Annotated in this window: 51 protein-coding genes and 1 pseudogene (1 of these 52 only partly in view); 24 read left to right on the top strand and 28 right to left on the bottom strand. The window is 74.3% G+C overall.

The annotated features are described in order from the left end of the window. The 3 genes from ABEB07_RS33005 to xylB all read right to left on the bottom strand — a co-directional run. Window positions 1-93, bottom strand: partial view of an N-acetylmuramoyl-L-alanine amidase gene (locus ABEB07_RS33005; RefSeq protein ID WP_164581996.1) — the beginning only. It extends 510 nt beyond the left edge of the window; only the first 93 of its 603 coding nucleotides appear in the window; the start codon lies at window positions 91-93; its stop codon lies beyond the left edge, outside the window. Window positions 94-424: 331 nt separating this feature from the next. Continuing rightward, complete coding sequence (locus tag ABEB07_RS33000) at window positions 425-1633, bottom strand: ROK family transcriptional regulator (protein ID WP_345671713.1); 1209 nt, start codon at window positions 1631-1633, stop codon at window positions 425-427. A gap of 79 nt (window positions 1634-1712) precedes the next feature. Further along, a complete protein-coding gene (gene xylB / locus ABEB07_RS32995) occupies window positions 1713-3158 on the bottom strand; it encodes a xylulokinase (protein WP_345671712.1) in 1446 nt (481 codons plus the stop codon). 180 nt (window positions 3159-3338) lie between these two features. On the opposite strand from xylB, the gene xylA reads away from it, so the two are divergent. The 3 genes from xylA to ABEB07_RS32980 all read left to right on the top strand — a co-directional run bounded on the left by xylA (window position 3339) and on the right by ABEB07_RS32980 (window position 6176). Beyond that, window positions 3339-4505, top strand: a complete 1167-nt coding sequence (gene xylA / locus ABEB07_RS32990; protein WP_345671711.1) for a xylose isomerase — start codon at window positions 3339-3341, stop codon at window positions 4503-4505. A 266-nt stretch (window positions 4506-4771) separates the two neighbouring features. Then, entirely contained in the window at window positions 4772-5827 is a 1056-nt protein-coding gene (locus tag ABEB07_RS32985) for a fatty acid desaturase family protein (RefSeq protein ID WP_345671710.1), read from the top strand. Between the two features lie 166 nt (window positions 5828-5993). Continuing rightward, on the top strand, window positions 5994-6176 hold the full coding sequence (locus ABEB07_RS32980; protein WP_164582005.1) for a hypothetical protein: 183 nt from the start codon (window positions 5994-5996) through the stop codon (window positions 6174-6176). A gap of 17 nt (window positions 6177-6193) precedes the next feature. On the opposite strand, the gene ABEB07_RS32975 is transcribed toward ABEB07_RS32980, so the two are convergent. Both ABEB07_RS32975 and ABEB07_RS32970 read right to left on the bottom strand, forming a co-directional pair. Beyond that, window positions 6194-7108 (bottom strand): hypothetical protein, encoded by a 915-nt coding sequence (locus ABEB07_RS32975; protein ID WP_345671709.1) that lies wholly within the window; start codon window positions 7106-7108, stop codon window positions 6194-6196. 135 nt (window positions 7109-7243) lie between these two features. After that, a complete protein-coding gene (locus ABEB07_RS32970) occupies window positions 7244-7543 on the bottom strand; it encodes a hypothetical protein (protein WP_345671707.1) in 300 nt (99 codons plus the stop codon). A gap of 95 nt (window positions 7544-7638) precedes the next feature. On the opposite strand from ABEB07_RS32970, the gene ABEB07_RS32965 reads away from it, so the two are divergent. Then, entirely contained in the window at window positions 7639-8547 is a 909-nt protein-coding gene (locus tag ABEB07_RS32965; RefSeq protein WP_345671706.1) for an oxygenase MpaB family protein, read from the top strand. Here the strand turns inward: ABEB07_RS32965 and ABEB07_RS32960 are convergent. Beyond that, entirely contained in the window at window positions 8524-9057 is a 534-nt protein-coding gene (locus tag ABEB07_RS32960) for a PadR family transcriptional regulator (RefSeq protein ID WP_345671737.1), read from the bottom strand. The genes ABEB07_RS32965 and ABEB07_RS32960 overlap by 24 nt on opposite strands. 126 nt (window positions 9058-9183) lie before the next feature. Between ABEB07_RS32960 and ABEB07_RS32955 the strand changes: the two genes are divergently transcribed. Then, complete coding sequence (locus ABEB07_RS32955; protein WP_345671705.1) at window positions 9184-9939, top strand: alpha/beta fold hydrolase; 756 nt, start codon at window positions 9184-9186, stop codon at window positions 9937-9939. A 35-nt stretch (window positions 9940-9974) separates the two neighbouring features. On the opposite strand, the gene ABEB07_RS32950 is transcribed toward ABEB07_RS32955, so the two are convergent. Together ABEB07_RS32950 and ABEB07_RS32945 are read right to left on the bottom strand one after the other, a co-directional pair. After that, window positions 9975-10574: a class I SAM-dependent methyltransferase gene (locus tag ABEB07_RS32950; RefSeq protein WP_176148065.1), complete on the bottom strand. Its 600-nt coding sequence runs from the start codon at window positions 10572-10574 to the stop codon at window positions 9975-9977. Window positions 10575-10625: 51 nt separating this feature from the next. After that, window positions 10626-11054: a PPOX class F420-dependent oxidoreductase gene (locus ABEB07_RS32945; RefSeq protein WP_176148064.1), complete on the bottom strand. Its 429-nt coding sequence runs from the start codon at window positions 11052-11054 to the stop codon at window positions 10626-10628. Between the two features lie 97 nt (window positions 11055-11151). Here ABEB07_RS32945 and ABEB07_RS32940 point away from each other — a divergent pair, with 97 nt between their 5' ends. After that, window positions 11152-11565: a roadblock/LC7 domain-containing protein gene (locus ABEB07_RS32940; protein ID WP_164585646.1), complete on the top strand. Its 414-nt coding sequence runs from the start codon at window positions 11152-11154 to the stop codon at window positions 11563-11565. Between the two features lie 123 nt (window positions 11566-11688). Continuing rightward, window positions 11689-12723 (top strand): DUF6397 family protein, encoded by a 1035-nt coding sequence (locus ABEB07_RS32935; protein ID WP_345671704.1) that lies wholly within the window; start codon window positions 11689-11691, stop codon window positions 12721-12723. A gap of 43 nt (window positions 12724-12766) precedes the next feature. Here the strand turns inward: ABEB07_RS32935 and ABEB07_RS32930 are convergent, their stop codons facing one another. Further along, window positions 12767-13633 carry an acyl-CoA thioesterase gene (locus ABEB07_RS32930; RefSeq protein WP_345671703.1) on the bottom strand — a complete coding sequence of 289 codons (867 nt, stop codon included), beginning with the start codon at window positions 13631-13633 and terminating at the stop codon, window positions 12767-12769. 19 nt (window positions 13634-13652) lie between these two features. Then, window positions 13653-16166, bottom strand: a complete 2514-nt coding sequence (locus tag ABEB07_RS32925; protein WP_345671702.1) for a DEAD/DEAH box helicase — start codon at window positions 16164-16166, stop codon at window positions 13653-13655. A 145-nt stretch (window positions 16167-16311) separates the two neighbouring features. Between ABEB07_RS32925 and ABEB07_RS32920 the strand changes: the two genes are divergently transcribed. Then, window positions 16312-17106 (top strand): metal-dependent hydrolase, encoded by a 795-nt coding sequence (locus tag ABEB07_RS32920; protein WP_345671701.1) that lies wholly within the window; start codon window positions 16312-16314, stop codon window positions 17104-17106. A gap of 110 nt (window positions 17107-17216) precedes the next feature. On the opposite strand, the gene ABEB07_RS32915 is transcribed toward ABEB07_RS32920, so the two are convergent. The 4 genes from ABEB07_RS32915 to ABEB07_RS32900 all read right to left on the bottom strand — a co-directional run bounded on the left by ABEB07_RS32915 (window position 17217) and on the right by ABEB07_RS32900 (window position 22066). Then, window positions 17217-17495: a type B 50S ribosomal protein L31 gene (locus ABEB07_RS32915; protein ID WP_164584797.1), complete on the bottom strand. Its 279-nt coding sequence runs from the start codon at window positions 17493-17495 to the stop codon at window positions 17217-17219. A gap of 60 nt (window positions 17496-17555) precedes the next feature. Further along, window positions 17556-18029: a DUF5709 domain-containing protein gene (locus tag ABEB07_RS32910; RefSeq protein WP_164584798.1), complete on the bottom strand. Its 474-nt coding sequence runs from the start codon at window positions 18027-18029 to the stop codon at window positions 17556-17558. 357 nt (window positions 18030-18386) lie between these two features. Further along, a complete protein-coding gene (locus ABEB07_RS32905) occupies window positions 18387-20168 on the bottom strand; it encodes an ABC transporter ATP-binding protein (protein ID WP_345671700.1) in 1782 nt (593 codons plus the stop codon). After that, the gene (locus ABEB07_RS32900) at window positions 20165-22066 is read right to left on the bottom strand and encodes an ABC transporter ATP-binding protein (RefSeq protein WP_345671699.1); all 1902 of its coding nucleotides are present in this window, start codon (window positions 22064-22066) and stop codon (window positions 20165-20167) included. Before ABEB07_RS32900 ends, ABEB07_RS32905 begins: the two co-directional genes overlap by 4 nt. 300 nt (window positions 22067-22366) lie before the next feature. Here ABEB07_RS32900 and ABEB07_RS32895 point away from each other — a divergent pair, with 300 nt between their 5' ends. Next, on the top strand, window positions 22367-23116 hold the full coding sequence (locus tag ABEB07_RS32895) for a L,D-transpeptidase family protein (RefSeq protein ID WP_164586706.1): 750 nt from the start codon (window positions 22367-22369) through the stop codon (window positions 23114-23116). A 207-nt stretch (window positions 23117-23323) separates the two neighbouring features. On the opposite strand, the gene ABEB07_RS32890 is transcribed toward ABEB07_RS32895, so the two are convergent. Next, window positions 23324-23779: a MarR family winged helix-turn-helix transcriptional regulator gene (locus ABEB07_RS32890; RefSeq protein ID WP_345671698.1), complete on the bottom strand. Its 456-nt coding sequence runs from the start codon at window positions 23777-23779 to the stop codon at window positions 23324-23326. 115 nt (window positions 23780-23894) lie between these two features. Here ABEB07_RS32890 and ABEB07_RS32885 point away from each other — a divergent pair, with 115 nt between their 5' ends. Further along, the gene (locus ABEB07_RS32885; protein WP_164589464.1) at window positions 23895-25697 is read left to right on the top strand and encodes an ABC transporter ATP-binding protein; all 1803 of its coding nucleotides are present in this window, start codon (window positions 23895-23897) and stop codon (window positions 25695-25697) included. Window positions 25698-25740: 43 nt separating this feature from the next. After that, complete coding sequence (gene mltG, locus ABEB07_RS32880) at window positions 25741-26610, top strand: endolytic transglycosylase MltG (protein ID WP_345671697.1); 870 nt, start codon at window positions 25741-25743, stop codon at window positions 26608-26610. A gap of 55 nt (window positions 26611-26665) precedes the next feature. Here mltG and ABEB07_RS32875 read toward each other — a convergent pair. Further along, window positions 26666-27752, bottom strand: a pseudogene (locus ABEB07_RS32875) (NAD(P)-binding domain-containing protein). A gap of 108 nt (window positions 27753-27860) precedes the next feature. On the opposite strand from ABEB07_RS32875, the gene ABEB07_RS32870 reads away from it, so the two are divergent. After that, a complete protein-coding gene (locus ABEB07_RS32870; RefSeq protein WP_164583625.1) occupies window positions 27861-28298 on the top strand; it encodes a YjbQ family protein in 438 nt (145 codons plus the stop codon). A gap of 186 nt (window positions 28299-28484) precedes the next feature. Beyond that, on the top strand, window positions 28485-29786 hold the full coding sequence (locus ABEB07_RS32865) for a glycoside hydrolase family 3 N-terminal domain-containing protein (protein WP_345671696.1): 1302 nt from the start codon (window positions 28485-28487) through the stop codon (window positions 29784-29786). 153 nt (window positions 29787-29939) lie between these two features. Here the strand turns inward: ABEB07_RS32865 and ABEB07_RS32860 are convergent, their stop codons facing one another. From ABEB07_RS32860 to ABEB07_RS32845, 4 genes are all read right to left on the bottom strand, one after another. Next, window positions 29940-30812: a universal stress protein gene (locus ABEB07_RS32860; RefSeq protein ID WP_345671695.1), complete on the bottom strand. Its 873-nt coding sequence runs from the start codon at window positions 30810-30812 to the stop codon at window positions 29940-29942. Window positions 30813-30857: 45 nt separating this feature from the next. Next, complete coding sequence (locus ABEB07_RS32855) at window positions 30858-31532, bottom strand: dienelactone hydrolase family protein (protein WP_239146294.1); 675 nt, start codon at window positions 31530-31532, stop codon at window positions 30858-30860. 294 nt (window positions 31533-31826) lie between these two features. Further along, window positions 31827-32669: a patatin-like phospholipase family protein gene (locus ABEB07_RS32850; RefSeq protein ID WP_345671693.1), complete on the bottom strand. Its 843-nt coding sequence runs from the start codon at window positions 32667-32669 to the stop codon at window positions 31827-31829. A gap of 123 nt (window positions 32670-32792) precedes the next feature. After that, a complete protein-coding gene (locus ABEB07_RS32845; RefSeq protein WP_345671692.1) occupies window positions 32793-33452 on the bottom strand; it encodes a TetR/AcrR family transcriptional regulator in 660 nt (219 codons plus the stop codon). A 269-nt stretch (window positions 33453-33721) separates the two neighbouring features. Here ABEB07_RS32845 and ABEB07_RS32840 point away from each other — a divergent pair, with 269 nt between their 5' ends. Genes ABEB07_RS32840 through ABEB07_RS32825 form a run of 4 tightly spaced genes read left to right on the top strand, consistent with a single transcriptional unit; the run spans window position 33722 to window position 38580 of the window. Continuing rightward, window positions 33722-34306 (top strand): 2Fe-2S iron-sulfur cluster-binding protein, encoded by a 585-nt coding sequence (locus ABEB07_RS32840; protein WP_345671691.1) that lies wholly within the window; start codon window positions 33722-33724, stop codon window positions 34304-34306. After that, window positions 34303-35295 (top strand): FAD binding domain-containing protein, encoded by a 993-nt coding sequence (locus tag ABEB07_RS32835; protein ID WP_345671690.1) that lies wholly within the window; start codon window positions 34303-34305, stop codon window positions 35293-35295. Before ABEB07_RS32840 ends, ABEB07_RS32835 begins: the two co-directional genes overlap by 4 nt. Beyond that, window positions 35292-37433 (top strand): xanthine dehydrogenase family protein molybdopterin-binding subunit, encoded by a 2142-nt coding sequence (locus ABEB07_RS32830; RefSeq protein ID WP_345671689.1) that lies wholly within the window; start codon window positions 35292-35294, stop codon window positions 37431-37433. The genes ABEB07_RS32835 and ABEB07_RS32830 overlap by 4 nt, the downstream gene beginning before the upstream one ends. After that, window positions 37426-38580, top strand: a complete 1155-nt coding sequence (locus ABEB07_RS32825; protein ID WP_345671687.1) for an XdhC/CoxI family protein — start codon at window positions 37426-37428, stop codon at window positions 38578-38580. The genes ABEB07_RS32830 and ABEB07_RS32825 overlap by 8 nt, the downstream gene beginning before the upstream one ends. A 255-nt stretch (window positions 38581-38835) precedes the next feature. On the opposite strand, the gene ABEB07_RS32820 is transcribed toward ABEB07_RS32825, so the two are convergent. Continuing rightward, on the bottom strand, window positions 38836-39240 hold the full coding sequence (locus tag ABEB07_RS32820) for a DUF5997 family protein (RefSeq protein WP_164583615.1): 405 nt from the start codon (window positions 39238-39240) through the stop codon (window positions 38836-38838). A 58-nt stretch (window positions 39241-39298) separates the two neighbouring features. On the opposite strand from ABEB07_RS32820, the gene ABEB07_RS32815 reads away from it, so the two are divergent. Continuing rightward, a complete protein-coding gene (locus ABEB07_RS32815) occupies window positions 39299-40120 on the top strand; it encodes a LysR family substrate-binding domain-containing protein (RefSeq protein WP_345671686.1) in 822 nt (273 codons plus the stop codon). A 30-nt stretch (window positions 40121-40150) separates the two neighbouring features. Here the strand turns inward: ABEB07_RS32815 and ABEB07_RS32810 are convergent, their stop codons facing one another. Next, window positions 40151-41035 carry an alpha/beta fold hydrolase gene (locus ABEB07_RS32810; RefSeq protein WP_345671685.1) on the bottom strand — a complete coding sequence of 295 codons (885 nt, stop codon included), beginning with the start codon at window positions 41033-41035 and terminating at the stop codon, window positions 40151-40153. Window positions 41036-41197: 162 nt separating this feature from the next. On the opposite strand from ABEB07_RS32810, the gene ABEB07_RS32805 reads away from it, so the two are divergent. Beyond that, window positions 41198-43171, top strand: a complete 1974-nt coding sequence (locus tag ABEB07_RS32805) for an AfsR/SARP family transcriptional regulator (RefSeq protein ID WP_345671684.1) — start codon at window positions 41198-41200, stop codon at window positions 43169-43171. A 53-nt stretch (window positions 43172-43224) separates the two neighbouring features. On the opposite strand, the gene ABEB07_RS32800 is transcribed toward ABEB07_RS32805, so the two are convergent. Then, window positions 43225-43701, bottom strand: a complete 477-nt coding sequence (locus ABEB07_RS32800; protein WP_345671683.1) for an Lrp/AsnC family transcriptional regulator — start codon at window positions 43699-43701, stop codon at window positions 43225-43227. A gap of 302 nt (window positions 43702-44003) precedes the next feature. Here ABEB07_RS32800 and ABEB07_RS32795 point away from each other — a divergent pair, with 302 nt between their 5' ends. Together ABEB07_RS32795 and ABEB07_RS32790 are read left to right on the top strand one after the other, a co-directional pair. Continuing rightward, window positions 44004-45497 carry an FUSC family protein gene (locus ABEB07_RS32795; protein ID WP_345671682.1) on the top strand — a complete coding sequence of 498 codons (1494 nt, stop codon included), beginning with the start codon at window positions 44004-44006 and terminating at the stop codon, window positions 45495-45497. Window positions 45498-45634: 137 nt separating this feature from the next. Next, a complete protein-coding gene (locus ABEB07_RS32790) occupies window positions 45635-46675 on the top strand; it encodes a lactonase family protein (RefSeq protein ID WP_345671680.1) in 1041 nt (346 codons plus the stop codon). Window positions 46676-46846: 171 nt separating this feature from the next. On the opposite strand, the gene ABEB07_RS32785 is transcribed toward ABEB07_RS32790, so the two are convergent. The 4 genes from ABEB07_RS32785 to ABEB07_RS32770 form a co-directional block, all read right to left on the bottom strand. Further along, the gene (locus tag ABEB07_RS32785; RefSeq protein ID WP_176148041.1) at window positions 46847-47770 is read right to left on the bottom strand and encodes a sirohydrochlorin chelatase; all 924 of its coding nucleotides are present in this window, start codon (window positions 47768-47770) and stop codon (window positions 46847-46849) included. Between the two features lie 208 nt (window positions 47771-47978). Then, a complete protein-coding gene (locus ABEB07_RS32780) occupies window positions 47979-48971 on the bottom strand; it encodes an N-acetylglucosamine kinase (RefSeq protein WP_345671679.1) in 993 nt (330 codons plus the stop codon). Further along, window positions 48968-49645, bottom strand: a complete 678-nt coding sequence (locus tag ABEB07_RS32775) for a uracil-DNA glycosylase (protein WP_345671677.1) — start codon at window positions 49643-49645, stop codon at window positions 48968-48970. Before ABEB07_RS32775 ends, ABEB07_RS32780 begins: the two co-directional genes overlap by 4 nt. Window positions 49646-49770: 125 nt before the next feature. Further along, window positions 49771-50856, bottom strand: a complete 1086-nt coding sequence (locus ABEB07_RS32770; protein ID WP_345671676.1) for a WD40/YVTN/BNR-like repeat-containing protein — start codon at window positions 50854-50856, stop codon at window positions 49771-49773. A 260-nt stretch (window positions 50857-51116) separates the two neighbouring features. Here ABEB07_RS32770 and ABEB07_RS32765 point away from each other — a divergent pair, with 260 nt between their 5' ends. Next, a complete protein-coding gene (locus ABEB07_RS32765; RefSeq protein ID WP_345671675.1) occupies window positions 51117-51749 on the top strand; it encodes an Rv1733c family protein in 633 nt (210 codons plus the stop codon). A gap of 168 nt (window positions 51750-51917) precedes the next feature. Here ABEB07_RS32765 and ABEB07_RS32760 read toward each other — a convergent pair whose 3' ends face one another. Beyond that, window positions 51918-53657 carry an acyl-CoA dehydrogenase family protein gene (locus tag ABEB07_RS32760; protein WP_345671674.1) on the bottom strand — a complete coding sequence of 580 codons (1740 nt, stop codon included), beginning with the start codon at window positions 53655-53657 and terminating at the stop codon, window positions 51918-51920. Window positions 53658-53727: 70 nt separating this feature from the next. Between ABEB07_RS32760 and ABEB07_RS32755 the strand changes: the two genes are divergently transcribed. Continuing rightward, window positions 53728-54477: a PaaX family transcriptional regulator C-terminal domain-containing protein gene (locus ABEB07_RS32755; RefSeq protein WP_345671672.1), complete on the top strand. Its 750-nt coding sequence runs from the start codon at window positions 53728-53730 to the stop codon at window positions 54475-54477. A 314-nt stretch (window positions 54478-54791) separates the two neighbouring features. Continuing rightward, entirely contained in the window at window positions 54792-55598 is an 807-nt protein-coding gene (locus ABEB07_RS39335) for a hypothetical protein (protein WP_425589124.1), read from the top strand. Window positions 55599-55701 lie beyond the last annotated feature (103 nt).

The raw sequence follows: 55701 nt of genomic DNA, 5'->3' as shown, positions 1-55701 counted from the left end.
GGAGGCGGGGAGTAAGACGGAGGGGACGGCGGCGAGGGCGGCGGCGCCCAGGATGATCCGCCGTCTGCTGGGCGGGGGTCCGGCCCGGTCCATGGCGGTGACCTTTCTCGTGAGGGGGTGCTCGGCTGCGTGCGTCTCTCGCGGGGTGCTCGGCCGCGGGGGACGCGGGGCGGTGCGGCGAGTGTCACGCACGGCCGGCCGCTCCTCGCGGAGCCCGGCCGCACGTGTGGGGCGGGTGTCGCGCCGATGGCCGCGCATGCCGCGTCCGTCCGCGCCGCGTGCCGCCGTCCCGGGCCCGGGGACGGCGCCTCGCGGGAATCACGGTACGGCGCTCGCGGGTCGCGCAGAAGAGCGCGGCGGACTTCCGTGGACAGACGGCGAGTTGTGGACAACTCCGCCACCCGGACGGGTGAATGACGGCCCGTCAGCCGTGTTCGGCGATCGCCGCCGGGTCGTCCAGGACGGCCCGCACCACCGAGTGCGCGGCGCCCAGCAGTGGCCCCTCGGGACCCAGCCGGGAGACCGTGACCGGGCAGGCCGGACCGGCGGTGCGCCGGTCCAGCTCGGCGTCCAGCGCCGGCAGGAGCCACGGGGCCAGTTCCGCCAGCGCGCCGCCCAGCACGACGGCCTCGGGGTCGAGCAGGTTGACCGCGCCGGTCAGGGCGATCCCGAGGGCCCGGCCGGCGTCGCGCAGCGCCCGCCGCACGCCCTCGTCTCCGTCGGCGGCGCGGGTGGCCAGCAGTCCCACCCGGCCCTCGCCCGCCGTCAGACCGGCCGCCCGCAGCACGGCCTCCTCGCCCGCGTACTGCTCCAGACAGCCGCGTCCGCCGCACGGACAGGCGGGCCCCTCCGGTTCGATGGGGACATGCCCGAGTTCGCCCGCGAAGCCGCGCGTTCCGCGCAGCAGCCGGCCGTCCACCACGACGGCGGCGCCGATGCCGATCTCCGCCGACACGTGCAGGAAGTCCGGCGGAGTGCCCTGGCCTAGCCAGAGTTCCGCGAGGGCGCCGAAGTTCGCCTCGTTGTCCACGGTCAGGGAGAGCCCGTCCGGCAGCAGGGCGCTCAGGTCGGTGTCGTGCCAGTCGAGGTTGGGCGCCCGCACGACCGTACGGCCGTCCCGGGCGATCAGGCCGGGCACCGCGACGGCGAGCCCCGCCGGCCACAGGCCCTGCTCCTCCGCCTCGGCGACCACCTGGGATATCAGCGCCGTGAGGTCCTCGGCCACCGGCCGGGGTGAGCGGCCGCGGTTCGTGCCGTGCCGTACGGCGCGCGCCCGCACCTCACCCCGCAGATCGACCACGCAGGCCGCCAGGTGATCGACGCCGACCTCGGCGCCGACCCCGGCCGGGCCGTGCCCGCTGACGGTGAGCGCCGAGCCGGGCCGGCCCACCCGGCCGGGCCGCTCGGGGCCCAGCTCCTCCAGCAGTCCCGAGCGGATCAGCTCGTCCACGAGGGTGGAGACCGCCGCCCGGGTCAGCCCGATGCGGGAGGCGACCGCCGCTCTCGACAGCGGGCCCTCGGCGCTGACCGTGTGCATGACCCGCGCCAGGTTGCGGCGGCGCATGCCCTGCTGGGTGTCGGGCAGCGTCCGCCCGGGGCCTGCCGGGCGGGGTTCGTGCAGCGGTGCGCTCATGCCTCCGTCGTCCTCGGTCGGTGTCCGGCCGGCGGGCGTCCGCCGGTTCCCCTTCGGCGGGTCTGCCCGGTGCGTCCGGTCAGTGGTTCCGCGTCCCCCGCTCCAGCAGCGGGGCCGCGTCGGAGAGTACCCCGGAGATCCGCGCGAGTGTCGTGTCGTCCCGCTCCACGGCCGCCAGCACCGGGCCGTCGGCCGTCCTCCAGCGCCGGGCGACCGCCGCCGGGTCCTCCCCGGTCAGCAGGGCCGCCGCCTGCGCCGCGGCGCCCAACGCGACCAGTTCCCGGGCCTCGGGCACCTGGACCGGCCGGCCCGACAGCCGCCGTACGGTCTGCTGCCAGGCCGTGCCGCGGGCGCCGCCGCCGATCAGCAGCAGGGGAGTGGTGCGGTCGGCGTCCTGGTCGAGGACCCGGTCCAGCGCGCCGAGCAGCGAGTGGACGGCGCCGTCGTAGGCCGCCTGGAGCAGCTGGCCCGCGGTGGTGTCGTGGCGCAGCCCGTGCAGCAGTCCTGAGGCGTCCGGGAGGTTCGGGGTGCGCTCGCCGTCCAGGTAGGGGAGCAGGGTGACGGCGCCGCCCGGCTCCACCGCCTCCCGATCGCGGCCGAGCAGGGCGGCGATCCGGTCGACGGCGAGCGTGCAGTTCAGGGTGCAGGCCAGCGGCAGCCAGTCGCCGCGCGCGTCGGCGAAGCCCGCCACGGTGCCCGACGGGTCGGCGGGGCGGTGCACGGACACCGCGTACACCGTGCCCGAGGTGCCGAGACTCAGTACCGGTGTTCCGGGGCGCAGTCCGAGACCGAGCGCGGCGGCGGCGTTGTCGCCGGTGCCGGGAGCGACCAGGGTGCCCTTGGAGAAGGGCAGGTCGTGGACGTCGCGCACGGTGCCGGCCACCTCGCCGGGCCGCACCAGACGGGGCAGCAGCGCCGGGTCGAGGCCGACGCGGCCGAGGATGTCCTCGTCGTACGTCTCGGTCGCCGACGCCCACCAGCCCGTTCCGGAGGCGTCGCCCCGGTCGGTGGTGCCCTCTCCGGTCAGACGCCCGGTCAAGTAGTCGTGCGGCAGGCGCACCGCCGCCGTCGACCGGGCCGCCTCCGGCTCGTTCTCGGCGAGCCAGGCCCACTTCGTGACGGTGAAGGAGGCGCCCGGGACGCTGCCCGTGCGCTCTGACCACGCCGTGGCGCCGCCCAGCTCCGCGACCAGCCGTCGGGCCTGCGGGGCGGAGCGCACGTCGTTCCACAGCAGCGCCGGCCGTACCGGCTCGCCCCGCCCGTCCAGGGTGACCAGTCCGTGCTGCTGGCCGGCCACCGACACGGCGGCGGCCTCGTGCGCCGCCTCGCCGCAACTGTGCAGCGCCGCGCGCAGCGCGTCCCACCACTGGCGCGGGTCGCTCTCCCGGCCGGCCCCGCCGGAGACGGTGTGCGGCGCCTGGCCGCTCGCCACGACGCGACCGGTGGCCGCGTCGACGACGAGCACCTTGGTGGACTGGGTGGACGAGTCCACACCGACGACGAGCGGACCCTCGGCTGCTGACATCGGCTCTCCCTCCTTTTCGCGGCTCACCGCATCTGACCAGCGGTTCTCTTGGTCCAGTGGGTCCGACCGACGGGGTGGAACCCAGGTCGGGACCCTCCTGTCCCTTCCCAGGGACGCGTCGGCATACTAATTTGTAAATCGCCATGACGAAATAGTCGCAAGCGAGCAAGGAGCCGCGGCATGAACTACCAGCCCACCCCCGAGGACAGGTTCACCTTCGGCCTGTGGACCGTCGGCTGGCAGGGACGGGACCCGTTCGGCGACGCCACCCGCAGCGCTCTCGACCCCGTCAAGACGGTGCGGCGCCTGGCGGAACTGGGCGCCCACGGAGTGACCTTCCACGACGACGACCTGATCCCCTTCGGGTCCTCCGAGACCGAGCGCGACACGCACGTCAAGCGCTTCCGCCAGGCGCTCGACGCGACCGGCCTGACCGTGCCGATGGCCACCACCAACCTCTTCACGCACCCCGTCTTCAAGGACGGCGCGTTCACCGCCAACGACCGCGACGTGCGCCGCTACGCCCTGCGCAAGACGATCCGCAACATCGACCTGGCCGCCGAGCTGGGCGCGAAGACGTATGTCGCCTGGGGCGGCCGCGAGGGCGCCGAGTCCGGCGCGGCCAAGGACGTGCGCGCCGCCCTCGACCGCATGAAGGAGGCGTTCGACCTCCTCGGCGAGTACGTCACCACCCAGGGCTACGACCTGCGCTTCGCCATCGAGCCCAAGCCCAACGAGCCGCGCGGCGACATCCTGCTGCCCACCGTCGGCCACGCGCTGGCGTTCATCGAGCGCCTGGAGCGCCCCGAGCTGTACGGCGTCAACCCGGAGGTGGGCCACGAGCAGATGGCCGGCCTCAACTTCCCGCACGGCATCGCCCAGGCCCTGTGGGCCGGCAAGCTCTTCCACATCGACCTCAACGGCCAGTCCGGCATCAAGTACGACCAGGACCTGCGGTTCGGCGCCGGTGACCTGCGCGCCGCCTTCTGGCTGGTCGACCTGCTGGAGAGCGCCGGCTACGACGGCCCGCGGCACTTCGACTTCAAGCCGCCGCGGACCGAGGACGTCGACGGCGTGTGGGCCTCGGCGGCCGGCTGCATGCGCAACTACCTCATCCTCAAGGAGCGCGCCGCGGCCTTCCGCGCCGACCCGGAGGTCCAGGAGGCCCTGCGCGCCTCCCGCCTCGACGAGTTGGCGCAGCCCACGGCCCCGGACGGCCTGCGGGCGCTGCTCGCCGACGCCTCGTCCTTCGAGGACTTCGACGTCGACGCGGCCGCCGCGCGCGGGATGGCCTTCGAGCGGCTGGACCAGCTGGCGATGGACCACCTGCTGGGAGCCCGCGGCTGACCCGACGGGCGGACGAAGGCCGTGGTGCACGCGCGCGTGCACCACGGCCTTCGCGCTTCTCGGGTGCGCTTCTCGGCCGGCGCTTCTCGGACACGAGCCGTGCGCGCGCTGGGGAGGACCGCACCCTTACGGGTGCCGTCAGCCCCCCTCCCGCGCGCGGGGCTGGCCCCCGGCTTTCCAGGGTGCTGGCGCCATGGCCGGCGCAGGGCTCCGATCCGTACGTTTCCTGAGGTCAGGACGTTACCGAGAGAGCCGGAGACCCCGCCATGCCCCAGCCAGCCGCCACCGTCGCGGACGGTCTCGCAGCGAGGACCGGTGAGCCGTCCGCCGGCAGCGAGTTCTCCCCCTTGTTGCGCACGGTCCGGGCCCACGGACTCCTGAGGCGACGCCACGCCTGGTACGCCCGCGTGGTCGCGGGCAACGCGCTCGCCCTGGCGGGCGTCGTCACCGGGCTGGTGCTGATCGGCGACTCCTGGTGGGCGCTGCTCCTGGCCGCGCCGCTCGCCGTGCTCTTCGCGCGCACCGCGTTCATCGGCCACGACGCGGGCCACGCGCAGATCACCGGCCGCAAGGACGTCGGCCGGCTGCTCGGGCTGGTGCACGGCAATCTGCTCCTCGGGCTCAGCCACGCCTGGTGGAACGCGAAGCACAACCGGCACCACGCCAACCCCAACCACCTGGAGAAGGACCCCGACGTCGCCGCCGACGTGCTGGTGTTCTCCGGTGGGCAGGCCGGCGGCCGGAAGGGCCTGCGCCGCTGGCTCACCCGCAACCAGGCGTGGCTCTTCTTCCCGCTCACCCTCCTGGAGGGCGTGGCCCTGAAGGTGCACAGCTTCCAGGACCTGCGCCGGCAGCCGCCGCGTGAGCGCCTGGTGGAGGGCGCGCTGCTCGTGGGGCACGTCGCGGCCTACTCGGGGCTGCTGCTCACCGTCCTGTCACCCGGTCGGGCCCTGGCGTTCGCCGCCCTCCACCAGGCGCTGTTCGGGCTGCACCTGGGCCTCGCCTTCGCGCCCAACCACAAGGGCATGGAGATGCCCGACCCGGACGGCGAGCGCTGGGGCCACCTGCGCCGACAGGTGCTCACCTCCCGCAACGTCCGCGGCGGCGCGCTGACGGACTGGTTCCTGGGCGGCCTGAACTACCAGATCGAGCACCATCTCTTCCCCAGCATGCCGCGGCCGCACCTGCGACGGGCACAGCCCCTGGTGCGCGCCCACTGCCGCGAGGTGGGCATCCCCTACACGGAGACCGGCCTCGTCGACTCCTACGCGCAGGCCCTGCGGCACCTGCACGAGGTGGGTGAACCGCTCAGGTCCCGGTAGGCGGCGGCGCCGCCCGGCGCCCGCGCGCCTCGGCGTCCCGGCCGCGCCCCTTAGGGGCAGGCTCCGGGACGACTCAGGGGCTTCTCGGGGACGCGGTCCGGAACCGCGGCGGGCACGGAGCCGTTTTCACGACAGAGAGCGGCAGTGGCCGCGAAGGAGGCGACAGATGTCGAAGAACGCGAAGATCGCCGCGGGCGGTGTGGCGGTCGGCCTGATCCTGCTGATCTGGCTGCCCTGGTGGGCCGTCCTCCTGGTCGTCCTGGGAGTCCCGGCCGCCGCCTACCTCGCGCTGGACCCGGCACAGCGACGGCGGCTGCGCCGTGTCACGCGCAAGGAACTCGGGCGCTGAGGGCCGGAGCGACCCGGTCAGTGCGGGCGCACCGCCAGTTTGTCGAGCGCCTGGAGCAGCCCGGGCAGCTCCGGTCCGCGGCCGACCGGCAGCACCTCACCGGGCTCCTCGTCCAGGAGCACGAAGGCCATGTCGTCGGTGCGGGCCACCATCGACCAGCCCGGACCGTCGGCGCGCAGAGTCCGCGCGTCGCCCGGGGCGAAGGAGGACCGCACGCGGCCCAGCGGCGGCGGTGCGTCCACGTACGCACGGGCCTCCGCCAGGACGCGCCGAACGCCGAGATGACTCGGGGGAGTCGTCTTCCGGCCGGACGCTGCGGAGGAGCCGTCGTCCGGTTCGGGGACCGGCTCGTGGGCCGTACGGGCTTCCGGCGCCGAGCCCGCTCCGGGCTCCCGCGCCGAGCTTGCTCCGGAACCGGCGGTCGTGCCGGCGGCGCCGTTCTCGATCTGGTCCCGCCACAGCGTCCACTGCCGCGCGATCTCGTCGGCGCCCAGGCGGCGCAGCGCCGAACCCCAGACGGCGGTGTCCGGCGGCGTCAGCAGCGGTCCGTCCGCCGTCTCGGGGTCCGGGTCGTGCGGCGCGGGCACGCCGGGAGCCGCGACGGCGAGAGCGAGGGGCCAGCCCGGCAGGGCGGTCACGACCGTGCGCGCGTCGGGCGACAGGTCGTACTCCATCCCGCAGTCCCAGGAGGCGATCGCGACGGCGACCAGTGAGACGTCGTCGACGACGACGGTCCACCGCGCCCCGGCGCCGTCCTGCCCCAGCACCAGGCCGTACCCGTCGGCCATCGGCGCCAGGCCGAGCGCCGCACAGGCCTCCGGATAGTCGTCGCCGAGCACGCTCGGGAACTGCGCGGGCGTCAGCAGCACCGCCGTGAGCACATAGAGCGCGTCGTCCGCGGCGGCGACGGCTTCCTCGTCCGTCCCGGCCATCCAGGCCTCCCCTCGGTTCGTCCAACCGCGCGCACCCTAGTGCGGCGGGAAGCCGGTTGTCACGACTCCTCGACTACCGGGACCTGCAGTTTTCCATCCGGACATGGGCGAAACGACCGTCGTCCCGGCGTGCTTTCAGGCCGCCGGGAGCCCCAGCAGCGCCCGCGCGACCGTCCGCGGCGACTCGCCCCGCTCCCGCGCCAGGGCGACCACCGCGCGGCAGGCCAGCTCACTGACGCCGAACGACAGCGCCTCCGGCGACACCCAGGCCGTCGCCTCGTCGACCCGCTCCTGGTCGTCCTCCGCACGGGCCGAGACGTAGACGGCGGCGGCCTCGAACAAGTTGGGCGTACGGGCCCCGCGTCCACCGCGGCCCTCCTCCACCCGCCACGAGGCGACGACCCTGGCGAAGGACATACGGAGCCTGCCGATCATGCGGACACCTTCTCCCTGCGTGATTCCCCGCGCCGACCGCGCATCTGTCGCCGCCCACCGTAGAGTTGGAGCACCGACGGCAGAAGGGGCACGGCGTGACGAAGCGGTTCGAGCGGCTGGAGCGCATCCGCCGCATGGATCCGGTGGCCGACGCTTCGGAGATCTACCGGCTCACCGTCGCCTACGAGTTCCCCTGGGACATCACCCGCGCGCTGGAACTCGCCCTCTACCGGACGTACGCCGTCCCGAGCATCGGCCGGCTGCTCGCCGAGACGGCGGAGCTGACCGACCGCACGCAAAAGCGCTACGACGACACCTCCCTGCTCCTCGACACCGTCGTCGAGCACGGCTTCGCGAGCGAGCCGGGCCGCACCGCGATCCGGCGCGTCAACCAGATGCACCGCAGCTACGACATCAGCGACGACGACATGCGCTACGTGCTGTGCACCTTCGTCGTCGTGCCGAAACGCTGGATCGACGCCTACGGTTGGCGCAGGCTCTCCCGTCACGAGACCGTCGCGTCCGCCGTCCACTACCGCACCCTCGGCCGGCACCTGGGAATCAAGGACATCCCCGAGACGTACGAGGAGTTCGAGGCCCACCTCGACGCCTACGAGGAGCTGAACTTCGGCTGGGACGCGCGCTCCCGCGAAGTCTCCGACGCGACGCTCGGCCTGATGACCTCCTGGTACCCGCGGCCCCTCGCGCCCCTGCTGCGCGGAGCCACCCTGGCCCTGCTCGACGAACCCCTGTTGAGGGCCTTCCGCTACGAGCCGCCGGCCGCCCTCACCCGTGCCCTCGTGCGCCGCGCGGTGCGCGCCCGGGGCCGGGCGGTGCGCCTGCTGCCACCGCGCCGGGCCCCGCACTTCGCACGGCAGAACTGGGAGATCAGGAGTTATCCGGACGGTTACCGGGTGGCCGACCTCGGCACCCGCCCGGTCCCCGGGCTGCGGGGCTGTCCCGTGCGGCACTCGGAGGGTTCAGCGGGCGACGCCCTCCAGTGAGGCGATCGTGGCGCGCAGCCAGGCGAGTTCGGCCCGTGTCGTGGCCCGCGCCACGGTGAGGATGCCACGCCGGAACGGGTCGTCCAGTTCCTCGGCGCGCAACGGCCGGTCGCCGTCGTAGAAGAAGCTGGCCGGCGTCTCCAGGAAGGCCAGCCTGCGCCGCAGCACGGTCGTCTGGGCGTGCGGTTCGGCGAGGTGTCTGAGGAAGGCCAGGACGGTGAACCAGCGGTTCTCGTCGGTGATGTCCCGCTGGACCGGTTCGGCGAGCCGGCGGCGCAGCTCGCCCCGGCCGTCCTCGGTGAGGGTGAGGACGTGGCGCGGCGCGGCCACGGCCCCCGGCTCGGTGGCCCGTTGGAGCAGTCCCGCCTTCTCCAGCCGTTTGATCGCCGGGTAGAGCGTGCTCTCGGCGACGGGCCGGACGTGCCCCGTCAGTGCCGTGATGCGTTTGCGCAGCTCGTACCCGTGCAGCGGGGTGTCGTAGAGGAAACCGAGGATCGCCAGTTCCAGCATGCCCGCATTCTCTCGCATGAGCGAAGTACATCGGCTCCTTTGTGTATCGAGAAGGCAATACATCGAATCCGATGTATCCTCTGGAGTGCTGCCGACCGAGGTGGCGGAACCGTGAGGGAGGGCGATGTGAGACAGGCCGAGTTCGACAGCAGGGGCAGCCGTATCCGCTGGACGGAGGTGCCCGGGGAGCATCCCGCACGGGTCTATGTGCACGGACTGGGGTCGGTCTCCTCCGTGTACCACGCGCACATCGCGGCCCGTCCCGAACTGGCGGGCCGGCGCAGTCTCTTCGTCGATCTGCCCGGCCACGGCATCAGCGACCGCCCCGCGCACTTCGGCTACACCCTGGAGGACCACGCGGACGCCCTGGCCGCGGCGCTGGACGCCGCCAAGGTGTCCGGTTGTGAGCTGATCGGGCACAGCATGGGCGGCGCCGTCGCGATCGTGCTGGCCCACCGCAGAGCCGATCTAGTCTCCCGGCTGGTCCTCGCGGAGGCCAATCTCGACCCGTCCCCGCCGCCCACGGCGGGCAGCAGCGGCATCGCCTCCTTCGAGGAGGAGGCGTTCGTCGACGACGGCTACGCGCGCGTGCTGCACAGCGTCGGCCCCCTGTGGGCGGCGACCATGCGCCTGACCGACCCGCGCGCCCTGCACCGCAGCGCGGTGGGCCTGCGGCGCGGCTCCGACCCCACGATGCGCCGCATCCTGGAGGAGCTCCCCGTCGACCGGCTCTACCTGCTGGGCGAGCACAGCGGTGAACTGCCGGACCGAGACGGCCTCCAAGCGACGGGAGTCCGTGTGGTGACCGTGCCCGGGGCCGGTCACAACATCATGTTCGACAACCCGGACGTGTTCACGGCGGCCGTCGCCGGAAGCCTCTGAGCGCTCCCCCCTTCGCGCGGGCGGGGCGAGCGGTGTCAGTCCTCGCGCACCGCCAGCGCGAGGAAGCGGGCGTCCTCGTCGGTGTACGAGGTCATGCGCCACCCGGAACCGGCCAGCAGCGGGCGGAGGTTGGACTCCGCGCGCAGGTCGTCCGGTGTGATCCGCCGTCCCTGCCGCGCCGCGAGCGCCGCCCGGCCGATCGGGTGGAACAGCGCCAGCGTGCCGCCGCGCCGCACCACCCGCCGCAACTCCCGCAGATCGCGGGCGGGATCGGGCAGGTGCGCGACGAGGCCGGCGGCGAACACGGCGTCGAGGGAGCGGGACCCGAGCGGCAGCGCGCCGACATCGGCGAGCAGCAGCCGCCCGTCCCGGTCCCGGCCGGCCCGCACGGCGGCGGCCAGCATGGCCCAGGTGAGATCGACGCCCACGACGACGCCGGAGGTGCCCACGGCGGCACGCAGCTCGGGCAGGGCGCGCCCGGTGCCGCATCCCGCGTCGAGCACCCGGTCGCCCTCGCGCAGTCCGAGTTCGGCGACCGCCGCCGCGTAGGCGGGGCCGTCGTCCGGGAACTTCCCGTCCCAGTCGGCGGCGCGCGCGGTGAAGAACTCACGGACGTGGGTGTGATCCTCGCTCATGTCCGCATGATCCCCCATCGCGGCGGACCGCGCGGTGGTCCGCGGGCCGCCTCAGTCCGCGAGGTCCCGCACCGCGACCACCTTGTCGACCGTGACCCGGACCAGGAGCTCGCCCGGGACGCCGTTGCGCGTCCCGAACTCCTCGGCGCGGTCCTCGCCCATGTACCGCCCCCCGATCCGGCCGGCCCAGTGGCGCAGCTCGTCCAGGTCCTCGGACAGCCGGGCGCGCCCCTGCAACACCACGAAGCTGAATGGCGGCCGGTCGTCGTCCACACACAGGGCGACCCGGTCGTCACGCGCCAGATTCCGGCCCTTCACCGTCTCCTTGCCGGTGTTGAACACCACGTCGTCCCCGTCCAGCAGGAACCAGATCGGCGCGACGTGCGGACTACCGTCCGCCCGGACGGTCGACAGTTTGCCGGTGCGCGTACCGGACGAGACGAACGTCCGCCATTCCTCATCGGTCATGTTCTGTGCCATGTGCCCATCTTGCTTGCCGCCACGGCGGCGGTGGGGAAGGCTGGCGGGGAGATTCCTCCGGGCCACGGGGGAGACGCCCACGGGGGGAGACCGCGGCATGGCGCACAAGCAGACACTCGGCTGGTTACTCGACGACCTGACCGAGCGGGTGGAGCACGTACGGCACGCCCTGGTCCTGTCGAACGACGGACTGGTCACCGGAGCGAGCACGGGGCTGCGGCGCGAGGACGCGGAACACCTCGCGGCCGTCTCGTCCGGGCTGCACAGCCTGGCCAGAGGCTCCGGACGCCACTTCGGTGCGGGCTCGGTGCGGCAGACGATGGTCGAGTTCGACGAAGCGGTGCTGTTCGTCACGGCCGCGGGCGCGGGCAGCTGCCTGTGCGTCCTCAGCGGCGCCGAGGCCGACATCGGCCAGATCGGCTACGAGATGACCCTGCTGGTGAACCGGGTCGGCGAGCACCTCGACGTCGACGCCCGCAGACCCGACGACGATCCGCCCGCACGCTACTGACCTGCGTGTTCGCGGCCTCCCGTGGAGTTGTCCACAGGCTCGCGCGGAGATCTCCGGCACCGGCTACGGTTTTTCGCAGGTGAGCGCAGACGGCGCAGCCACCCACCGCACGGGGGTACGGACATGTCCGGCAACACCATCACACGCGAGACGGCAACGGACGAGATCAGGCCGACGGCGGGCCCGGCCGGCCGCCGCGCAACACCCTTCGCACAGGGGCGAGCGGCTCACGAACTCGGCCTGAAGCGGCACGAGTTCGACCTGGCCGTCCAACTCGGCCACATCCGCACCCTGCCCGACGAAGGCGGTGGCGGCCGGCGCGTCGCCCGAGCCGAGGTCCAGCGCCTGCTGGCCTCGGAGGGCTTCCCGCAGGCGCTGCGGCAGCGGGTCGCGGCCGTGGGGACCAAGGACGGCGCGGAGATCATGCGGGTGACCGCGGCGAGGTTCACGCGGCTGGCCCGCTCGGGTCTGGTGGTGCCCGTCGGCTTCTATCTCAACCGGTACAAGGCGGTGGTCTGGCGCTATCTGGCCGACGAGCTGCGGGAGTTCGCGGCCGACGCCGAGCACGCCGAGCTGCTGACCAAGCCGCTGCCCGAAAGGCTGCGCGACCAGCTGGACGCGGGCCTCGACCTGCGCCCGCGCAACTGGCGCGGCCGGCACCTCGGCTTCCTGCTGCGCCAGGCCGACGACCCGTGGGAGCGCGCCGCGGCGGTGGCCTCACTGCTGGACCAGCCGGACGTCTCCGAGATCGTCACGGACCCCTGTGAACGCGCGTGGCTCAACCGCTTCCTGCCTCCTGCGGAAACCCACGGCGCGCCGGGATCGTCCGCGGCCCACCTCACCGAGCGGATCACGACGGCGCAGGACGCCGACGAGATCGACTGGCTCCGGGCGGACCTGGCAGGAGCGGTCGCCGAAGCCCGGGCCTGCCATCCGGCGCCCCGCCCGGTGCCCCGTCCGGCTCCTCGGCACAGCGACCACCGCAGCCCGCGGGCACCGCACCCGCGCCCACGCCCCGCCGCAGGGACCGGTTCGGCCCGGCCCGCTCAGCGGCCCGACCGGTGCGGTGACTCCGGACCGGCCGGACCGGCCGGCGCCTCCGGGCGGTCGCACGGCCTGCTGCGCCGGATCTTCCGCAGAGGCGCCGCACGCCGGTGACCAGCGCCCGCGGCCGGTACGCGTGCGGCTGCCGGAGGGGCGGTTACAGGGAGCGGAACAGTCCCTCCTGGACCACCGACACCAGCAGACGCCCCTGCGTGTCGTAGATCCGGCCGCGGGCCAGGCCCCGGCCGCCCGTCGCGATCGGGGACTCCTGGTCGTACAGGAACCACTCGTCCGCGCGGAAGGGCCGGTGGAACCACATGGCGTGGTCCAGCGAGGCCATGTCGAAGCCCCGCGGCCCCCACAGCGGTTCGACCGGCAGCCGCACCGCGTCGAGCAGCGTCATGTCACTGGCGTAGGTGAGCGCGCAGGTGTGCACCAGCGGGTCGTCGCCCAGCGGACCCACCGCGCGCATCCACACCGCGCTGCGCGGCTCGGCGTCCCGCACCTCCTCGGCGGTCCAGCGCAGCCGGTCCGCGTACCGGATGTCGAAGGGCTGGCGGCGTGCCATGCGCTCCCACTGCTCGGGCAGCGCGCCCAGATGCTCCTGGATCTCCTGCGCCACCGTCGGCAGGGAATCCGGGTCCGGGACCTCGCGGGCCGGCGGCAGCTGGTGCTCGAAACCCCCCTGTTCAGGCTTGTGGAAGGAGGCGGTGAGATTGAAGATCGTGCGGCCCTGCTGCACCGCGGTGACCCGGCGGGTCGTGAAGGACCGCCCGTCCCGTATCCGTTCGACCTGGTACACGATCGGCACCCCGGGCCGGCCGGGACGCAGGAAGTACGCGTGCAGCGAGTGCACCGGGCGCCCGCCGTCCGTGGTGCGCCCGGCGGCGACCAGCGCCTGGCCCGCCACCTGGCCGCCGAAGACCCGTTGCAGGGACTCCTGCGGACTGCGGCCGCGGAAGATGTTGACCTCGATCTGTTCCAGGTCCAGCAGGTCGACGAGGCTGTCGGCCGGGTTGGTCATGAGGGGGATTCTCCTGTGCTCACAGCTGTCCGACGGCGGTCACCCGGACGATCGCGCGGCCCTCGGCGTCGGAGGCGGCGAGATCGACCTCCGCGCTGATGCCCCAGTCGTGGTCGTCGTCCGGGTCGTCGAAGATCTGCCGCACGCGCCACAGCCCGTGCTCCGGCTCCTCCTTGATCACCAGCAGCTTGGGGCCGCGGGCGTCGGGACCGGTGCCGAGGTCGTCGTACTCGTCCCAGTACCCGTCCATCGCCTCGCCCCACGCCTCGGCGTCCCAGCCGGACTCGGCGTCCATCTCGCCCAGCACCGCCATCTGATCGAGGGCGGCCAGCTCGACCCGGCGGAACATGGCGTTGCGGACCAGGACACGGAAGGCGCGCGCGTTGGCGGTGACCGGTTTGACCTGGTCGGCCTTCTCCTGAGCCTCCTCGGCGGTCATCTCCGCCGGGTTGGCCAGCTGCTCCCACTCGTCCAGCAGGCTGGAGTCGACCTGGCGCACCATCTCCCCGAGCCAGGCGATCAGGTCCTGAAGGTCTTCCGACTTCAGGTCGTCCGGGACGGTGTGCTCCAGGGCCTTGTAGGCGCCGGCCAGGTAGCGCAGCACGATGCCCTCGGTGCGGGCCAGCTCGTAGAGGGAGACCAACTCGGTGAAGGTGAGGGCCCGTTCGTACATGTCCCGGATCACGGACTTCGGCGACAGCGGATGGTCGCCCACCCACGGATGGCTCTTGCGGTAGGTGTTGTACGCGTGGAAGAGCAACTCCTCCAGCGGCTTGGGGTAGGTGACGTTCTGGAGGCGCTCCATGCGCTCCTCGTACTCGACGCCGTCCGCCTTCATCGCGGCCACCGCCTCGCCGCGCGCCTTGTTCTGCTGGGCGGCCAGGATCTGCCGCGGGTCGTCCAGCGTGGACTCCACCACGGAGACCATGTCCAGCGCGTAGGACGGCGACTCCGGGTCCAGCAGCTCGAACGCGGCCAGCGCGAACGTCGACAGCGGCTGGTTGAGGGCGAAGTCCTGCTGGAGGTCGACCGTCAGCCGGACGATGCGGCCCTCGGCGTCCGGCTGGTCGAGCTTCTCGACGATGCCGCCGTCCAGCAGCGAGCGGTAGATGGCGATGGCCCGCCGGATGTGCCGCAACTGCTGCTTGCGCGGCTCGTGATTGTCCTCCAGCAGGTGCCGCATCGCCTCGAAGGCGTTGCCCGGACGGGCGATCACCGACAGCAGCATCGTGTGGGTGACCCGGAAGCGGGAGGTCAGCGGCTCCGGCTCGGAGGCGATGAGCTTGTCGAAGGTGGTGTCCGACCAGGCGACGAACCCCTCCGGCGCCTTCTTGCGGACGACCTTGCGCCGCTTCTTCGGGTCGTCGCCCGCCTTGGCGAGCGCCTTCTCGTTCTCGATGACGTGCTCGGGGGCCTGCGCGACGACGAAGCCCTCCGTGTCGAAGCCCGCCCGCCCGGCCCGGCCGGCGATCTGGTGGAACTCCCGGGCGCGCAGCGTGCGCACCCGGCTGCCGTCGTACTTGGTGAGCGCCGTGAACAGCACCGTGCGGATCGGGACGTTGACCCCCACGCCGAGCGTGTCCGTACCGCAGATCACCTTCAGCAGACCGGCCTGCGCCAGCTTCTCCACCAGCCGCCGGTACTTGGGCAGCATCCCCGCGTGGTGCACGCCGATGCCGTGCCGCACGTAGCGGGAGAGGTTCTGGCCGAACTTCGTGGTGAACCGGAAGTTGCCGATCAGCTCGGCGATCTGCTCCTTCTCCTCGCGCGAGCACATGTTGATGCTCATCAGCGCCTGGGCCCGCTCCACGGCCTGGGCCTGGGTGAAGTGCACGATGTACACCGGCGCCTGCCGCGTCTGCAGCAGCTCGGTGAGCGTCTCGGTCAGCGGGGTGCGCCGGTACTCGTAGGACAGCGGGACCGGGCGGGTCGCCGAGCGGACCACGGAGGTCGGACGGCCGGTGCGACGGGTCAGGTCCTTCTCGAAGAAGGACACGTCACCGAGCGTCGCCGACATCAGCACGAACTGCGCCTGCGGCAGTTCCAGCAGCGGGATCTGCCAGGCCCAGCCGCGGTCCGGCTCGGCGTAGAAGTGGAACTCGTCCATGACGACCTGGCCGACGTCGGCGTGCTTGCCGTCGCGCAGCGCGATCGAGGCCAGCACCTCGGCGGTGCAGCAGATCACCGGCGCGTCGGCGTTCACGGAGGCGTCGCCGGTGAGCATGCCGACGTTCTCGGTGCCGAACAGCTTGCACAGCTCGAAGAACTTCTCCGACACCAGAGCCTTGATCGGCGCCGTGTAGAAGGTGACCTCGTCACGGGCCAGGGCGGCGAAGTGCGCACCGGCGGCGATCATGCTCTTGCCGGAGCCGGTGGGTGTGGACACGATCACGTTCGCCCCGGAGACCGCCTCGATCAGCGCCTCCTCCTGGTGGGGGTAGAGCGTGAGGCCCCGCTCCTGCGCCCACGTCTCGAAGGCTTCGTACAGGGCGTCGGGATCGGCGGTCGGCGGCAGCTGGTCGATGAGGGTCACGCCCCCATCTTGCCTGGCCGCACGGCCCGGGCGGGAATCGGATGCCTAAGCCAAGATCACGGCCGCTACGCTGTGTCGCCGACGCGGGATCAGCGCGCCGGGCCAACTGGACGGCGGCGCATGAGGAATGGGGCGGGAAGCGGCCATGATGGGACCAGCACACTCACTGTCGGGCGCGGCGGCCTGGCTCGGCGTCGGAGCCGCGACCGCGGCGGCAGGGCATCCGATGCCCTGGCCGGTCCTGCTGGTCGGCGCGCTGATCTGCGCCGGAGCCGCACTCGCCCCCGACCTGGACCACAAGGCCGCCACCATCTCGCGCGCCTTCGGACCGGTCTCGCGATGGCTCTGCGAGATCGTCGACAAGCTGTCCTACGCCGTCTACAAAGCGACGCGCAAGAAGGGCGACCCACGCCGCTCCGGCGGCCACCGGACCCTGACGCACACCTGGCTGTGGGCGGTGCTGATCGGCGCGGGCGCCTCCGCCGCGGCGATCACCGGCGGCCGCTGGGCGGTGCTCGCGATCCTCTTCGCCCACATGGTGCTGGCCATCGAGGGCCTGCTGTGGCGGGCGGCCCGCGGCTCCAGCAGCGACATCCTGGTGTGGCTGCTGGCCGCGACCAGCGCCTGGATCCTCGCCGGCATCCTGGACCAGCCCGGGAACGGCTCGGACTGGCTGTTCACGGCGCCGGGCCAGGAGTACCTCTGGCTGGGGCTGCCGATCGTGCTCGGAGCGCTGGTGCACGACATCGGGGACGCGCTGACCGTGTCCGGCTGCCCGATCCTGTGGCCGATACCGGTGGGCCGCAAGCGCTGGTATCCCATCGGACCGCCCAACATCATGCGGTTCCGGGCGGGCAGCTGGGTCGAGCTGAAGGTGCTGATGCCGGTGTTCATGCTGCTCGGCGGCGTGGGCTGCGCGGCCGCGCTGAACTTCATCTGAGGAGCCCGTCCGGCGGCCGGGGCGGGGGCCGGGGCCAGGCTCACCAGGAGCCCCGCCCCTCTGGTCGCCCCGGGCCCGGCCCGGCGGCCGTCGCCCGCGCGGGCGACGGATCAGGCGGGCGCGTCGCCGCCCGTTCCCTGTCCCGCTGCACCGCCGTAGCGGCGCTCGAACCGGGCGACGCGGCCCTCGGTGTCCACCGTTCGCGCCTTGCCGGTGTAGAACGGGTGGCTCTCCGAGGAGATCTCCACGTCCACGACCGGGTACGTCTCACCGTCGTCCCACTCGATGCGCTGGTCACTGACCGCGGTGGACCTGGTCAGGAACGCGTAGCCGGCGGCGCGGTCGCGGAAGACCACGGGGTGGTAGTCGGGCTGCTTGTCCTGCTGCATGGATGCTCCTCGTGCGGCGGTGGGGGAGGAGGACGGGACGCCGGCGCCCGGACGCGCGGATCAGCCGTACAGGGTGTCCTCGTCCACGACGTGCACCGCGGCCTCCTCGGCCGAGGCGGCCGCGCCGTCGATGCCCACGTCCGTGGCGACCAGGGCGCTCTCCTCGTCCTCGTGCGCGCCCTCGTCGGGCGCGACAAGCCGGCCGGACCGGGCGGCGCCGACCTCGTCGTCCAGGAGTTCCCCGTCCCCGCCGTCGTAGTCGCCGATGCCGTCGCCGTCCGGCGCGGCCGGCTCGGGCAGCTCCTCGGCCAGTCGCTGGTCCAGGGTCTCGCCCCGTCGGCCCTCCGCCGCGGTCACACCGGTGTGCTCCACCGCCCACGGGCGCTCCGGAGGGGACCAGCCGCGGTCCAGGGGATCGTCGACTCCGTCGTACTCCAGCGTGTCCTCCGAGTCGAGGACCCCGGTGTCTTCCTTGATCTCGGAGTCGTCGTCGGGCTGGTAGACGTCGTCTCCCCATCCGTCGGCGCTGTCCACGGATACCTCCAGGTGGTGCGGACGGTCCCGTTCTCACCGCGGCCGACGGCCGGCCGCCGGTGCGCGGGGCACGGTTGTCGCCGGGCGGGAACCGCGTGGTTCCCGGGCGCTCCCCGAACCGCTGCCGCTTCCCAGCCTTCCACCCCTGTTCGCCCCCGCGCAACGGCACGGCGGCAGCGCCCCGCCCGCGCCCTCGCCGCCCGGCGGCGCCCGCCGCACGTCGCCGGGCGCCGCACCGGTCGTGATCGGCCGGACACCGCCGGGCGGCGAGGGCGGCCGCCCACCGGCCACGGCCCGCCGCTCGCCGCCGGACGCGGCACCGGGAGGCGCCCCCCGTCACACGCCGCGTCCGGCAGCTCAGCCGTGCCAGGACCGCCACAGCGCCGCGTACGCCCCGTCCGCGGCGACCAGCTCGTCGTGACTGCCCAGTTCGCTGATGCGGCCGTTCTCCACCACGGCGATGACGTCCGCGTCGTGGGCGGTGTGCAGCCGGTGGGCGATCGCCACGACCGTGCGCCCGTCCAGCACCCGTGCCAGGGAGCGTTCCAGGTGCCGGGCCGCGCGCGGATCGAGGAGGGAGGTCGCCTCGTCCAGCACCAGGGTGTGCGGGTCGGCCAGCACCAGCCGGGCCAGCGCGATCTGCTGGGCCTGGGCCGGAGTGAGCGCGAGGCCGCCCGAGCCGACCTCGGTGCCGAGACCGTCGTCGAGGGCACGGGCCCAGCCGTCGGCGTCGACCGCGCCCAGTGCCGCCCACAACTCGGCGTCGTCCGCGCCGGCGCGGGCCAGCAGCAGGTTGTCGCGCAGGCTTCCCACGAAGACGTGGTGCTCCTGGTTGACCAGAGCCACGTGCGAGCGGACCCCTTCGGCGGGCATCCGGGACAGTTCCGCGCCGCCGAGGGTGATGCTGCCGGTCCGGGGCGCGTAGATCCCGGCGAGCAGGCGTCCCAGGGTGGACTTCCCGGCGCCCGAGGGCCCGACCAGGGCCAGCCGGGTGCCCGGGGCCACCCGCAGGGAGACCTCGCGCAACACGTCGACGCCCTCGCGGTAGCCGAACCGCACCTGGTCCGCGTGCACATGCCGCCCGTCCGGGACGAGCGAACCGTCCCCGGCGTCCGGCTCGATGTCGCGGACGCCGACCAGCCGGGCCAGCGACACCTGCGCCACCTGCAACTCGTCGTACCAGCGCAGGATCAGCCCCACCGGGTCGACCAGCATCTGCGCGATGAGCGCGCCCGTGGTCAGCTGCCCGACCCCCACCCAGCCGTGCAGGACGAACACACCGCCGACCATCAGCACCGAGGCGAGGACCGTCACATGGGTGACGTTGACGACCGGGAACAGCACCGAGCGCAGCCACAGCGTGTAGCGCTCCCACGCGGTCCACTCCCGGATCCGGCGCTCCGACAGGGCGATGCGGCGCTCGCCCAGGCGGTGCGCCTCCACGGTGCGGCCGGCGTCGACGGTCTCGGCGAGCGCGGCGGCCACGGCGGCGTAGCCCGCGGCCTCCGAGCGGTAACCGGCCGGCGCCCTGCGGAAGTACCAGCGGCAGCCGACCACCAGCAACGGCAGGGCGAGCAGCACCGCGGCGGCGAGCGGCGGCGCCGTGACGACCAGGCCGCCCAGCAGCAGCGTCACCCACACCACGCCGATCGCCAGCTGCGGCACGGCCTCGCGCATCGCGTTGGCGAGCCGGTCGACGTCCGTGGTGATGCGCGACAGCAGGTCGCCGGTGCCCGCCCGCTCCAGGACACCCGGCGGCAGCCCGACCGACCGCACGAGGAAGTCCTCCCGCAGGTCGGCCAGCATCCGCTCGCCCAGCACCGCCCCGCGCAGCCGCACCTCCCGCACGAAGACCGCCTGGACGAGCAGCGCGAGCACGAACAGGGCGATGGTGACCCCGAGATGGAGCTCGCGCGCACTGTCGGAGACCCTCTCGACCAGGTCGCCCAGCAGCCAGGGGCCCGCCATGGAGGCCAGCACGGCCGCCGTGTTGACGGCCACCAGGAGCAGGAAGGCCCGCCGGTGCTGGCGCAGCAGTTCGCCCACATAGGCCCGTACGGTGGCGGGGGCGCCGACGGGCAGGGTGTTCGCGGTCGTCGGGGCCGCCGGGTCGTAGGCGGGTGGGGCCACGCCGATCATGCGCTCTCCTCGATCTCTTCCAGCACGCCCCGCGGGGCGGCCGTCCGGCGTGCGGACACGGCGGCCGGCGCGGTCCGCGGCGTCCCGGCGTCGTCCAGCACCTCGCCCACCGCGCGTTCCTCGTCCGTCTCGCGCGTCACCACCGACCGGTACAGCGGCTCGGTGCGCATCAGGTCGCGGTGCGCACCGACCGCCGCGACCTCGCCCTCATGGACCAGCACCACCCGGTCGGCGCGGTCCAGCAGCAGCGGCGAGGAGGTGAGGACGACCGTCGTGCGCCCCGTCCTGAGACTCCGCAGGCCCTGAGCGATCCGCGCCTCGGTGTGCGAGTCGACGGCCGAGGTGGGCTCGTCCAGGACGAGCACCCCGGGATCGGTGACCAGGGACCGGGCCAGGGCGAGACGCTGGCGCTGGCCGCCGGACAGGGACCGGCCGCGCTCGGTGATCCGGACGTCCATCGGGTCCTCGGCCTCCAGCGACGCCTGGGCGAGTGCCTCCAGGACGTCGTCGCACTGCGCCGCCGCGAGCGCCGCCCGCACGGTGACGTCGCCCGAGGCGGGCACGTCGAGCAGGTCGCGCAGCGAACCGGACAGCAGCACCGGGTCCTTGTCCTGCACCAGGACGGCCGTACGCGCGGCGTCGAGGGGCAGTCCGTCGAGCGGTACGCCGTCCAGCAGCACCGAGGCGCCCGGCCGGGCCTCGGCGGGATGGCCGCCGAGCCGGTCCGCCAGCCGGCCGGCCGCGTCGGGGTCGCCGCACACCACGGCGGTCAGGAGCCCGGTGGGCGCGCGCAGCCCGGTCGCCGGGTCGTACAGGCCCTCTGACGGGGTGTCGGCCGCGGCCGGGCGTGTCGTGGCGCCCTCCTCCGGCCGCTCCCGTTGCTCCGGCCGCCCCGCAAGCGTCGTCCGTTCCAGCGACAGCACCCGCGCGGCGCGTTTGGCCGAGGGACGGGAGAAGGAGTACGCCATGGCGATCTCCTGGAAGTGCTGGAGCGGGTAGGTGAGGACCATGACGGAGCTGTAGACGGTGACGAGTTCGCCGACGGTGATCCGGCCCTCGCGGGCCAGGCGCACGCCGTACCAGACGACGGCGACCAGCAGCAGCCCCGGCAGCAGTACCTGGATCGCGGAGATCAGGGACCACATGCGGGCGCTGCGGACGGCGGCGTGCCGCACCTCCTGGGAGGCGCGGCGGTAGCGGTCGAGGAACAGCTCCTCGCCGCCGATGCCGCGCAGCACCCGCAGCCCGGCGACGGTGTCCGAGGCCAGTTCGGTGGCGCGGCCCGCCTTCTCGCGCTGCACGTCGGCGCGCCGGGTGGCGCGGGGGAGCAGGGGCAGCACCGTGAGCGCCAGCGCGGGCAGTCCCACGGCCACGATCAGGCCGAGGGCCGGCTGGTAGACGAGCAGCGCGACGCAGACCAGCACGATGGTGACGGCCGCCGCGGTGAACCGGGACGCCGCCTCCACGAACCAGCCGATCTTCTCGACGTCGCCCGTGGAGACGGCCACCACCTCGCCGGCGGCGACCCGCCGGGTCAGGGCGGAGCCCAGCTGAGCTGCCTTGCGGGCCAGGAGCTGCTGGACACGGGCGGCCGCGGTGATCCAGTTGGTGACCGCGGCACGGTGCAGGAAGGTGTCCCCGAGGGCGTTCCCGACGCAGACGAGCAGCAGCAGACCACCCGTCAGGGCGAGACGCCCGCCGGAGCGGTCGACCACCGCCTGCACGGCGAGGCCGACGCAGAAGGGCAGGGCGGAGACCGAGGCGAAGTGCAGCAGCCCCCAGGCCAGTGCCTTCAGCTGGCCGCCCAGCTGGTTCCGCCCCAGCCACCACAGGAATCGGGGGCCTGAGCGTGCGTCGGGCACGCCTGGGTCGGGATACGGAAGGTCTTGAATCTGCATGACGTCCCAGTCACTCGTGTCAGGGGCGGGGTCGGGGCCGAGGTCGGGGCCGGGCCGCGGAGGACGGCGGCGAGCCGTGACAGCCTCGCTGCGCGCCGTCGCGGAAAGCAAGCGGTTTTCCCCGGCGGCGGACCGGGCCGGACACCGGGGAAGGGACGCCGGTCAGGGCGTCGGCGCTAGCAGGTGAGCCGTCTTCAGCACACGACCGACATACTTCAAAAGAGTCAAAAAGCAGTAGATAAGGCTATTTGGTCCAATCTCGACTAGATCACCCGGCCTCCGCGTGTCCACCATGGGGACATGCGAAAAGGTGGTGTAAGGCGTGCGACGGCCGCGGTGGCGGCCTGCGGTTTCCTTCTGACGGCCCTGGCCGCGTGCGGTGACACGCGGGCAGAGGTCCAGCACAGGGAACTGCCCAGACCCGGCGGTCCTTCGGGAACCGCCCGGCCCAGTCCGACCGTGAAGCCGGTCCACGTCCCGGGCGTCGGCGACCGGCTGTGGCAGCGGATCCCGGCGGACACCCGTCAGATCGTGACGGTCTACGGCGACGGCGAGAACTCCCCGGACTCCACGCTCGTGCTCTACGAGAAGCGGGGGACGACGTGGCAGCGCGGCGGCAGCTGGCCGGCGCACAACGGCAAGCGCGGGTGGACCACCGACCACCACGAGGGCGACGAGCGCACCCCGGTCGGCGTGTACACGCTTTCCGACGCCGGCGGCCTCCTCGACGACCCGGGCACCCGGCTGCCGTACACCCAGGACGAGGACGCCTTCGCCTCCCCGTACTACTGGGACGAGGCGCACTGGCACGACTTCGACTACGTGATCGCCATCGACTACAACCGGCGGCGGGGCGCCCGCCCCGACGACCCGACCCGGCCGCAGGGGCAGAGCAAGGGCGGCGGCATCTGGCTGCATCTGGACCACGGCGACGGCACGTTGGGCTGCGTCAGCGTTCCGGAGACGGCGATGGAGTACCTGCTGCGCACGCTGAACCCGAAGGACAAGCCCGTGGTGGTGATGGGGGACCGGGCCAAGCTGAAGCTGTGATCGTCGCACGGCCGTACGGGCCTGCGCCGCGCCCCGGCGGCGGCGTCCCCGTCCGCACCCGGTGGGCCGGCGGCGCCCCCACCGCGCGAGCGTCGCGACACGGCGGCGACGACCTCGCGCGGACCCCGGGACCCGGCGGAGTCAGCGGCAGGGCCCCCGCGCCGGGGCCGGGGCTCGGCGGCGGAGCGCCCGCGCGGGCGTCACGGCTCAGCAGCGAGCCCCCTGGGCGGGCTCCGTGCCGACCAGGGTGTCCAGCAGGCCGCCGAGCGCCTCGCGCTGTTCGGGCGTCAGGGGCGCAAGGATCTCCTTCGCCGCGTCCCGGCGGGCGCCGCGCAGGCGGCGCAGCGCGCCGTGGCCCTCGTCGGTGAGTTCGACGCGGATCACCCGCCGGTTGGCCGGGTCGGGGGCCCGGCGCACCGCGCCGCCCGCCTCCAGGGCGTCCACCAGTGTCGTCACCGCGCGGGGCACGACCTCCAGGGCCTCGGCGAGATCCGCCATGCGCGGCGGCTCGCCGAAGTGCGCCAGCGTGCGCAGCAGCCGGGACTGGGCCGGCGTGATGCCGAGGGCGTGCTCCTGCAAGTGGCGCTTCTGGATGCGGTGCAGCCGGCGGGTGAGCCGGAGCAACTGCTCGGCGAGGAGGCCGTCGGCGTCGGGGTCGCTCATGCGGGAACAATATCAGGACGACGTTCATTGTGAGTATAGGTAACAATGAGCTAAGATCCGTGAGTCCTCGCCGTCCGTGCTGTCCGGGCGGCGCCCGCACCCCTCGTAGGAGCCCATGCACCCCGACCGTCAACCCTCCTGGACCCCGCCCGCCGACGCCGAGGCGCAGCCGCGGCAGGTCCGGCGCATCCTGAAGCTGTTCCGCCCCTACCGAAGCCGTCTCGCCGTCGTCGGCCTCCTGGTCGCCGCCTCCTCGCTGGTCTCCGTCGCGACCCCCTTCCTGCTGAGGGAGACGCTCGACGTGGCGATCCCGCAGGGCCGCACCGGCCTGCTCAGCCTGCTGGCCGCGGGCATGATCCTCAGCGCCGTCCTGTCCAGCGTCTTCGGCGTCCTGCAGACGCTGATCTCCACGACCGTCGGCCAGCGCGTCATGCACGACCTGCGCACCGCCGTCTACGGCCGCCTGCAGCGCATGTCGCTCGCCTTCTTCACCCGCACCCGCACCGGCGAGGTGCAGTCCCGCATCGCCAACGACATCGGCGGCATGCAGGCCACCGTCACCTCCACCGCCACCTCGCTGGTCTCCAACCTCACCAGCGTGGTCGCCACCATCGTCGCGATGGTCGCCCTGGACTGGCGGCTGACGGTCGTCTCGCTGCTCCTGCTCCCGGTGTTCGTGTGGATCAGCCGCCGCGTCGGCAACGAGCGCAAGAAGATCACCACCCAGCGGCAGAAGCAGATGGCCGCGATGGCGGCGACCGTCACCGAGTCGCTCTCCGTCAGCGGCATCCTGCTCGGCCGCACGATGGGCCGGTCGGACTCGCTGACCGCGTCCTTCGCCGCCGAGTCCGAAGGCCTGGTCGACCTGGAAGTGCGCTCGAACATGGCCGGGCGCTGGCGCATGGCCGTCATCACCATCGTCATGGCCGCCATGCCGGCGGTCATCTACTGGACCGCGGGCATCGCCCTCCAGCTCGGCGGCCCGCAGGTCTCCATCGGCACCATCGTCGCCTTCGTCTCGCTCCAGCAGGGCCTGTTCCGGCCCGCGGTGAGCCTGCTGTCGACCGGAGTGCAGATCCAGACCTCGCTCGCCCTCTTCCAGCGCATCTTCGAATACCTCGACCTGCCCGTCGACATCACCGAACGCGAGCGGCCCGTCCGGCTGGACCGCGTCAAGGGCGAGGTCCGCTTCGAGGACGTCGGCTTCCGCTACGACGGCGAGGGCGCCCCCATCCTCGACGGCGTCGACGTCACCGTCCCGGCGGGCAGCAGCCTCGCGATCGTCGGTCCCACCGGCGCCGGCAAGTCCACGCTCGGCTGCCTGGTGCCCCGGCTCTACGACGTGACCGGCGGCCGGGTCACCCTCGACGGGGTCGACGTGCGCGACCTGGACTTCGACACGCTCGCCCGCGCCGTCGGCGTCGTCTCCCAGGAGACGTACCTCTTCCACGCCTCGGTCGCCGAGAACCTGCGCTTCGCCAAGCCCGACGCCACCGACGAGGAACTGGTGGCGGCGGCGCGCGCGGCTCAGATCCACGACCACATCGCGTCCCTGCCCGACGGCTACGACACCGTCGTCGGCGAGCGCGGCCACCGGTTCTCCGGCGGGGAGAAGCAGCGCCTGGCGATCGCCCGGACCATTCTGCGCGACCCGCCCGTCCTCCTCCTCGACGAGGCGACCAGCGCCCTGGACACCCGTACGGAGGCGGCCGTGCAGGAGGCGATCGACGCGCTGTCGGCCAACCGGACCACGCTCACCATCGCCCACAGGCTGTCCACCGTCCGCGGCGCGGACCAGATCGTCGTCCTCGACTCCGGACGGGTGGCCGAGCGCGGTACCCACCGCGAACTGCTGGAACTCGACGGGCGTTACGCGGCACTGGTCCGCCGGGACGCCCAACTGGAGCCGACAAGCTGACGATATGCCAGGTTTATGAGCATATGGGAGTTACCGTGCCCGCATGCAGACGAACACTCCGTCACGGAACACCATCAAGCTGACGCGCCGGGGCCGACTGGCCCTCGTCGTGTCCGGGGCCGTCCTGGCCGGCACCGCCGTGGCGGTGCCGCTGCTGACCCTGGACAGCGACCGGCCCACCCGACCGCGCACCCTCGTGATCCCCGAGGGCTGGCGGGCCGGACAGGTGTACGCCGCCGTGGACAAGGCCCTCGCCCTGCCCGCGGGCAGCACTGGGCAGGCCGCGGCCAAGGCCGGCCTGAAGCTGCCGAACGCCGCCGAGGGCAACCCGGAGGGCTACCTCTTCCCGGCGACCTATCCCGTCGATGACAAGGCGACTCCGGGGTCACTGCTGTCCGCCATGGTCGACACCGCCACCAAGAAGTTCTCCGCGGCGCCGATCGCCGCGGGCGCGCAGCGCGACTCCATGGACCTCTACCAGGCGGTGACCATCGCGAGCATCGTCCAGGCCGAGTCCGCGACGAAGACGGACATGGCGAAGGTGGCGCGGGTGGTGTTCAACCGGCTGAGCAGCGGCATGCCGTTGCAGATGGACTCCACCCTGCACTACGCCCTGGGCCGCACCGGCGTCCGTACCACCGCGGCCGACACCCGGCTGGACAGCCCGTACAACTCCTACCAGCGCATGGGGCTGCCGCCCACCCCGATCGACAACCCCGGCGAGGACGCGATGCACGCCGCGCTCAACCCGGCCCCGGGCGACTGGCTGTACTTCGTCACCGTGAAACCGGGCGACACGCGCTTCACCGCCGACTACGACGAGCACGAGCGCAACGTCGCCGAGTTCAACGCCCGCCAGCAGAGTCCGACCCGGCAGCAGAGTTCCAGCGCCGGACCCGAACCGTCGAAGTGACCCCGGCCGCCCGGCCCGACACACCCCTGCTTCTCCGTCCGTCCCCGGCGCCGTCTCAGGCCGCCGCCGCGTCGGCCGGGTGTCCGGCCAGCAGCCGCTGGACGTCCCGGACGGCCGCGCGGCCGGCCCGGTTCGCGCCGACTGTGCTCGCCGACGGTCCGTAACCCACCAGCTGCACCCGCGGGTCGGCCACCGCCCGCGTGCCGTCGACGCGGACGCCGCCGCCCGGCTCGCGCAGCCCGAGCGGCGCGAGATGGCCGAGCGCGGCCCGGAATCCGGTCGCCCACAGGATGACGTCCGCGGCGACATGCCGCCCGTCCCGCCACGCCACGCCGTCCGGAGTGATCCGGTCGAACATGGGCCGCCGGTCCAGGGTCCCGTCCGCCAGCCCCCGCCGGACAGCGTCGTTCAGCGGCAGCCCGGTGACCGAGACGACGCTTCGGGGCGGCAGCCCACCCCCGCACCCGCTCCTCGACGAGGGCGACGGCGGCCCGGCCCGCCTCCTGGTCGAACGGCCCCTCGCGGAACACCGGCGGACGCCTGGTCACCCAGGTGGTGGCCGCAGCGTACGGCGCGAGCTCCAGCAGGTGCTGGGTGCCGGACGCGCCGCCGCCCACCACGACCACCCGCTGCCCGGCGAACTCCTCAGGGCCCGCGTACTGGGCCGTGTGCAGCTGCCGGCCGCGGAAGGACTCCTGTCCGGGCAGGCGCGGCCAGAACGGCCGCTCCCAGGTGCCGGTCGCGTTGATCAGCGCCCGCGTGGACCACACGCCGGCCGACGTCTCCACGAGCAGCCGCCCGGAGGCCCCTTCCCGCACGGCGCGCACGTCCACCGGCCGCCGCACCCGCAGATCGAAGGCGTGTTCGTACGCGGCGAAGTAGCCCGCGATGACGTCCGCCGACGGCCGTGCGGGATCCGCGCCCGTCAGCTCCATCCCCGGCAGCGAGTGCATCCCGTGCACTTTGCCGTACGTCAGCGACGGCCAGCGGAACTGCCAGGCGCCGCCCGGACCGGGGGAGTGGTCGAGCACGACGAAGTCGCCGTCCGGCCGGAGACCGGCGCGCAGCAGGTGATAGGCGCTCGACAGTCCGGCCTGCCCGGCCCCCACGACGACCACGTCGACCTCGCGCACGTCGTCCACGTCGTCCACGCGCCCATCGGCCTCGTTCACAGCGTCCACGCGGCTGTCAACCGCGCCACGGTCACGGATCTTCCCCGCCGACCGGCGGGGATCGGTGAGGATGGGGGCATGTCACATGCCTTCACCACCCGAGTGCTGAACGTCGCCTCCGGATCGCGGGAGAGGGTCGTCGACCTCACCCGCGACTGCGAGGCCTTCCTGCGGGAGGTCGCCGACGGCCGGGACGGCCTGCTGAACCTGTTCGTGCCGCACGCGACCGCCGGAGTCGCCGTCATCGAGACCGGCTCAGGCAGCGACGACGACCTCCTCGCCGCACTGCACACCCTGCTGCCCGCCGACGACCGCTGGCAGCACCGCCACGGCAGCCCGGGCCACGGCCGCGACCACGTCCTGCCCGCCATCGTCCCGCCGCACGCCACGATCCCGGTCCTCGGCGGCCGTCTGGAACTGGGCACCTGGCAGTCGGTGTGCCTGGTCGACACCAACAAGGACAATCCCGACCGCCAGGTGCGGCTGTCGTTCCTCGGGGCCGCTCCCGGCAACTAGGGCCGGCGGCAAGGGCCGCCGGAGCCGGCCGGAGTCCGAAAGGGCGCTCCGCGCCCGCCGAGAGGCGAACAAATGCCCGACAACGTACGGTGTGATGGACGCAGCAAGCCGGGCTCGCCGTGCCGGAAGCGGCTTCGCACACGCGGCCGGAGGCAGCCCCGACTCGTCCAGGCCGGGAGAAGAAGCATGTCGATACGCGTCCGGCAGCAGTCCAGGAGCCGTCGTCGCACCGCCGCACGCGGTGCGGTCCCGCTGATCGCTCTGGCGCTCGCCGTCACCGGCTGCGGTGGCACGGCGACCCCCGGGGCGACGGCCGACTCACCCCGATCTCCGGCCGCCAGTCACGGCGGCCGGGAACCGGGCCTCACCAGTGCACCGCCCAGCCGCACGAGCACCGACGCAGCTCCCGCCACCACCAGCGCGTCGGTGTCCGCCGCCACCTGCACCGACCGGTACCTGTCCGGCATGACCACCGCGCAACGAGCGGGCCAACTGATCATGGGAGGGGTCTCCGCGGCCCACCCCGACCAGGCCCAACTGCGCGTCCTGCGCGACAACCACGTCGGGTCCGTCATGCTGACCGGCCGCAGCACCGCCGGTACGGCGGCCACCCGGAAGGCCGTCGACGGCTTCCGGGGCCAGGCGGACCGGGTCGGCGGCCGGCAGGTCGGCTTCCTGGTCTCCACCGACCAGGAAGGCGGCCGGGTGCAGGTGCTCAACGGCCCCGGCTTCTCGGCCATGCCCAGCGGCCTCACCCAGGGCAGTTGGTCGACCGCGACGCTACGGGCCCGGGCCGCCGGCTGGGCCAAGGAACTCAAGGCAGCCGGGCTCAACCTCAATCTGGCGCCGGTCGCCGACGTGGTCCCCACCGCCCTGGGCGCCCGCAACGTCCCCATCGGCTCCTTCCAGCGGGAGTACGGCCACACCCCGGCCACCGTGACCTCGCACGCCGGCGCCTTCGCCGCCGGCTTCGCGCAGTCCGGCGTGCTGACCACGTACAAGCACTTCCCCGGCCTCGGACAGGTGATCGGCAACACCGACACCACCGCCAATGTCGTGGACTCGGTGACGACCGCCTCCAGTTCCTCCCTCGCGCCCTTCCGGGCCGGGATCCAGGCCGGAGCGCCCTTCGTCATGATCTCGTCGGCCACCTACACCAAGATCGACCCCAAGCATCTGGCGGCCTTCTCGCCGACGGTCATCGACCATCTGCTGCGCGGCCAGTTCGGCTTCAAGGGCGTGGTCATCTCGGACGATCTCGGCAACGCGGTCGCGGTACGGTCCTTCACCCCCGCTCAGCGGGCCGTCGACTTCGTCGCGGCGGGCGGGGACGTGGTCCTGACGGTGCAGCCGAACACCGTGCCGGCGATGGCGCGGGCCCTCCAGGCTCGGATGGGGAAGGACGCCTCGTTCCGGGCCAAGGTCGACGCGAGCGTGCGCCGGATACTCGACGCCAAGCGCGCAGCGGGCCTCTTGAACTGCGGCTGAGCGGCACCCTCAACGGGACGCCGGGTGACGTACTGAGCGGTACGCCACCCGGCGCCCCGTTGACTACGTCCCGGACGCCCGGGCAGAGGCTCCGCACCCGCGAGCGCCCCGGCGGGCCCGCCGGGGCGGAGGGCACCGCACGGGCGGGCGGGCCTACCGCACCGGCACGATGGCGACCGGACAGCTCGCGTGGTGCAGCACGGCGTGCGTCACCGTGCCCAGCGGGAGCCCCAGGCCGCCCTCGGCCGGATGGCGCGGCAGCACCAGGAGCCCGGCCTCGCGCGAGGCGTCCACCAGCGCGGAGGCCGGCGACCCCACGGCCAGTTCGGTCGTCACGCGCACCCCGGGAAAGTCCTCGGCGCTGCGGGCGACACGGCTCAGCAGTTCCGCGTGACCGTGCTGCTCCTCGTCCACCCGGTCCACCTGCGGCACCATGAGCCCTGCCTCGCGCAGCGGCGTCCAGGCGTGGACCAGGCGCACCGTGGCCCGGCGCCGGTCGCCCTCGGCCAGGGCGAACCGCACGGCCGGCTCGTCGCGCTCGTCGCGGATGCCGACCACGATGTCGTCGTCCACGGCCCGTTCCGCCTGGCCACGGGCGACCACCACGGGCCGGTTCGCGTGCGCGGCCACCTTCATGCTCACCGATCCCAGCAGCAGCCCGGCGAAGCCGCCGCGACCACGGGTGCCGAGGACGACCACCTCGGCGTCCGCGTCCGCGACCGCGTCGAGGACGGCCTCCGCCGGACGGCCGTGGACGAGGACCGTGTCCACCGGCAGACGGGGATGGGCGGCGGCGATCCGGCCGCGGGCGTCCTCCAGCATCCCGGTGGCCGCTTCGAAGACCTGCTCCGTGAGGCCGGCGCCGGTCTCGTCGTACCCGATCTCCGGACCGGGACCCACGGAATGGGCGAGCCGCAGCGTCGTTCCGCGCACCGATGCCTCCGTGGCCGCCCAGTCCACGGCGAGCCGGGAGTGCGCCGAGTCGTCGATCGCCACGAGAACCGGGCCACGGTGATCGTCAGTCATCGTTCCTCCAGGACCGTAGAAGCGGGGCCGCGGGCGTCGCGGCGGTCACCACCGCGGCCGGGCGGTCTCGCGCGCCGACCGCAGCCGCTCGGCGCACCACTCACCGGCGATGTCGGTGACCTGGTCGAGCGCGTCCCGGCCCTCGAAGAGATGGGTGGCCTCGGGCACCACACGGACCGAGTGCGGGGCGTGCAGACGCCGGGCCGCCCTCTCGGTCAGCCTCAGCACCCCCGGTTCCCGGCCGCCGGCGATGAACAGCACCGGCACCTCGAGGCGCCGGACCGTGTCGGTCGCCGGATCGGGCAGTCCGCCCCACAGCACCACCGTCAGCACCCGGCCGGGCAGTTCGGCGGCGGCTTCCAGCACGCTGGCCGCCTGGGTGCCGCATCCGAACAGGACGACCGGCAGCGTCCGGGTGCCGGGCTGCGCTCCGACCCAGTCGACCGCGGCCACCAGCCGGCGGGCCAGCAGTCCCGTGTCGAAGAGCTGCTCCCCCCGCTCCGTGGCCCTGCGGTCCTCCCTCGCGCTGAGGAGATCCACCATCAGGGTCCCCCACCCGGCCGCGCGCAGCCGGGTGGCGATCGCCTGGCTGTGCGGGTCCCGGCGGGACGTGTCGACATCGTGCGGGATCAGCACCACAGCCTGGGCCGACGCGGGAACGGAGAGGTCACCCTCGAGCGTCACACGGTCGGCGGGCATCGACACCGTTTCGGACAACATGGGCATCACTCCCCGGGTCGCTCGGCTCCATGCTCCATGGCGGAGCACTCCACCGCTCGCCGGGTACCCGGTCGGACCACGCCCGGATCACCTCGGCGAGCCCGCGCGGACGACGATGCGGACGCGGACGCGCCCTCGTGGCCGGTCGACGGGAGCGGTGCGGTCGAGCGCGGGGCGCTCCGAGACGTCCGGCGCCCGTTCGCGCGTACGGTCGCGCGGCAGGCGCCCGTTCGCACGCACGATCGCGGAAGGATCCGGCGCGGTCGGCGTTCGCCCGCCCGTACGCGTGCCGCCTCAGTCGCTGACCCACTCGATCGTCAGCGCGCGTCCCTGTGCGCGCCCGGCTTCGGCGGCCGGGCCGCGGGTGGCCGGGTCGAGCGCGTTGGGGCCGATCGCGGTCTTCGACGCCTCGTCTGGTTCGATCACCGCCACCTCGGCGCCCTCCGCGCGCAGCCGCGCCACGGTCTGCTCCAGAGGCGTGTCGCTCGGGAACGGTTCCACGGCCCCCATCGGCACGAGCAGCAGGACGCGCGAGGCGCCGGCGGCGTAGTCGGCGTTGGCGATGGACCGCACGCCGCCGTCGACGTACCGGCGGCCCTCGATCGTCACGGGCGGCCAGACGCCCGGAACCGCGCAGCTCGCGGCCACGGCGTCCACCAGGCCGACGCCCGAGGCGTTGTCGAACACCCGGGGCCGACCGCTTACGGCGTCCACCGCCACGATCCGCGTCGGGCGCGTGGGCCATTCGTGTCGCGGCAGCCGCGCTTCGATCACCGCCCGCCGCTCCGCCTCCGGCACGGTCCTGGCGCGCAGCGCCAGGCCGCCGACGGCCCGCCGCAGCTCCAAGATGTCGGAGCCGTCGGCCGGCAGGGCGCCCAGCTCGGCCGCGAAGGCCGCGAGATCCATCTCCGCCATGATCTCGGCGGCCTGCATCGAGGGCTCGACCTGCCGGGCGTACAGCTTCTCCAGGGACAGCCCGCTGCCGAGTTGGGCGGCGACGGTCGACCCGGCGGAGGTCCCGACGATCAGATCGGCCCCCGTCACGTCCCGGCCCGCGTCCGCGAGCCCCGTCAGCAGCCCGGTCATCCAGGCGATGCCTCCGACACCGCCACCGCCCAGCACCAACGCCTCGGTCATGTCCGCCCCCTCAACCCGCCGAAATCAACCCGCCGAAATCAACCCGCCGAAATCAATCCGCTGGAACCAATCCGTCGGAATCGTCTACATGTTCCGATGTCCAGGTGTTCGGATGAACCCTGGTCAGTCGGTCCGCGCGGTCCTGGGCGCGGGCGCTCGCGCGGCGGGTGGGTCCGACGGCGGGCGCTCACCCGCGCCGGGGGAGCGGGGCGCGGGCGCTCCGGCGCGCAGACCGTCCATGACGAGGTCCAGCAGGCGGGCGGCGCGTGGCTGCCAGTCGCCGTGCGGATCGAGCTGCCACAGGCCGGCGATGGCGAGCAGGAAGTCGTCGCCGCTCACGCCCGGCCGCACCGTGCCGGCCTCCTCGCCCGCGCGGAGCAGGAGTTCGGCCGCCTCGTTCACCGGTCTGTTCCCCGGTTTCGCCGGGCTGCCGGGGGCGCTGGTCGCCTGGCGGATCGCCTCCGCCAGTCCCGCCTTGGTCATGGCGAACCCGGCCAGGCGGTCCATCCATTCCCGCAGCGCCAGATCGGGTTCCAGGCTCGCCAGCAGCTGGACGGCGCTGTCGGCGACGTGCCGCATCTCGTGGCGGTAGACCTCCAGGACGAGTGCCTCGCGGCTGGGGAAGTTACGGTAGAAGGTGGCCTGTCCGACCCCGGCCTTCTTGGCGATCAGACTGAGCGGGACGTCGGCGCAGCGGGTCAGTTCGGTCACCGCCGCTTCCAGGATGCTCTCGCGGTTGCGCTGCGCGTCCGAGCGTTTGGGTGCGTCCTTCTCCTGCCGCACTCGTCCTCCTCGCGGGTGGCGATGCCGTACCCGGTCTTGCTAAGCGGACAACTGTCCGCTAGTTTTCCGATAGCGGACAGTTGTCCGCTTCATCTCCACCATAGTGGTGGGCAGCGCTTTCCCGCCATCCGCGGTGCCCCTCCCACGTCTCCCACGTCAGGCTTTCCGACTCCTGTCCTTCTACTTCTCCGTTCCGCTCCTCTTCCGAATGGTCCGTCCGTCGGCAGTCTCCCTCCGACGCACTTCCGGATACGCGAAAGAAGCTGATCATGGATCCAGTCCCGTCGCCCACGCACAGCGGCATCACCTTGAACGTCAACGGCGAGAAGCACGCGCTGTCGGTCGACCACCGCACCACCCTGCTCGACGCTCTCCGTGAGCGACTGGACCTCACCGGCACCAAGAAGGGCTGCGACCAGGGGCAGTGCGGCGCCTGCACCGTCCTGGTCGACGGCCGCCGCACCGTGGCCTGCCTGCAGTTCGCGGTGGCGGCGGAGGGCCGTGAGATCACCACCATCGAGGGCGTCGCCGAAGGCGAGCGACTGCACCCTGTGCAGCAGGCCTTCCTCGACCTCGACGGCTACCAGTGCGGTTACTGCACGCCCGGACAGATCTGCTCCGCCATCGCCGTGATCGAGGAACACGCGGCCGGCTGGCCGAGCGCCGCCACCGACGACGTACGCCCCGAAGCGGGCCCGCCGCCCCTGACCCCCGACGAGATCCGGGAGCGGATGAGCGGCAACCTCTGCCGCTGCGGCGCCTACGTCGCGATCACCCAGGCGGTCGCCAGGGCGGCCGTGGCGCGCACCGCCCCGGCCGCGCAGACCACGGCAGACCGGGAGGCGGCGGCATGAGGGAGTTCGGCTATCACAGGGCGTACGACGTCGCGGGCGCCCTCGCCCTGCTCGGCGCCGACCCGGACGCCCGCTTCCTCGGCGGAGGCACCAACCTCGTCGACCTGATGAAGACCGGCGTCGAACGGCCCGCCAGCCTCGTCGACGTACGGGAACTCCCGCTCGACGGGATCGAACCCACCGCGGACGGCGGCCTGCGCATCGGAGCGACCGTCACCAACAGCGACCTCGCCGCCCACCCCGAAGTGCGCCGCCGCTACCCGGCCTTGACGCAGGCGGTACTCGCCGGCGCCTCCGGACAACTGCGCAACATGGCCACCGTCGGCGGCAATCTGCTCCAGCGCACCCGCTGCGCCTACTTCACCGACGTCACCCAGGCGTGCAACAAGCGCGTCCCGGGCAGCGGCTGCCCCGCGATCGAGGGCGAGCACCACAACCACGCCGTCCTCGGCGCCTCCGAGCACTGCGTGGCCGTCCACCCCTCCGACATGGGCGTCGCGCTGACCGCCTTCGACGCCACCGTCACCTACGAGACACCCGACGGTCCCGGTCGGTCGCCGCTCACCGACTTCTACCTGCCGGTCGCCGACACCCCTCACCAGGAGACGGTCCTGCCGCCGGGCGCCCTGATCACCGGCGTCACCCTGCCGCCCGCGCCGGTCGCCGCCCGCTCCCGCTACCGCAAGGTGCGCGAACGCGCCTCCTACGCGTTCGCGATCGGCTCCGTGGCCGCCGCGCTCGACGTACGGGACGGCGTCGTGCACGACGTGCGGCTGGCCCTCGGAGCGGTCGCCTCCCGGCCGTGGCGCGCCCGCACGGCCGAACGGGCACTGGCCGGAGCGCCGGCCGGCGCCGAGACCTTCGCCGCCGCCGCGGACGCCGAACTCGCCGCGGCCCGGCCGCTGCCCCACAACGGATACAAGGTGACCCTGATGCGCAACCTCATCGTGGCCGTCCTGACCGAACTCGCCGAGGAGGCGGCCCGATGACCACCACGACGACCGGGACGCCCACCACCCCCAAGCAGTCCGTGGGGACGGCGCACACCCGTGTGGACGGCTATGAGAAAGTCACCGGAACCGCCCGGTACGCTGGGGAGATTCCCTTCGCCGACCTCGCCCACGGCTGGCTCGCCGTGTCCACCGTCGCCCGTGGCCGGATCCGCTCCGTCGACGACGAGCCCGTCCTCCGGATGCCCGGTGTGATCACCGTCCTGCACCACGGGAACGCGCCCCGGCTGAACACCGAGTACATCGGCATGCTGGGCTCCCCGCCGGACCCCACCTGCGCCGTCTTCCAGCACGACCGGGTGCCCCACCTGGGCTGGCCGGTGGCCCTGGTCGTCGCCGAGACCCCCGAACAGGCCAGGGAGGCCGCCGAGGCGCTGGCCGTCCACTACGACCGGGAGCCGCACGACGTGGCGCTCTCCGCCAGCCGCACCGACACCCACCCGGTGGACGGCTTCATGCCGGCGGTGACGGAGAAGGGCGATCTGGAGGCCGAACTCGCCGCCTCCGACGTCGTCCTGGACGCCGAGTACACCACCCCCGAAGAACACCACAGCATGATGGAGCCGCACGCGGCGACCGCCCTGTGGGACGGTGGCCGACTCGAAGTGATCGACTCCAACCAGGGAGCCACCTGGGTGGGGAGCGAACTGGCGAAGCTGTTCTCCCTCGAACCGGACGCGGTGCGGGTGCGCTCCGAACACGTCGGCGGCGGGTTCGGCAGCAAGGGAGTGCGCGCGCACCAGGTCGCCGCCGTGATGGCCGCGACCGCTCTGGACCGCCCGGTCCGCGTCGTCATGACCCGTCGGCAGATGTTCTCGCTCACCGGCTACCGCAGCCCCACCATCCAGCGGGTCCGGCTCGGCGCGAGCGCCGACGGGCGGCTGCGCGCGCTGGAGCACAGCGCCGTCAACCTCACCTCGACCGTCTTCGACTTCGTCGAACCCGCGGCCGGCCCCGCCCGGGTGATGTACGGCGCCGAGGCGCACCACACCGCCAACCGCATCGTGCGGCTGGACGTGCCGACCCCGACGTTCATGCGCGCCCCCGGCGAGGCCCCGGGTTCCTTCGCCCTGGAGTCGGCCTTCGACGAACTCGCCGAGAAGTGCGGTCTGGACCCCATCGAACTGCGGCTGCGCAACGAACCGGACCGGGGCCCCGTCTCCGGGCTGCCCTTCAGCAGCCGCAATCTGAGGGCCTGCTTCGACGAGGGCGCCCGCCGGTTCGGCTGGGCCGGCCGGGACCCGCGCCCCGGTGTGCGCCGCGACGGCCGCTGGCTGCTCGGCACCGGCACGGCCGCCGGCTCCTTCTCCGCCGGGGCCGCACCGTCCACGGCGGTCGCCACGGCCGAGGCCGACGGCACCTTCACGGTGCGGATCGCCGCCGCCGACATCGGGACCGGCGCCCGCACCGCGCTCACCCTGCTCGCCGCCGACGCCCTGGAAGTCGCCCCCGACCGGGTCAAGATGCGGATCGGCGACAGCGACTTCGGACCCGCGTGGCTCGCCGGCGGCTCCATGGGCACCCGCTCCTGGGGCTGGGCGGTCACGGCCGCGGCGAGCGAACTGAAGGAGCGGCTGGCGCTGGGCGCCGACATCCCGCCCGAGGGCATCACGGTCCGGTCCGACACCACCGAGGCGCTCCAGGCGCTCACCCAGAAGGAACGGCACTCCTTCTGCGCGCAGTTCGCGGAGGTCGCGGTCGACGTCACCACCGGCGAGGTGCGGGTGCGCCGGATGCTCGGCATCTTCGCCGCCGGCCGGATCGTCAACCCGCTCACGGCACGCAGTCAGCTCGTCGGCGGCATGACCTGGGGAATTTCCATGGCCCTGCACGAGGAAGCGGTCCGGGACCCGGCCACCGGCGGCCTCTACGGCGCCGACCTGGCGGGCTATCACGTCGCCACCAACGCCGATGTGGCGGAGATCGAGGCCGACTGGGTGGCCGACCCGGACCCGGACGACCCGGTCGGGCTCAAGGGAATCGGGGAGATCGGCATCGTCGGCGCCGCGGCGGCGATCGCCAACGCGGTCTGGCACGCCACCGGCGTCCGTCACCGGAATCTGCCCATCCGGCCCGACCGCGTCCTCCAGGCGGTGACGGGAGCACCGGATGCTTGACATCGCGGAGGAACTGCACCGCTGGGTGGAGGAGGGCCGGGACTTCGCCGTCGCCACCGTGGTGAGGGTCGGCGGCAGCGCGCCGCGCGACCCCGGCGCCGCCCTCGCCGTCGACAGCGCGGGCACGGCGATCGGCTCGGTCTCCGGCGGCTGCGTGGAAGGAGCGGTGTACGAACTGTGCGCGCGGGCCCTCCAGGAGGGCGAGACGGTTCTCGAACGGTTCGGCTACAGCGACGAGGACGCCTTCGCCGTCGGGCTGACCTGCGGCGGCACCATCGACGTCCTGGTCACCCCGGTGCACTCGGCGTCCCCCGCCCGACCGGTGGTCCGGGCGGCGCTGTCGGCCGCCGTCCGCGGCGAGCCGGCGGCCCTGGCCCGGATCGTCCGGGGCCCGGCCGGTCTGCCGGGCGCCGCCCTGCTGGTGCGGCCCGACGGGACGTACGAGGGATCGCGGGAGGGAGGTCTGACCGGGGACCCGGAGCTGGACCGTACGGCAGCGGCCGAGGCGCGGGCACTGCTCCAGGCGGGGCGCACCGGCACGGTGGAGCTGTCGGAGGACGGGGCGCACTGCCCGGGCGGACTGACGTTGCTGGTCGAGTCGAACATGCCGCCGCCCCGCATGATCGTCTTCGGGGCGGTCGACTTCGCCGCGGCGCTGGTGCGGGCGGGCAAGTTCCTCGGGTACCACGTGACCGTGTGCGACGCCCGCCCGGTCTTCGCCACCCGGGTCCGCTTCCCGGACGCCGACGAGATCGTGGTCGACTGGCCCCACCGTTACCTCAGGCGTACGGCGACCGACGCGCGTACGGCGCTGTGCGTCCTCACCCACGACGCGAAGTTCGACATACCGCTGCTGACGGTCGCGCTGCGGATGCCGGTCGCGTTCGTCGGCGCGATGGGATCGCGCCGCACCCACGCCGACCGGGAGCGGCGGCTGCGAGACGCCGGACTGGGCGAACGGGAGCTGGCCCGGCTGCGGTCGCCGATCGGCTTGGACCTCGGCGCCCGCACCCCGGAGGAGACGGCGCTGTCGATCGCGGCGGAGATCGTCGCGGCCCGGCACGGGGGAACAGGCGTTCCGCTGACCGGGTCCGGGACGCCGATCCACCGGGAGGCGGCGGAGCGGTCCGGAACCCAGGCGGCCTGAGACGCGGGGTGTGGAGTGGAAACCCGACGCCCGGGGCCGGCAAACCGGGGTGGATGACTCAGGGGCCGACACCGGGGCCAGGAATCCAGGGCCGGAGACCGAGGGTTCGGCGCTCGGCACCCGGCGCCCGACACCTGGCCCCCGACACCTGGCCCCCGACACCTGGCCCCCGGCACCGGGAGTCCGCGCCCGGACCTCGGGTGCCGTGAGGTCCGGGCAGCCGGAGTCCCGGTGCCCGGGGAGCCCGGTGGACGGTCAGGAGCGGGGCTCGTCGCCCTGCTCGGCACGCTCGGCGTCGCGCTTCTTCAGCCGGGCGGTCTCCTTGCGGACCTCGGCCTGGGTGGCGCGCTCCTTCGCCAGCCACTCGGGCTCGTCCTGCTTCAGCGCCTCGATCTGCTCCGTGGTGAGGGCCTCGGTGATCCCGCCCCGTGCGAGACCGGCGATGGAGACACCGAGCTTGGCCGCGACCACGGGGCGCGGATGGGGGCCGTTGTGTCGCAGCTCCCGCAGCCACTCGGGCGGATTGGCCTGGAGCTCGTTCAGCTCGGCGCGCGAGACGACGCCCTGCTGGAACTCTGCGGGCGTGGCGGGGAGGTACACACCCAGCTTCTTCGCCGCGGTGGCGGCCTTCATGGTCTGGGCGGTCTGGTGCGACTTCATGGTGTCCAGACTATCGACCGCCGGAGGGCGCTCCGACCACGGCGGGTAACCTGGCGGGGTGACAGGCTCGGAGACATCCCCCACGTTCCGGCTCGCGTACGTCCCCGGGGTGACGCCCGCCAAGTGGGTGCGGACCTGGAACGAGCGCCTGCCCGACGTCCCCCTCACCCTCGTCCAGGTACCGGCCGCCGACGCGCCCGGGACCCTGCGTGACGGCGCGGCGGACGCGGGCATCCTGCGGCTGCCGGTGGACCGCACGTTCTTCAGCGCGATCCCGCTCTACACCGAGACGACCGTCGTCGTGGTCCCCAAGGACCACCTGCTGACGGCCGTGGAGGAGGTGTCGGTCGAGGATCTAGCCGAGGAGGTCGTCCTCCACCCCCTGGACGACGTGCTCGGCTGGGATCAGCCGCCCGGAGAGCCCGCCTTCGAGCGCCCCGCCACCACCGAGGACGCCGTCGAACTGGTGGCGGCCGGGGTGGGACTGCTCCTCGTCCCGCAGTCCCTGGCCCGCCTCCACCACCGCCGGGACCTCACCTACCGGCCGGTCGTCGACGCCCCGCAGTCGGGCGTCGTGCTGACCTGGCCGGAGGAGGCGACCACGGATCTGGTCGAGGAGTTCATCGGCATCGTCCGCGGCCGGACGGTCAACAGCACCCGGGGCCGCACCCGCGCCCAGACCGCCGACCGGGCCAAGGACGGCCAGGGCAGCGGCGCCCGCGGAAAGCCCGCGACGGCCCGGGGCGGCAGGGCGACCGGCCAGAAGGAGGGCTCCGGCGCTTCCCGTACGGCCAAGAGCGCCAGAGCCGGCAAGGGCGGCAAGGGCGGGAAGGGCACCAAGGGAGGCGGCCGCCAGGGCGGTGCGCGCCGCCGGTCCTGAGCACCTGCCTCCGGACGACCGGCGGCCGGGTCACCCGGCCCGGGTCAGCAGTTCCCGCAGGGCCTTCGCCACCTCCTGCGGAGCTTCCTCGGCCATGAAGTGCCCGCAGGTGACCGTGGTGTGGCACAGGTCCGGCGCCCAGGCGCGCCACAGTGCGGCGGCGTCGTAGCCGAGGGCGGCGCCCCAGTCCTGCTGGAGCACGGTGACGGGCATGGCCAGCCGCTTCCCGGCGTCCCGGTCGGCGCGGTCGTGGGCCGTGTCGATGCCCGCCGAGGCCCGGTAGTCGGCCACGATCGAGGGCACGGCGGCGCGGCAGGCCGCGAGGTAGGCGGCCCGTACGTCGGCGGGCAGCGCCTCCGGCGCCCGGGTCCAGGCGTCCAGGAAGAAGCCGAAGAAGTCGTCCGCCGCGGCGGCGATCATCCGCTCGGGCAGGCCCGGCGGCTGGGCCATCAGATACAGGTGGAAGGCGACGGCGGCCGACGTGCCGTGCAGCACGTCCCACATGTCGAGGGTCGGCAGGACGTCCAGCAGGGCCAGGTGCGTCACCCGCTCCGGATGGTCCAGTCCCGCGCGGAAGGCCACCAGGGCGCCGCGGTCGTGCCCGGCCAGCGCGAAGCGCTCGTGGCCGAGCGCTTCGGTCAGCGCCACCACGTCCGCGGCCATGGTCCGCTTGGCGTAGGCCGTCCCGTCGGTGTCGGCCGGTTTGCCGCTGGCGCCGTACCCGCGCAGGTCGGGGCAGATCACGGTGTGGTCGGCGGCGAGGTCGGCGGCCACGTGCCGCCACATCAGATGGGTCTGCGGAAAGCCGTGCAGCAGGACGACGGGGCTGCCCGAGCCGCCCACGGCCGTGGTCAGCTCGACTCCGTCGGCGACGGGAACACGGCGCAGGTCGAAACCGGGGATGGCGGGTGTCATCGGCGATGCCTCTCCTGAGAGGGGGTGTCGGAACGGCCGGTCGGATCGGCCGGCGGCACCGAGCCTGCCGCCGCCGAATCAGCGGACAATCAGCACGCCGGGGCGAGGAACGATCGGTGCGCGGCGGACCGAGGGACGAGAACGAGAGGGAAAGGGGCGACGATGGCGGACGGAGTCCGGTTCGGCGTGCTCGGGCCGGTCGTGGCCGAGGGTGACGGCGGCCCACTGGACCTGAAGGGCCCACGGCACCGCGCCGTTCTGGCCCGGCTGCTCGTCGCCCGCCGCCGGGTGGTCCCGGTCGCCCGGCTGGTCGCGGACCTGTGGCCGGAGCCGCCAGCCGGAGCCGTCGGCGCCCTCCAGACCTTCGTCGCCGCCCTGCGCCGCGCCCTCGAACCCGACCGCCCGCCCCGTGCCCCCGCCCGTCTGCTGGTCACCGAGGGCCCCGGATACGTATTGCGGACCGCGCCGGACACGGTGGACGCCTGGCGGTTCGAGACGGCCGTGACCGACGCGGCCCGCCTGCAGCCCGGGCAGGCCCTCGACCGGCTCGAACAGGCCCTGGCGTGGTGGCGGGGCCCCGCCTACGCGGAGTTCGCCGACGAGGACTGGACCCGCGCCGAACGCGCCCGCCTCGCCGCACTGCGACTGAACGCCGAGGAACAGCGGGCCGCGACCCGCCTGAGGCTCGGCCGGGCCGCCGAGGCCGTGCCCGACCTGGAGGCCCACGTCACCGCGCAGCCGTGGCGCGAGGAGGCCTGGCGGCTGCTGGCGCTCGCGCTGTACCGCACGGGCCGTCAGGGCGACGCCCTCGCCGTCCTGCGCCGCGCCCGCGCGACCCTCGTCGAGCAGCTCGGCGTGGACCCCGGCCCCGCGCTGCGCCGTCTGGAGGCGGACGTGCTCGCCCAGAGCCCCGGCCTGGAGGCGCCGGAGGAGACGGCCGCCGCAGTGCACCTGTGGAACCGTGCCGCACAGGCGTACGACCGCACCGTGGCCGCCGGGTCGCGGGCGCGGCTGGAGTCGACGGTCGGACTGCTGCGCGGCCTCGCCCTGGCCGGCGGCGGCGGACTGGCCGCCGCGCGCGAGCAGCGGACGGCGGTGGTCGACGCCGCCGAGGAACTGGGCGACCCGGCCCTGACCGCCCGTGTCATCGGCGCCTACGACGTCCCCGCGGTCTGGACCCGCAGCGACGACCCGCGGGCGGCCCGGCGGATCGTCGAGGCCGCCGAGCGCACCCTCGCCGCCCTGCCGCACGGCCCCGCCCACGACGCCGACCGCTGCCGGCTGCTGGCCACCGTCGCCCTGGAGTCGCGCGGCACCCGGTCACCCCGTGGGCCGTTGGCCGCGGCGGAGGCCGAGGCGCTCGCCCGCCGGCTGGACGATCCGGCGCTGCTCGCCTTCGCCCTCAACGGCCGATTCATGCAGTCCTGCGCGCGGGCCGGTCTGGCCGCGCGGCGGGACGCGATCGGTGCGGAGCTGGTGGCGCTGTCGGCGCGGCACGGGCTGACGAGCTACGAGGTGCTCGGCCGTCTGGTGCGGATGCAGGCCCGCGCCGCGCTCGGCGACCGCGCCGGCGCACGGGCGCACGCCGCTGCCGCCGACCGGCTCGGCGACCGCCACGAACGCCCGCTGGTGGCGGTGTTCACCGGCTGGTACCGCGCCATGGAGGCCGGCGACGAGCAGGCCGTACGGTCGGCCGCCGCGCTGCTGGACGGCGCCGGAATGCCGGGTCTGTCAGCCGGGCTGCTCCCGCTGGCGCTGCTCTGCTCCGGCCTCGCGGACCGGCCCCGGGCCGCGCTGGAGGCGGCCGGCGCCGTGGACCCGGGCGCGGACTGGGGACCGTACCGGCCCTGGCTGCGGCCTTTCGGACTGCTCGGAGAGGGTCGTCGCGACCAGGCCCGGGCCGCCCTCGACGGCCTGCCCGAACCGCCCGCCGACCTGCTCCAGGAGGCACTGTGCTGTCTGGAGGCGGCCCTCGCGCTGGAGCTGGACGACCGGGCGGCGCTGGAGCGGACGCACGCACGGCTGCGGCCGGCCGCCGGGGAAGTGGCGGGCGCGGGCAGCGGCCTGGTCGCCCTCGGGCCGGTCGACCGGTGGCTGGCGGAGATCGCCGCGGCGCTCCGGGCGCCGGCGCCCTGACGGCCCGGCGGCGCTTGGCGGAGCGCGCCCGGCTCACCTCCGGTGCGCCCGGCTCACCTCCGGGCCGTACGGCCGATCGACTCCACCAGCGGCAGCATCCGGTGCGGGACACGTTCGCGCAGCGCCACCTCGGTGCGGGTGCGGACCACGCCGGGCAGGCTGATCAGCTTCTGGATCACGTCCTCCAGATGCGCGTTGTCCCGCGCCACCACCCGGGTCAGGAGATCGCCGCCGCCGGTGATGGAGAACGCCTCGACGATCTCCGGCACCCCCGCCAGCGCGTCCCCCACGTCGTTCAGATGGCCCTGGGTCACCTCGATGTGCACGAACGCGAGCACCGGGTGGCCGAGCGCGGCGGGGGAGAAGGCGGGGGCCGTGCCGGTGATCACACCGTCCCGCTCCAGACGGTCCAGCCGGGCCTGGAGCGTGCCGCGCGCCACGCCGAGGATGCGGGCGTACTCGCGCACGCTGGTGCGCGGTTGTTCGAGGAGCAGCCGCAGGATGCGGGTGTCGAGTTCGTCCACGGCCATGACGCGCCGCCTCCTGGTGCGTTCGTTGATCGACGTCGACTGTACCAATGGCTCAACGGGGAGCGGACGGTCTGGGCCAGAGGACGTCGTCCATTGGCTTGTGATCAGCAGTGATCGAAAGCGTCCAGCTGTGCCAATGGTCCAGTGGAAAGCGAGTCACTTGAGCCAAGGGCCATCGTGATGCTGTGATGGGCACGTCGATGGCGCTGCGGACTTCCGCGGCGCCTTTTTCATGCCGGTGTCCGGTGCGGCGCGCGAGACGCGTCCCGGGGCACCCACGTACTCCAAGGGGGCGGTCAGCAGTGCTGAAGAGGGTGTTCGCGGCTCCGGACCCGGGGCGGGCGCGGCTGCGCTTCGCCGCCCGGGCCGTCCTCGGCATCGGCCTGGCGGTCCTCGTCAGCGCCGCCGCCGGACACTCGCTCACGGGCGCCGTCACCGGCGGGCTCGCCGCGCTGCTCGCGCTGTTCACGGTCACCGACCCCACGGTCCGCGGCCAGGCCGGCACCACCGCGCTGCTGCCGTTCGTCGGCATCCCGGTCCTCGCCGCCGCGTCCGCGCTGCACGACCACCCCCTGGCCCGGGACCTCGCCTTCCTCGCCGTGGTCGGGGCCGGTGTGTACGCGCGGCGCTGGGGACCGCGCGGCCACAGCCTCGGCGTGTTCGCGTTCATGACCTTCTTCGTGGCCCAGTTCCTGCACGCCACACCGGGACAGCTGCCCGAGCTGTCCGCCGCCGTCGTCCTGTCCGTGCTCAGCGCGGCGGCGGCGCGCTTCGGCCTGTGGTGCTACGAGCGCCGGCTGCCCCCGCCCGTCGTGCCCGCGCCGCCGGCCGGGGCGGGACTGGCCCGGGTGACCACCCGGCAGGCGGTGCAGGCGGTCGCCGGCGCCGGCTTCGCCCTCGTCGTGGGCGAACTGATGTCCGGACAGCGCTGGTACTGGGCCGTCGGCGCCACCTGGTGGGTCTTCGTGAACACCGCCTCGCGCGGCGAGACCCTGGTCCGCGGCTTCCGCCGGGTCCTCGGCACGCTGCTCGGCATCGGCCTCGGCGTCCTCGTCGTCGCCCCGCTGCACGGAGCCGCACTGCCCACGGCCCTGCTCGTCGCCGTGAGCGTGTTCGGCATCTTCTACACCGCCGCCGTGTCCTACACCTGGATGATGCTCTGGGTCACGGTGCTCGCCGAATCGCTCTACGGCCTGCTCGGCGTGCTGACCCCCCACCTGCTCGCGCTGCGCCTGGGCGAGACCGCCGTCGGCGCGCTCGGCGCCTGGCTGGCCGTGCTGTTCCTGCTGCCGGTCAGCACCCACGCCGTCACCGACGCCTGGATCCAGCGCGCCCTGCGCTGCGTCCACGCCTGCACCGGCGAGGCGGCAGCCCGGCTCGCGGGCGCGGCACACGCCGACCCGGCGCCCCGGGTGGCCGAGCTGGAGCAGTTGCTCGGCCGGGTACGGCTCTCCGTGGCGCCGCTCGTGCACCCGCTGAACCCGATGCGCGGCCGCAGGCGCCGCGCCCGGCAGGTCCTCCGCTCGCTAGACGACTGCGCCCGCGAGATCCGCGGCCTGGTCGCCGTCGCCGCCGACCCGGAGGCCTCCCACGACGCCCGTCTGGCCGCCGCCTGCTGGCGCGTGGAGGCGGCGGTGGAGGCACTCACCGGCGGCGCCGGACCCGTCGCCGACGTCACCGCCCGCCCGGCCGCGGACGCCGGCGCGCTCGCTCACCTGCACGGCCTGGAACGCGCCCTGGCCGAGCTGTCCGCGCCCCTGCGCGCCCCCTCGGGCTCCCCGCTCGTCGGAGCCTGAGACACACGGTCCCGCCCCTGAGACGCGCGCTCCCGCCCCGGGCCGCCCGGGACGGGAACACGTCCGCCCTCTTGGTCTAGACCGCGCGCGATCGACTGCTACCGTCACCGCAAGGGTCGACCGAGAGGGGTTCAGCGGTGGCAGACGGCGGCAGGCGGGCACGGCGGGCGTTCATCGGATCGTTCACGGCGGCGGGCGGCCCCGGCGTCGTCACCGCGGCCGTGGCCGAACACGGCGGGGCGCTGACCCCGCTGACCAGCGCGGACAACGTCGCCGACCCCTCGTACCTGGCCCTGTCGCCCGACGGCGACACGCTCTACACCGTCAGCGAGACCGCCGAGGGCGCGGTGGCCGCTTACCGGGTCAAGGGCGAGGCGCTCGAACTCACCGGCCCGCCCGTACGGATCGACGGCAGCGGCCCCACCCACCTGAGCCTGTTCGACGGCCACGTCCTCACCGCGAACTACGGCTCCGGCAGCGTCACCGCCGTCCCCGTCCGCGCCGACGGACGCCTCGGCAACGCTCCCTCCGGGCAGCTCCGGCACAGCGGATCGGGCCCGAACGAACGCCGCCAGCGGAGCCCGCACGCCCACCAGGTGCAGCCCGACCCCAGCGGCCGCTGGGCGGTCAGCGTCGACCTGGGCACCGACTCGGTGCGGGCCTGCGCGCTGACGGACGGCAGGCTCGACCTGCACCGGGAGATCGCGCTGCGCCCCGGCTCCGGCCCCCGCCACCTGGCCTTCCACCCGGACGGCCGGCACGCCTACGTCGTCAACGAACTCACCCCCACCGTCACGGTCTGCCGCTGGGACGCAGCGGCCGGCTCGCTCAAGCCGCTGGCCGAGACCCCGGTCCTGCCGGACACCCCGACCGGGGACGCCTACCCCTCGGGCATCGTGGTCGCGCCGGACGGCCGGTTCCTGTGGATCGCCACCCGCGGCGAGGACGTGCTGTCCGCCTTCGCCGTCGAGGCGGACGGCGAGCGGCTGACGCGGGCGGGGACGGTACCGTGCGGCGGTCACTGGCCACGGGCGCTGACCTTCTGTGACGGCTTCCTGTACGTCGCCAACGAGCGCTCCGGCGAGGTGACCTGGTTCGCCGTGGACCCGGCCACCGGGCTGCCGGCGCGCGCCGGAGCGGTACGGGTGCCGGCGGCCTCCTGCGTGGTCATCGGCTGAACCGACCGGCGGCCCGCCCGGCGACCCGCCCGACGCGGAGACCGGGTGACGCGGCTCGCACGGCGAAGGGCCCGCCCCGTCGGTACGGAGCGGGCCCTTCGTCGCGGTCGTGCGGGTCGTGCGGGTCGTGCGGGTCGTGCGTGGTGCCGTGGCGTCCGGCGGGGACCAGGGTCAGAGAACCGGCGTGCTCTGCGCCTGCTGCGGGGCGATGCCCAGAGCCGTCGTGTACTTGGCCAGGACGAGCTTGCCGATCGCCGGGTAGGCGCCGAGGGACTCGGCGGCGGCGCAGTCCGCCTCCCCGGCGGCGGCCTCGAGCAGCTCGGCGCCGATCTCCGGACCGATCAGGTACGGAGCCAGGGCCAGCTGCTGGGAGCCGGAGGAGCGCAGCTGCTCGGCGACGGCCGAGATCGAGCCCTCCTGGTCCAGGGCGGCGGCCATCACCGGCACGGCGAGGCGGGCGGCCAGCAGCATGCCGGTGATACCGGCCGCCTGCACGGCCTCGTCGCCGCCGACCGAGGCGAGGATGATGCCGTCCGCCGCGGTCGCCACCGTGAACAGCCGGGCCCGGTCGGCGCGGGCCAGACCCGCCTCCGACAGCCGGACGTGCAGCGCCTCGGCGAGCAGCGGGTGCGGGCCGAGGACGTCGGTCAGCTCGGCCGCGACCCGGCTGTCCATGACGGCCTGGCGGACCTGGCGCAGCAGCGCGCCGTCCGGGCCGGCGAGCAGCGGGACGACGACCGCCACCGGACCGTCGGGTTCCTTGACCTCGAGACCGGCGGAGAGGGCCTGCTCGTAGCGGGCGGTCCGGCCGTCGGCCGCGCGCGCGAGCACGGACTGCAGGGTCGGGAACTCCGCGTCGTCACCGTCGAGGTAGCCGATCAGGGCGTCCAGGCCGGGCAGCTCGGAACGGGCGATGCTCACGACCTCCTCGGCGAGGCCGCGCGTGGCCGCGCCGGGCGTGCCCGGCACCGCGAGGACGAGCGCGGGCGCGCCCTCGGGAGCCGCCAGCGGTTCGGGTCGGCGGTGCCGTCCGGGCTGGCGGGGGCGCGGCATTCGTACTGGCAGGCCGGACGCGGGCCCAGTGGGGGAGCTCATGGCGCCGCATGTTACTGGCTTTCGCGGTGCCCCTGTTCGGGGAGGGTGCAGGTGAGCGGTTTCCGTCCGGTTTTGTCTGATGAGTTACGTACTGATCAAGCATGTTCTATGGGCGCAAACAGGTCGGATGCGACAACTCGCCCAGGACATCGGCGCACTTGTCCGGCGCGGGGTCGACACGTCGGGATGTGGGCGATCGGTCGGGGGATCAGTCCCTTTGTGCCGGTGGGACGTACAGCATCTTCTCGTCACCCGGCAGGGCGAGCGCGCCGCCGACCAGCTCGGCCGCCAGGAGCGCGCAGCCGTGCAGGGGGTCGCCCTCGGCGGTGACGCGCCGCGCGTGCGGCAGCCGTGCCGTCAGCTCCCGTTCCAGCGGGACGAGAAGCGGCTCGCCCGTCTTGAACAGGCCCCCGGTGAGGGCGATGAGCGGCTCGCCCTCCGGCGGGCACACCGCGGCGGCGGACTCGGCGATGTGCCGGGCCGCGGCGCGCAGCACACCGGCCGCCACGGGGTCGTCGGCGGCGCAGGCGGCCACCTGGGGGGCGAAGGATGCCAGGACGGCGGCGCGGTCGGGGCGCGGGTAGAGTCTGCCGGGCAGTTCGGGCATGGGTCCGAACGCCTCCTCGGCGCGACCGAGCAGCGCCGCCGAGCCGCCGTCGCGTCCGTCGTGGGCGCGCAGCGCGGCCTCCAGGCCGGCCCGGCCGATCCACGCGCCGCCGCCGCAGTCGCCCAGCAGATGCCCCCAGCCGTCGGCGCGCCGCCAGGCCGCCAGGTCGGTGCCGAGCGCGATCATCCCCGTCCCGGCGGCGATCACGGCGCCGGGGCGCGAACCGAGCGCACCGGCGTAGGCGGTGACGGCGTCGGCGGCCAACGCGACCTCGCGCACTCCGAGTTCCCGCGCCAGCGCGCCGGGCAGTTCGGCGCGCAGGGCGTCGCCCAGGGTGGCGAACCCGGCGGCCCCCACGACGGCGCTCGCCAGCCGCTCCACCCCGGCCTCCGCGACCAGCGCCCGCGCCATGGGCACCAGTTGTTCCATCAGGTGCGCCGGGTCGATGCCCCGCTCCCCGGTGCGCACCGGCACCGGCGAGCGGCGCTCGGCGAGCGGTCCGCGACCGGGCGTCCCGACGACGGCCCGGATCCCGGAGCCGCCGGAGTCCACGGCGAGGAATCCCACCGGGCCGGCCGCCGGCCGGTCCGTCACGGCAGGCGCCAGTCCACCGGCTGTCCGCCCTGCCCGATCAGCAGGTCGTTGGCGCGGCTGAACGGACGGGAGCCGAAGAAGCCGCGGTCGGCGGACATGGGGGAGGGGTGGGCCGACTCCACCGAGGGCAGATCGCCGAGCAGTGGACGGAGGTTGCGGGCGTCGCGGCCCCACAGGATCGACACCAGGGGCTTGCCGCGCGCGGCCAGCGCCCGGATCGCCTGCTCGGTGACTTCTTCCCAGCCCTTGCCCCGGTGGGCGGCCGGTTTGCGCGGGGCGGTGGTGAGCGCCCGGTTGAGCAGCAGCACGCCCTGCTGGGTCCACGGCGTCAGATCGCCGGAGGACGGCTGGGGCAGCCCCAGGTCGCTGTGCAGCTCGCGGTAGATGTTGATGAGGCTGCCGGGCAGCGGGCGCACCTCGGGCGCGACCGAGAACGACAGTCCCACCGCGTGCCCGGGAGTGGGGTAGGGGTCCTGTCCGACGATCAGGACGCGTACCTCGTCGAAGGGTTGCTGGAAGGCCCGCAGGACGTTCGCCCCGGCCGGGAGGTAGGTGCGTCCCGCGGCGATCTCCGCGCGCAGGAAGTCGCCCATCTGGGCGATCCGTCCGGCCACGGGTTCCAGGGCCTGCGCCCAGCCGGCTTCGACGATTTCATGCAAGGGTCGTGGTGCCACGGGCGTCACCCTACTGCCGGTCCCGGGGCGGTGATCAAGCGGTTGCCGGACACCGGCCGGAGGCGGCCGGTCCGGTGCGGCCGGTGCGGCCGGCGCCGCAGGCGGACCGAGGACGCCCGACGCGGTCATCCGATCACCGCCGCGCGCACGCACAGCACGTCCGGCAGGTGCGCGGCCACCTGCCGCCAGCTGTCGCCGTCGTCCGCCGAGGCGTACACCTCGCCGTTGCGGTTGCCGAAGTAGACGCCCGCCGGATCGGCGTCGTCGGTGCTCAGGGCGTCGCGCAGCACCGTGCCGTAGTGGTCCTCCCGGGGCAGGCCCGCCGACAGCGGCTCCCAGCTGCCGCCCGCGTCCGAGGTGCGGAACACCCGGCACCGGTGGCCGGCGGGCACCCGGTCCGCGTCGGCGTTGATCGGGAAGACGTACGCCGTGTCGCCGCGGTGCGGATGGGCGGCCGCGGCGAAGCCGAACGTCGAGGGCAGCCCCGCGCCGATGTCGGTCCAGTTCGCGCCGCCGTCGTCGCTGCGGTACACCCCCCAGTGGTTCTGCAGGTACAGCCGGTCGAGGTCGGCCGGGTCCTGGGCGACCTTGTGCACGCACTGGCCGAACTCCGGGTTCGGGTCGGGCAGGAACACGGCGGAGACACCGCGGTTCGCGGGGGACCAGCTCGCCCCGCCGTCGCGGGTGCGGAACACCCCGGCGGTCGACACGGCGACCGTGACGGCGTTCGGGTCGCGGCGGTCCGTCACCACCGTGTGCAGGCCCTCACCGCCGCCGCCCGGCACCCATCGTGACCGCGTCGGGTGCTCCCACAGCGGGCGCACCAGCGCGAAGCTCTCGCCGCGGTCCTCGGAGCGGTACAGCGCGGCCGGCTCCGTGCCCGCGTACACCACCTCCGGTTCCGCCGCCGCCGGGTGCAGCTGCCACACCCGCTCCAGCGAGGCGCCGGTGTCCTTGGGGAACCTCACCGCGGGGCGGGCCGGCTCGGTCCAGGTGCGACCCAGGTCGTCGGAGTGGAACACCGACGGGCCCCAGTGCGCGCTGTCGCCGCCGGCCAGCAGCCGGGGGACGGGGCCGCGGGTGTCCACGGCCACCGAGTACACGGCCTGCGCGTTGAAGTGGGGGCGGTCGTCGAACTCCCAGTCGCCGCCGCGCCGCCGTCCGATGAACAGGCCCTTGCGGGTGCCCACGGCGAGCAGTACCTCGGTCATGCCGGTCACCTCCGGGAGTCGTCGTCCCGGACGCCGTCGTCCCGGACACCGGTCAGTGTGCACCCCGCCACTGACAGTGACCCGCGCGGCGACGTCGTCGCAGGTCGGACCGGCACCGTCGGCGCCCCGCGCGGCCGTGCGGGGCCGCGGACCCTTGGGCCCGGCGCACCGGGGAACCCGGGCGTCGAGCATCAGTGAGCCCTCTTCCGTACGGGAGAGCGGTCCGGCATGTCCGCGCGTATGTGAGGAGGACGCCTTCGATGGCCTTCCGTGGTCCCGGTCCCGGGGTATGGCTGTGGCGGTGGCGCCGCAATCCGCTCAAACGCCGTGCCGACGCGGTGGAGGCATGGGTGGTGCTCGGCGTCTGGCTCCTCACGCTCGCCGCCGGCGTGCTCGTCGGCTGGGCGGGCGTCCGGGGAGTGCGCCACGGGCTGGACCAGGAGCGCTCGGAGTGGCGGTCCACGGTGGCCCTGGTGACGCGGAAGGCGCCCGGCGCGGCGTCCGCCGCGGAGACCGACGACGACGGCGCGCGTGACGCCGGGACCGGGCACGGGCCGGGCGGCGCTCCCGCCTCGGTGTGGGGCAAGGTGCGCTGGACCGCGCCCGACGGGACGGCGCGCACCGGCCGGACCCGGGTGGCCTCCGACAGCGCGGTCGGCGCCGCAGTCACGGTCTGGACCGACCGCCGGGGACGGCTGGTGACCCGGCCGCCCACGGTGAACCAGGCCCGCACCCGGTCCCTGGTGATCGGCGGCCTGGTGGGGATGACCGCCGCGGCGGTTCCCCTCGCCTGCGGCCGCCTCCTACGGGAACGCCTGGAGCGCCGGCGGCTCGACGGGTGGGACGTGGAGTGGGCCCGCTTCGACCCGCTGTGGGGCCGCGAGACCCGGTGAGCGGACCGGTCGCCGGCCCCGGTGAGCGAGTCGGCCGCCCGCCCGGGAGCGACCCGGTTCACCCGGCCCGGCCGGTCGGCCGACAGCCCACGGCTCGGTCCCGGCGGACGTTCCGGTCCCGGCTCACGTCCCGGACGGCGGCTCACACGGCAGGCCCGGACCGTCGGCTCACGCCGTCCCGGGCAGCGCCCGCCCCAGGATCGTGTCGACGTCCGCCGTGTCCGGCAGGGTGCCGAAGGCGTGGCCGCCCTCGCCGCCCAGCCGGGTCGCGCAGAAGGCGTCGGCGACGGCGGACGGGGCATGCCTGACCAGCAGGGACGCCTGGAGGACCAGCGCCGTCAGCTCCACCACACGGCGCGCACCGAAGGGGGAGGCCGCGCCGAGACCGTCGCGCAGACGGGTCACTGCCGCGTCCAGACGGGTGTCCGCCCCCCGGGCCAGGGCGAGTTCGGCGAACAGCGCCTCCGCGGCGCCGGGCTCGCGGCCGAGCGCCCGCAGCACGTCCAGCGCGTTGACGTTGCCCGATCCCTCCCAGATCGACAGCAGGGGCGCCTCGCGGTAGTGGCGGGGCATGCCGGACTCCTCGACGTAGCCGTTGCCGCCCAGGCACTCCAGGGCCTCCGCGGTGAAGGCCGGTCCGCGCTTGGTGACCCAGTACTTGCCGACGGCGGTGGCGATCCGCCGGAACGCCGTCTCCTGCTGGTCGCCCCCGCGCACCGCCCGGTCGGCCGCGCCGGCCAGCCGCAGCGTCAGCGTGGTGGCCGCCTCCGACTCCAGCGCCAGGTCGGCCAGCACGTTGCGCATGAGCGGCTGGTCGGCCAGGCGGGCGCCGAAGGCCCGGCGGTGCAGCGTGTGGTGGCCGGCCTCGACGAGCGTCTTGCGCATCAGCGCGGCGGACATCATCACGCAGTCCAGCCGGGTGCAGTTGACCATCTCGATGATGGTCTTGACGCCCCGCCCCTCGGCGCCGACCAGCCAGGCGACCGTCCCGTCGAACTCCGGCTCGCAGGAGGCGTTGGAACGGTTGCCCAGCTTGTCCTTGAGCCGCTGGATCCGGAAGGCGTTGCGGCTGCCGTCGGGCAGGACGCGCGGCACCAGGAAGCAGGACAGCCCGCCCGGGGCCTGCGCCAGCACCAGGAAGACGTCGCACATGGGCGCCGAGGTGAACCACTTGTGCCCGCGCAGCGTGTACACGCCGGGCTCGGCGGTCGGCGCGGCCGCCGTCGTGTTGGTCCGCACGTCCGAGCCGCCCTGCTTCTCGGTCATGCCCATGCCCGCGAGCAGGCCCTGCTTCTCCGTCGGCGCCCGCAGTCCGGGCTCGTAGACCCTGCTGGTCAGCAGCGGTTCGTAGACGGCGGCGAGGTCGGGCTGGGCGCGCAGGGCGGGCACCGCGGCGTACGTCATCGACGTCGGGCAGCCGTGCCCGGCGTCCGTGTGCCCCCACACCAGTCCGCCCGCCGTGCGGGCCACGTGCGCGCCGGTCCGGGCGTCCGCCCAGGGCGCGCCGGCCAGGCCCTCGGCGACCGAGGCCCGCATCAGGTGGTGCCAGCTCGGATGGAAGTCGACCTCGTCGATCCGGTGGCCGTACCGGTCATGGGTGCGCAGCTCCGGTCCGTTCCGGTCGGCCTGCTCGGCCCACTCCTGGGCCTGGGCGCTCCCGGCCAGCCGCCCGAGCCGCCGTACGTCCTCCTCGGCCCACCCGGCGCCCTCCCGGCGCAGGCCCTCCAGCAGGGCCGTGTCCTCGGACGCGTCGTACGGGCTCAGGGGCGGGGGCTGGTTGGTGACGTCGTGCGTGGCGTACTGCCCGGCCGGCTGCGGCGGCCGTTCCGCGGCCGGCCGCCGGTCCTGCGGCGTCCGCCCGGCCGGCCGCCCTTGATCCTGCTGCTCGTGCGCGAGTGTCGAGGCCATACGCGCAGTGTTGCACTCGCTCTGCGGTCGCAGCAATAGTGCAACAACTTGCTCCGTAGAGTACGTGCCCATGAACGCCTCCGAGGAGCCCGCCGCGGTCGAGCTGCGCCCGCTGTCCGCGCGGTCCGTGGTCCTGAGCCTGCTGCTGGGCGCCCATCCGCCCGAGCTGCCGGTACGGGACCTGCTGCGGGCCGTCGAGCCCTTCGGGATCGGCGGCTCCACACTCCGGGCGGCGCTCAGCCGCATGGTCGCCGCCGGTGACCTGCGGCGCGCGGACGGCGTCTACGGCATCGGCGACCGCCTGCTGGAGCGCCAGCGGCGCCAGGACGCGGCCGTGCACCCGCGGACCCGCGACTGGACCGGGGAGTGGGAGATGGCGGTGGTCACGGCGACCGGCCGAGGGCCCGCCGAACGCGCCGGACTGCGCACCGGCCTGACCGCCCTGCGCCTCGCCGAACTCCGCGAGGGCGTCTGGCTGCGGCCCGCCAACCTGCGCCGTCCCTGGCCCGACGGCCTCGACGACGTGGTCCGGCGGTTCACCGCCCGGCCCGACGAGCCGGGCGAGGACCTCGCCGCACGCCTGTGGCCGCTGGACGCGTGGGCGGCGACGGCCCGTGCGCTGCTCGCCCACGCGGCGCGCGCCGACCGGCCCGCCGACCGCTTCACCGCACTCGCCGCGGTGGTACGGCACCTGCTGGCCGACCCCGTCCTGCCCGCCCCACTGCTGCCCGCCCGGTGGCCGGGACCGGAGCTGCGCGCCGCCTACGCGGCCTACCGGCGGGAGCTGACCGAGGAGATGCTCGGCCACGCCGGGCGCTGAGAAGCCGTACGCCGGTCGGGGTGCGGGAAGGCGCGGTCGGGGCGCGGAGAGGTGCGGTCGGGACGCGGCGGAGAGGTGCGGCGGAGAGGCGGAGAGGTGCGGTCGGGAGGCCGAGTGGGCGCGGTGGAGAGGGTGGACGGCCGCGCCGCACCCGGCCGCTCGTGACCGGGGCGGCGAGAGCCGTCCGGCCGAGCGGGCGGCGTGGCCGGTGGCGCGGGCGCGCACCCTGACGTTCCCTGAGACGAACGGGATGACCAGCGCGGTCGCGGGCACCCGGGGGGCACGGAAGGGATCTCACCCAGGCGAGGAGAGTCATGGCTGAGCAGAAGTCGTCGTCGGTCCTCACGGCGCCCCTGCACGGCGCTGCCTCGGTGCTGCGGAGGGTACCCGGCGCCGGGACGGTGGGCAGGGCCGCGCAGGGCACGCTGGACAAGGTCGGCGCGGTGTCGCCGAGGGGACGGCGGCTCGCGGTCTACACGGGCGCCGGAGTTCTCGGCGTCGCGGGAGTGGTGGAGTGGCCCGTCGCCCTCACCGGAGCCGCCGTCGCCTGGCTCACCCAGCCCCGGCCCGCCCGCTCCGCCTCCGAGGAGCCCCGCGAGCCCGGACGCCTGACCGCCGGCGGACCGGAAACCGGCGCCGCCACGGACCGCGCCGCCACGGACCGCGCTACTACCGGTACCGGTACCACCGGCACCGGTACCACCAGCACCGGTACCACCGGTACCGGTACCGCGGACACCGGTGCCACCACCCCCGGCGCGACGGACACCGCACCCGGTGCCGCACCGGCCACGGAGACCACCGGCACCGCGCGCACCACCGGCCCCACCGCGAGCGCCGCCCCCGCCTCCCGGCGGACCAGGCGCGCCCCCGCGACCGCCGAACCGGCGGAGGACATCACCACGGCGGCACTCGCCTCCGGTACGGCCGAGCGTTCCGCGACGCCCCCGGCCGCGCAGCCCAAGGGGCCCGGCCGCCGCGCCCGGAGCGCGTCCCCCACGGACAAGCCGCCGACCGGCAAGTCGGCGACCGGCAAGGCGTCGGCGGACAAGCCGGCCACCGGTCCCGCCGCCACCGGCGCCCTCGGCCCCACGGCGCGGCCCGGCCGCACCACCCTCTGAGGGCCCGCCATGGTGCTCGGTCTGCTCACCGCTCCGTCGGCCGCCGTCCGGTGGCTGCCCGCGGCGCCCCGGGCGCTCGCCCGGGCCGCCGCCCCGGCGGCCG

This window comes from Streptomyces similanensis, assembly GCF_039543625.1.
Lineage (GTDB): Bacteria > Actinomycetota > Actinomycetes > Streptomycetales > Streptomycetaceae > Streptomyces > Streptomyces similanensis.
The sequence above is the reverse complement of the archived record's forward strand: the minus strand, read 5'-3'. Positions and strand labels throughout refer to the sequence as shown.

Bases quoted from the DNA above. Each gene is read 5' to 3' on its own strand.
- ABEB07_RS33000 (WP_345671713.1), bottom strand. From the start codon at position 1,633: ATGAGCGCACCGCTGCACGAACCCCGCCCGGCAGGCCCCGGGCGGACG.
- xylB (WP_345671712.1), bottom strand. From the start codon at position 3,158: ATGTCAGCAGCCGAGGGTCCGCTCGTCGTCGGTGTGGACTCGTCCACC.
- xylA (WP_345671711.1), top strand. From the start codon at position 3,339: ATGAACTACCAGCCCACCCCCGAGGACAGGTTCACCTTCGGCCTGTGG.
- ABEB07_RS32985 (WP_345671710.1), top strand. From the start codon at position 4,772: ATGCCCCAGCCAGCCGCCACCGTCGCGGACGGTCTCGCAGCGAGGACC.
- ABEB07_RS32980 (WP_164582005.1), top strand. From the start codon at position 5,994: ATGTCGAAGAACGCGAAGATCGCCGCGGGCGGTGTGGCGGTCGGCCTG.
- ABEB07_RS32975 (WP_345671709.1), bottom strand. From the start codon at position 7,108: ATGGCCGGGACGGACGAGGAAGCCGTCGCCGCCGCGGACGACGCGCTC.
- ABEB07_RS32970 (WP_345671707.1), bottom strand. From the start codon at position 7,543: ATGATCGGCAGGCTCCGTATGTCCTTCGCCAGGGTCGTCGCCTCGTGG.
- ABEB07_RS32960 (WP_345671737.1), bottom strand. From the start codon at position 9,057: ATGCTGGAACTGGCGATCCTCGGTTTCCTCTACGACACCCCGCTGCAC.
- ABEB07_RS32950 (WP_176148065.1), bottom strand. From the start codon at position 10,574: ATGAGCGAGGATCACACCCACGTCCGTGAGTTCTTCACCGCGCGCGCC.
- ABEB07_RS32945 (WP_176148064.1), bottom strand. From the start codon at position 11,054: ATGGCACAGAACATGACCGATGAGGAATGGCGGACGTTCGTCTCGTCC.
- ABEB07_RS32940 (WP_164585646.1), top strand. From the start codon at position 11,152: ATGGCGCACAAGCAGACACTCGGCTGGTTACTCGACGACCTGACCGAG.
- ABEB07_RS32935 (WP_345671704.1), top strand. From the start codon at position 11,689: ATGTCCGGCAACACCATCACACGCGAGACGGCAACGGACGAGATCAGG.
- ABEB07_RS32930 (WP_345671703.1), bottom strand. From the start codon at position 13,633: ATGACCAACCCGGCCGACAGCCTCGTCGACCTGCTGGACCTGGAACAG.
- ABEB07_RS32920 (WP_345671701.1), top strand. From the start codon at position 16,312: ATGATGGGACCAGCACACTCACTGTCGGGCGCGGCGGCCTGGCTCGGC.
- ABEB07_RS32915 (WP_164584797.1), bottom strand. From the start codon at position 17,495: ATGCAGCAGGACAAGCAGCCCGACTACCACCCCGTGGTCTTCCGCGAC.
- ABEB07_RS32905 (WP_345671700.1), bottom strand. From the start codon at position 20,168: ATGATCGGCGTGGCCCCACCCGCCTACGACCCGGCGGCCCCGACGACC.
- ABEB07_RS32900 (WP_345671699.1), bottom strand. From the start codon at position 22,066: ATGCAGATTCAAGACCTTCCGTATCCCGACCCAGGCGTGCCCGACGCA.
- ABEB07_RS32895 (WP_164586706.1), top strand. From the start codon at position 22,367: ATGCGAAAAGGTGGTGTAAGGCGTGCGACGGCCGCGGTGGCGGCCTGC.
- ABEB07_RS32890 (WP_345671698.1), bottom strand. From the start codon at position 23,779: ATGAGCGACCCCGACGCCGACGGCCTCCTCGCCGAGCAGTTGCTCCGG.
- ABEB07_RS32885 (WP_164589464.1), top strand. From the start codon at position 23,895: ATGCACCCCGACCGTCAACCCTCCTGGACCCCGCCCGCCGACGCCGAG.
- mltG (WP_345671697.1), top strand. From the start codon at position 25,741: ATGCAGACGAACACTCCGTCACGGAACACCATCAAGCTGACGCGCCGG.
- ABEB07_RS32870 (WP_164583625.1), top strand. From the start codon at position 27,861: ATGTCACATGCCTTCACCACCCGAGTGCTGAACGTCGCCTCCGGATCG.
- ABEB07_RS32865 (WP_345671696.1), top strand. From the start codon at position 28,485: ATGTCGATACGCGTCCGGCAGCAGTCCAGGAGCCGTCGTCGCACCGCC.
- ABEB07_RS32860 (WP_345671695.1), bottom strand. From the start codon at position 30,812: ATGACTGACGATCACCGTGGCCCGGTTCTCGTGGCGATCGACGACTCG.
- ABEB07_RS32855 (WP_239146294.1), bottom strand. From the start codon at position 31,532: ATGTTGTCCGAAACGGTGTCGATGCCCGCCGACCGTGTGACGCTCGAG.
- ABEB07_RS32850 (WP_345671693.1), bottom strand. From the start codon at position 32,669: ATGACCGAGGCGTTGGTGCTGGGCGGTGGCGGTGTCGGAGGCATCGCC.
- ABEB07_RS32840 (WP_345671691.1), top strand. From the start codon at position 33,722: ATGGATCCAGTCCCGTCGCCCACGCACAGCGGCATCACCTTGAACGTC.
- ABEB07_RS32835 (WP_345671690.1), top strand. From the start codon at position 34,303: ATGAGGGAGTTCGGCTATCACAGGGCGTACGACGTCGCGGGCGCCCTC.
- ABEB07_RS32830 (WP_345671689.1), top strand. From the start codon at position 35,292: ATGACCACCACGACGACCGGGACGCCCACCACCCCCAAGCAGTCCGTG.
- ABEB07_RS32825 (WP_345671687.1), top strand. From the start codon at position 37,426: ATGCTTGACATCGCGGAGGAACTGCACCGCTGGGTGGAGGAGGGCCGG.
- ABEB07_RS32820 (WP_164583615.1), bottom strand. From the start codon at position 39,240: ATGAAGTCGCACCAGACCGCCCAGACCATGAAGGCCGCCACCGCGGCG.
- ABEB07_RS32810 (WP_345671685.1), bottom strand. From the start codon at position 41,035: ATGACACCCGCCATCCCCGGTTTCGACCTGCGCCGTGTTCCCGTCGCC.
- ABEB07_RS32805 (WP_345671684.1), top strand. From the start codon at position 41,198: ATGGCGGACGGAGTCCGGTTCGGCGTGCTCGGGCCGGTCGTGGCCGAG.
- ABEB07_RS32800 (WP_345671683.1), bottom strand. From the start codon at position 43,701: ATGGCCGTGGACGAACTCGACACCCGCATCCTGCGGCTGCTCCTCGAA.
- ABEB07_RS32785 (WP_176148041.1), bottom strand. From the start codon at position 47,770: ATGAGCTCCCCCACTGGGCCCGCGTCCGGCCTGCCAGTACGAATGCCG.
- ABEB07_RS32770 (WP_345671676.1), bottom strand. From the start codon at position 50,856: ATGACCGAGGTACTGCTCGCCGTGGGCACCCGCAAGGGCCTGTTCATC.
- ABEB07_RS32765 (WP_345671675.1), top strand. From the start codon at position 51,117: ATGGCCTTCCGTGGTCCCGGTCCCGGGGTATGGCTGTGGCGGTGGCGC.
- ABEB07_RS32760 (WP_345671674.1), bottom strand. From the start codon at position 53,657: ATGGCCTCGACACTCGCGCACGAGCAGCAGGATCAAGGGCGGCCGGCC.
- ABEB07_RS32755 (WP_345671672.1), top strand. From the start codon at position 53,728: ATGAACGCCTCCGAGGAGCCCGCCGCGGTCGAGCTGCGCCCGCTGTCC.
- ABEB07_RS39335 (WP_425589124.1), top strand. From the start codon at position 54,792: ATGGCTGAGCAGAAGTCGTCGTCGGTCCTCACGGCGCCCCTGCACGGC.